This window comes from Paraburkholderia sp. FW306-2-2C-D06C (assembly GCF_058781505.1).
Genome location: NZ_JBYSWU010000014.1, coordinates 1 through 54658, shown reverse-complemented (window position 1 = coordinate 54658; position 54658 = coordinate 1). Strand labels below are relative to the sequence as shown.

The following is a 54658-nucleotide window of genomic DNA, read 5'->3' as shown; positions in this document are numbered from 1 at the left end:
ACCTCGTCGATCACGAAGGAAATCTCGTACAGACGCAGTGCGCTCTGCTCGTCGACGCGCGCAAAGCGCAGCACGTGCTCCTGCGCCGGCGCGCCGTCGACGACGGCTTGCGAGACGGCCCAGCCGTCGTCTGCGCGATGTGCCCAGCGGCACGCAACGGTCAGACTCTCATGCGATTTCAGCCGCATGCCAAGCGCGCCCGCCTGCACGTCCGTCTCGCAGACGGGCACGCTGCCGAGCGGCGTCGCCCGCACGGTCGAGCCGGAACGGAACTCGTCGAGCGTGATGCCGAGCGCAATGCCTCGAAACGCGAACGGAGCGTCCGGCGAACGCTTGCGCGCATCGGCGGGCGCGCCCTTCGACGCAGCGCTGGCAGCCGCTTCGCGCGCCGCCGGCTGCGCCGTCGCGAGCAACGGGAACATTGCGCCGACGAGCCCCAATGCACAGGCAATCCGTTTGAGTGTCATGATTCAGTCGATGGCGGATGCACACATGTCGAAAGGCGTGGCCGCCGCATGACCGATCACCGGGACGATTTTCAGCGTCACCGAGGTCAGCCGGCACGGCAGTGCCGCGACGCTGCAGCCGCCGAGCGGCAGCAGCGCCGCGCCAAGCGTCAACCACGCAGCGACACGGATGGAGCGGTCGAATATTTTCGGGGTCGACACACGGGCCTCGGTGCGTCAGGCTGTCGTGTTGACGGTATGCCCGACGAGCCCCGCAGGCACCGACGGCGACACCGGAGTGGCGGATTCCCGCGCTTGCGGCGTCGCCGGCTGGCTGCTCGGAGCCGAAGGCTTCTCCGCCGCCGGCGTAGACGCTAGTGAAGGAAGGTGGGTTGAGAAATTACTGTGAACGGTCATGATGAGCCTTGCGTGGCACCAGGTTTCGATTTCACGCCGCCTGTCGCGGGCCCAAGGCGTCAGGCTGTTTTCGACATGCGGCGCAACGTACTGCACGACGAATCATCTCGCCGCACGCGCGGTGGCGATGCACGAAGAAAAGCGCGCTTTTCAGCGGTGCTTACGAGCCGTTGCGATCCATTTCGATCGAGCGCCAATTCTTTCATCAGATGAATATCAGCGATGCGAAACGTTTTCCGCCTTGCCGGGCGGGTTGCCAAATATGGCAGCGCTGAAATATGCGGTGAGCCTTTGCCGGCGGGCCTCGCGCGACAAGCGCAGCGCGCGGCGCGCGGCTCCGTAAGCATTGGTAAGAAAACAGTCGGCCGCGCGTCACGCGCGCCAGTCTAGAATTTCGCCATGAATCCACAGGTCCTTATCGTCGACGACGACCCGGTCGTACGCGATCTGCTATGCAAATTTCTGCAATCGAACGGCTTCGACGCGTCGGTGCTGCACGAAGGCACGCATCTGCAACGCCGGCTCGAACGTGAACGGCCGTCGGTGGTCGTGCTCGACATCATGATGCCGAACACCGACGGCCTGCGCGCGCTCACCGCGTTGCGCGCCGCCGGCGACGACATCCCGGTGATCTTCGTGACGGCGCGCGGCACGGTGGCCGACCGTATCGTCGGGCTCTCGCTCGGGGCGGACGATTACCTGACCAAGCCGTTCGATCCCCGCGAATTGCTCGCGCGGATCCATACGGTGCTGCGCCGCCGCGGCCCCTCCACCACCAGTGCGCCGGAGGCCCGCAAGCCGTATCGCTTCGGTCCGTTCGAACTCGACTTCGCTACGCGTTCGCTGTCGCGCGAGGACTCGAAGCTCCCGCTGCGCGACAGCGAGTTCGCGCTGCTGAAGATCTTCGTCAACAACCCGTACAAGGTGCTGTCGCGCGTGCTGATTCACGACCTCGTGCATCGCGACAATCTCGCCTTCCGCGACCGCAGCCTCGACGTGCCGATCTGGCGCCTGCGCCGGGTGATCGAAGACGATCCGTCCAACCCGTGCTACGTGCAAACCGTGCGAGGTAAAGGCTACGTGTTCGTGCCCGACGCCGACGGCACGCCTTTCGCCGACGAGGCCGCCTCAAGCGCATGAAAAACCCGCTGAACACGCTGTTCGGCAGAATGGCGTTGCTCTCGACGGCGGTGTTGTTCGCGATTCAGGCGGGCTGGTTCGTACTGGTGGTGATGCAGCCGCCGCGCCATGAAATCGACGGCTTCGCGCGCGGCATTCTGCTGGTCCTGCAGGCGCTCAACGGCGAACCGATCAAGGGCGCCGCGCTCGCGCCCGCCATGCGCGTGCACCTCGTGCCCACCTGGAACATGCCGGCGAGTGTCCATCTGCGCACGCCGACCAGCCGTCAGCTGGTCGAATTGAGCCGGCATTTGCGCGAGAACTTGCCGCCCGGCACCCAGATCGCCGTCGACGATGTGCACCCGCCCCAGTTGTGGGTACTGTCCCCCGGCAAATCCAACTGGGTGGTCGTGCCGGTCGACGTTCCGCCGCGCCCCCGCTTTCTCATCGAATCGGTATCGATGCTGCTGGCCGCGCTGATCCTGTCGCTGCTCGCGGTCTGGCAGATGCAGCGGCCCTTGTCGCGCGTCGCGGAGGCCGCGCTCGAGTTCGGCTCCGGCGGACGGCCGGAACCGGTCACTGTGCAGGGTCCGCGCGAACTGCGCGAACTGATCGGTTCGTTCAACGACATGATGCGGCGCCTGAACGAAGCCGGCGACGACCAGGCGGTCATGCTCGCCGGCGTCGCGCACGATCTGAAAGCGCCGCTCACGCGGCTCAAATTGCGCGCGAGCGTGCTGGTCGCGGAAAGCGAGCGCGCGGGCCTGATCCGCGACGTCGACTCGCTGACCAACATCGTCCAGCAGTTTCTGGAATTCGCCGGCCAGTCCGCGGACGCCGGGCCGCCGGTCGAAGTCGACGAATTTCTGCAGGAACAGTTTTCCGCCACCGACAGCGCCGAGGCGCCGCTTTTCACGCTCGATCTGCAAGCCGGATCGTCATTCAGGCTGCCGCGCACGCTGCTCGACCGGCTCGTGACGAACCTCGTCGACAATGCGCTCGAGCATGGCGTGCCGCCGGTGGATATCGCCACGGCGCGTAACGACCGGCATTGGGTCATCAGCGTGCGCGACCACGGTCCGGGCATTCCCGACGACCGCATTGCCGCGGCCATGAAACCGTTCGTACGGCTCGATGCCGCGCGTGGCGGCGAAGGCCATTGCGGCCTGGGACTGGCGATCGTGGCGCGGCTTGCGCACGATCGCGGCGGCCGCTGTCATGTGCGCAATCATGCGCAAGGCGGGCTGGACGTGCGGATCGAACTGCCGGTTGGATTGGGAGAAACGTGAAAGGGTTGGGCGGCGATACCGGTGTATCCACTGAGGCACCCACCGAAGTACCCACTTACGCGCCCTTACCGGATGGGCTTTCCCGATGGCTGCGGCCTTATAGTCAGCCCCGGCAACCTCGATGCCGCCCTTCTCTGTCCGCCCTGTTATTTCGGGCGGACTTTTTTTCGTCTGCGCCTGGCGCTCGGGTGCGTGCGCGGCGCGCCGCCGCGATTCAGGCCACGAGGCGGTCGTGCAAGGTATCGATAGTTGCCTGAGACACCCCGAGGCCTTGCGTCAGATAGCTCGCCATCGTGCCGTAGCTCGCCTGCACCTGATCGAACCCCGCTTGCAGATAACTTTCCTGAACGCTGAGCAATGGCGCCTCGATCGCCGCCGCGGCGGCGCCGCTTTGCGACCGCAGTGTGTCGGTGCTCGCCTTGATCGACAGCGCCGAGTAGACGTTGCTCAGCAGGTAGTCCTGCATGATGACGTCGAGCGGCACGTTGGCGATGCTGAGCAGCAAAGCCGCGACCCAGCCGGTGCGATCCTTCCCGGCACTCGAATGAAACAGCTGCGCGCCCGCCCCGCTGGCGAGTTGCGTAAGGAGCGCGCCGTAGCTGGCGCGCTGGGCGGCGCCGGTGACATAGGAGCGCGCCTCGGCTTCCATGAAGGCGACGGCGGCGGCGGCCGAATCGAGCGAGGGCACGACGAAATCGTTCGTGCCGAGGACGTTGAAGACCGTCGATGTCGCACTGGCGGGCAGGACGTCGGCGGTACGCGCGATTTCGCCCGGTGTGCGCAGATCGCAGACCGTGGCGATGCCGAGTTTGCCGACTGCGGCCTGGTCTGCCGGGCTGAGTGTCAGGGCGTTCGAGCGATAGAAAGCGCCACGGCGCATCTGTTTGCCGTCGACGGTCGGGTAGCCGGCGGCGGCGCCCGCCACATCGCGGAAATTGTTGACCGAAGCGAGCCGCGGGGTTTCCGGCTGAGCGGCATCGAGATTCCCGCCGCCACAGGCGGAGAGCAGCGGGCTGCTCAGGGTCGACAGCAGCAGGACGCCCGCCGAGCTTTTCAGGAACGCGCGGCGTGAGTCGGCTGCCCGTAAGGGCGGGTTCTGGGCTGCCCGCAAGGACGTGCTCGCAGAGCGGAGGTGTGGCGAGCAGGTTTTTCCAGTTGCGGACATTCGGGTCGGTGGCTCGCGCGGGCGTAAGGGTGGATTTTCGCAGCTTGAGCGCTGCGAACGCAGTTTAACGGCGGCAAATATTTTTTGGGTTACATAGTAGTAGTTGGTAAGGATCGGGTTCTGGTTTGCCATTTTTGACCACGCCTGTCCCCACAACACCTCACCCCGTAGAATAGAAAAACCCCACCACGAAGCCGCCGACACGCGAGATATTCCCGGAGACTACAAAAAAATATGCCTTCTCTCCAATGGTTCACCGAGCTCACCCAGCGCGAACGCCGTACCCTTTATGCCGGCTTCGGCGGCTACGCAGTAGACGCCTTCGACTTCATGATCTACTCATTCCTCATCCCGACGCTGATCGCGACATGGGGCATGACCAAAAGCGAAGCGGGCATGATCGCCACCAGCTCGCTGATCTCGTCGGCTTTCGGCGGCTGGCTCGCCGGCATTCTCGCCGATCGCTATGGCCGGATCCGCGTGCTCCAGTGGACCATCGCCACCTTCGCGATCTTCACCTGCCTGTCCGGCTTCACGCACTCGTTCTGGGAACTCCTTACCACCCGCACCCTGCAAGGCGTCGGCTTCGGCGGTGAATGGTCGGTCGTGACGATCATGATGGCGGAAACCATCCGCTCACCTCAGCATCGCGCGAAAGCGGTCGGCACGGTGCAAAGCAGCTGGTCCTTCGGCTGGGCGGCGGCGGCCATCATCTATTGGGCGTTCTTCGCGCTGCTGCCGGAACAATACGCATGGCGTGCCTGCTTCTGGATCGGCCTGCTGCCCGCGCTATGGATCATCTACATCCGCCGCAATGTCAGCGATCCGGACATTTTTCTCGAAACCCGCCGCGCGCGCGAAAGCGGCTTCGATACCTCGCACTTCCTGCAAATCTTCTCGCTCCCTCACCTCGGCACCACCCTGCTCGGCAGCGCACTGTGCACCGGCATGCTCGGCGGCTATTACGCGATCACCACCTGGCTGCCCACCTATCTGAAAACGGTCCGCCATCTGTCGGTGTTCAATACGAGCGGCTATCTGATCGTGCTGATCGCCGGTTCGTTTACCGGCTATGTCGTCGGGGCGATTCTGAGCGATAAGCTCGGGCGGCGCGCTTCGTTCGTGCTGTTCGCCATCGGCTCGTTCGTGCTCGGCATGGCCTACACGATGCTGCCGATCACCGACGGCATGATGCTCGCGCTCGGCTTTCCGCTTGGTATCGTCGTACAAGGAATTTTCGCGGGCGTGGGCGCCTATCTGTCGGAGCTGTATCCGAATGCGATCCGCGGGTCGGGGCAAGGCTTCTGCTACAACCTGGGGCGTGGCCTCGGCTCGTTCTTTCCGATTCTGGTCGGTACACTGTCGCAAACCATGACGCTTGTTAAGGCGATGGGCATCGTCGCCGGTTCGGGCTATCTGCTGGTGATCGTCGCCGCGTTGTGTCTGCCGGAAACCAAAGGCAAAGTGCTCGGCGCGACCATTCCCACCGCCTGACAGCGCAGTACAAACACATGAATACGATTGTTCTGGGCGGCGGCGTGATCGGCGTCGCCACCGCTTTTTATCTGCGTCGACAAGGCTGCGAAGTCACCCTGATCGAGCGCGAGCCGGACGTCGCGCTCTCCACCAGTTTCGGCAACGCCGGCGTGATCGCACCGGGCTACGTGACGCCGTGGGCCGCGCCGGGCATGCCGGCGAAAATCCTCAAATATCTGTTCAAGCCGGCCTCGCCGCTGATCTTCCGCCCCACTCTCGATCCGGCTCAATGGCGCTGGATTGCGCGCTGGCTGCGCGAATGCGATCTCGAACGCTTTCGCGTCAACAAGCAGCGGATGCAGCGCATCGCCTATTACAGCCGCGACTGTCTGCACGAATTCCGCAGCCGTCATCCGTTCGACTACGGCCGCAGCCAGGGCTATCTGCAGTTGTTTCGCAGCGAGTACGACGTCGAACTCGCGCAACCCGCGCTGACGGTTCTGCGCGACGCCGGCATCGCGCACCGCGAGGTCAGTGCGGCGCAATGCGTGGCGATCGAGCCGGGCTTGCGCTGGGCGCGTCAGGCACCGCTGTCGGGTCTCTACCTGCCCGACGACGAAGCCGGCGATTGCGCCCGCTTCACCCGCGAATTGCGCGCGATCTGCGAGCGCAACGGCGTACGCTTTCGCTTCGACACGCGCGTCACGTCGCTCGATGTGCAAGGCCGTGCGGTGCGCGGCGTGCGTATCGAGAGCGAGCGCGGCGGCGAGACGTTGCAGGCGGATGCGGTGGTGGTCGCGCTGGGCGTCGATAGTGCGGCGCTGCTTGCGCCGCTCGGCGTGAAGGTGCCGCTCTATCCGGTGAAGGGCTATTCGGCGACGCTGCCGGTCACCGATGATGAAAAAGCGCCGCACGCGGCGTTGATGGACGAATCGCTGAAAACGGCGATCACGCGCTTCGGCAACAACCTGCGCGTGGCCGGCACCGCGGAACTCGGCAATCGCCAGACGACGCTGCGTGAGCAGGCCTTGCAGACGCTGATGAAAGTGCTCAGCGACTGGTTCCCGCACGCGGCCAATCCGACTTCCGCGCATTTCTGGGTCGGCCGCCGTCCGATGACGCCCGATGGCGCGCCGTTGCTCGGTGCGTCCGGCGTGGACAACCTGTGGCTGAACCTCGGACACGGCTCCACGGGCTGGGCGATGTCGATGGGTTCGGGTCGCGTGGTCGCGGATCTGATCACGCGGCGCAAGCCGGAGATCGATCTGGAAGGACTCACGTTGGCGCGGTATCGGAAGTAACCCGCAGCAGACATAAAAAAGCCGGGTCACCCTCTCGGGCGCCCGGCTTCGTGTTACCGCTTTGATGTACTGCGTATGTGCCGCTTATGTGCCGCTTATGTGCCGCTTACGCGCCACATTGTCGTCTCCACCTCTTCCTGCAAGCTGTGGCCGGTTTCCGTGCCCAGAGGCGTAAAACCGGCCGGAGACGTTTAGCGCGGCAGTTCCGAATGACCCATCAGGTACGCATCGACTGAACGTGCGCACTGGCGGCCTTCGCGGATCGCCCACACCACCAGCGACTGGCCCCGGCGCATGTCGCCCGCGGTGAACACCTTGTCCACCGACGTGTAATACGCCTTGTCGCCTTCGGTCGACGCCCGCACGTTGCCGCGATTGTCCTTGTCGACGCCGAACGCTTCGAGCACCGGCGACACCGGCTGCGTGAAGCCCATCGCGAGCAGCACCAGATCGGCCTTCATTTCGAATTCGGAGCCCGGCACTTCCTGCATCTTGCCGTCCTTCCATTCGACGCGCGCGGCGATCAGCTTCTCGACCTTGCCGTTCTTGCCTTCGAGGCGCTTGGTCGCCACCGACCAGTCGCGCGAGCAGCCTTCGTCATGCGACGACGAGGTGCGCAGCTTGATCGGCCAGTACGGCCACACGAGCGGCTTGTTCTCTTCTTCCGGCGGTTGCGGCAGCAGTTCGAACTGCGTGACGCTCTTCGCGCCATGACGGTTCGACGTGCCGACGCAGTCCGAGCCCGTATCGCCGCCGCCGATCACGACCACATGCTTGCCCTTGGCGAGCAGCTGGTTCGGGACCTTGTCGCCGGCATTGACCTTGTTCTGCTGCGGCAGGAATTCCATCGCGTAGTGGATGCCTTCGAACTCACGGCCCGGCACCGGCAGATCGCGCGGCGTTTCCGAACCGCCCGTCAGCACGACGGCGTCGAACTGTTCTTTCAGCTCGGCCGGCGTGATGGTTTCCTTCGCCGTGTTGCCGATGTGCGCCGGCAGCGAATCCGCCTTGCCGATGAACACGTTGGCGCGGAACGTCACGCCTTCGGCTTCCATCTGGCGCATGCGGCGATCGATCAGCCACTTCTCCAGCTTGAAGTCAGGAATGCCGTAACGCAGCAGGCCGCCGATGCGGTCGTTCTTTTCGAACACGGTGACATCGTGCCCCACGCGCGCCAGCTGCTGCGCGACCGCCAGACCCGCGGGGCCGGAACCGACCACGGCGACCTTCTTGCCGGTCTTGTGCTTCGGCGGCTGCGGCGCAACCCAGCCTTCGGCCCAGGCTTTGTCGATGATCGCGTGTTCGATCGACTTGATGCCGACCGGGTCGTCGTTGATGCCGAGCGTGCATGCCGCTTCGCACGGCGCCGGGCAGATACGGCCGGTGAACTCCGGGAAGTTGTTGGTCGAGTGCAGCACTTCGATCGCGTTCTTCCAGTCCTGATGGAACACCAGGTCGTTGAAGTCCGGGATGATGTTGTTGACCGGGCAGCCGTTGTTGCAGAACGGAATGCCGCAGTCCATGCAACGTGCGCCTTGAATCTTCGCTTCGTCGTCGGTCAGTGCGGCGACGAATTCCTTGTAGTGCTTCACACGCGTGAGCGGAGCTTCGTACGCCTCGTGGCGGCGCTCGAACTCGAGAAAACCGGTTGCCTTGCCCATGTGGTTCTCTTCTCTATCTGTATCAGGTGGGGTGATCTACACCCGCCGCGCGGAACGATTCAACGGTCGGCGCGGCGGGTATGGCTAAATGTGACGTCTTTCTGCGCTGGCAGCGACGAGGTCCGGCAGTCAAGCAGCGAGGACTTCCTTGTTCGCCTTCTTCGCAGCCATTTCGCCGAGCGCGCGCTTGTATTCGGTCGGGAACACCTTCACGAACTGACGGCGCGATGCGTCCCAGTTTTCGAGCAGCGCCTTCGCACGCGGCGAACCCGTGAACTGGAAGTGACGTTCGATGAGTCCCTTGAGCAGGGCTTCATCGGTGATGCCGGTGTGCCACAAGCCCTTGTCGACCGTGCGTTCCTGTTCGGCCTGTTGCAGGACCGGATCGAGCGCGACCATCGACTTGTTGCACTTGCCCGCGAACGTGTTGTCCGGGTCGTACACATAGGCGAGCCCGCCCGACATGCCGGCCGCGAAGTTACGACCCGTTTCGCCGAGCACGACGACCGTGCCGCCCGTCATGTATTCGCAACCGTGGTCGCCCGTGCCTTCGACAACCGCCGTCGCACCCGAGTTACGCACGCAGAAACGCTCGCCGGCCACGCCGCGGAAGAAGGACTCGCCTTCGATCGCGCCGTACATCACCGTATTGCCGCAAATGATGTTTTCTTCCGACTTGCCGCGGAAATCGTTCGTGGGACGGATGATGATGCGGCCGCCCGACAGACCCTTGCCGACGTAGTCGTTACCGTCGCCGACCAGATCCAGCGTGACGCCCTTCGCGAGGAACGCGCCGAAGCTCTGGCCCGCGGTGCCCTTCAACTGGATGTGGATCGTGTCGTCGGGCAGGCCGTCGTGGCCGTACTTCTTCGCGATCGTGCCGGACAGCATCGCGCCGACCGTACGGTTCACGTTGCGCACCGGCTGGATGAACGAGACGTGCTCGCCCTTCTCGATCGCGGCCTTCGCCTTCTCGATCAGCGTGTGGTCGAGCGCGCGGGCCAGACCATGGTCCTGCACGTCGACGTGCTTGCGCGCAACTTCAGCCGGCACTTGCGGCTGGTAGAACACCCGCGAGAAGTCGAGACCCTTCGCCTTCCAGTGCTCGATGCCCTTCTTCATGTCGAGCAGTTCGGCGTGGCCGATCAGGTCGTCGAACTTGCGGATGCCCAGTTGCGCCATGAGTTCGCGCGCTTCTTCGGCAACGAAGAAGAAGAAGTTGACGACGTGTTCCGGCTGCCCCTGGAATTTCGCACGCAGCACCGGATCTTGCGTCGCGACGCCGACCGGGCAGGTGTTCAGGTGGCACTTGCGCATCATGATGCAGCCTTCGACGACGAGCGGCGCCGTCGCAAAGCCGAATTCGTCCGCGCCGAGCAGCGCGCCGATCACGACGTCGCGACCGGTCTTCATCTGACCGTCGGCCTGCACGCGGATACGGCCGCGCAGCTGGTTCAGCACCAGGGTCTGCTGCGTTTCCGCCAGACCCAGTTCCCACGGCGTGCCGGCATGCTTCACCGACGACAGCGGCGACGCGCCCGTGCCGCCGTCATGGCCGGCGATCACGACGTGATCGGCCTTCGCCTTGGCGACACCCGCGGCCACCGTGCCGACACCCGATTCCGACACCAGCTTCACCGACACGCTGGCCGCCGGGTTGGCGTTCTTCAGGTCGTGAATCAGCTGCGCCAGATCTTCGATCGAGTAGATGTCGTGGTGCGGCGGCGGCGAAATCAGGCCGACACCCGGCACCGAGTAACGCAGCTTGCCGATGTACTCGGACACCTTGTGGCCCGGCAGCTGGCCGCCTTCGCCCGGCTTCGCGCCTTGCGCCATCTTGATCTGGATCTGATCGGCCGACGCGAGGTATTCCGCCGTCACGCCGAAACGGCCCGACGCCACCTGCTTGATCTTCGAGCGCAGCGAATCGCCGTCCTTCAGCGGAATGTCGACGATCACTTCGTCGCCGATCACGGATTTCATCGTGTCGCCGTTCTTGATCGGAATGCCGCGCAGTTCGTTGCGGTAACGGTTTTCGTCCTCGCCGCCTTCGCCGGTATTCGACTTGCCGCCGATGCGGTTCATCGCGACCGCCAGCGTGGCGTGCGCTTCGGTGCTGATCGAGCCGAGCGACATCGCGCCGGTGGCGAAACGCTTGACGATTTCCTTCACCGGTTCGACTTCGTCGAGCGGGATCGCCTTCGACGGGTCGAGCTTGAACTCGAACAGGCCGCGGAAGGTCATGTGGCGCTTGGTCTGATCGTTGATCAGATGCGCGTATTCCTTGTACGTCTGGTACGAGTTGCTGCGCGCCGAGTGTTGCAGCTTGGCGATCGCATCCGGCGTCCACATGTGTTCTTCGCCGCGCACGCGGTACGCGTACTCGCCGCCCGCGTCCAGCATGTTCGCGAGGATCGGGTTGTCGCCGAACGCGTCGCGATGCAGTCGAATCGCTTCTTCCGCGACGTCGAACAGACCAATGCCGCCGACCTTCGACGAGGTGCCCTTGAAGTACTTCGACACCAGGTCTTCCGCGAGGCCGACGGCTTCGAAAATCTGCGCGCCGGTGTACGACATGTAGGTCGAAATGCCCATCTTCGACATGACCTTCTGCAGGCCTTTGCCGACTGCCTTGGTGAAGTTGTAGACCGCCTTTTCCGCCGACAGGTCACCCTTCAGGCCGGCCGCGAGCTGGCCGAGCGTTTCCATCGCGAGGTACGGGTGCACGGCTTCCGCGCCGTAGCCCGCGAGCAGCGCGAAGTGGTGCGTTTCACGCGCCGAGCCAGTTTCGACGACCAGACCCGTGCTCGTGCGCAGACCTTGCTGCACGAGGTGCGTGTGGATCGCAGCCGTGGCGAGCAGCGCCGGGATCGCGACGTTGTCGCGGTCGGTCTTGCGGTCCGACACGATCAGCATGTTGTAGCCGGACTTGACCGCGTCGACGGCTTCCGCGCACAACGACGCGAGACGCGCCTCGATGCCTTCCTTGCCCCAGGCCACCGGATAGCAGATGTTCAGTTCATACGAACTGAACTTGCCGCCCGTGTACTGATCGATCGCGCGGATCTTCGCGATGTCCTTGAAGTCGAGCACCGGTTGCGACACTTCGAGACGCATCGGCGGGTTGATGTTGTTCGTGTCGAGCAGGTTCGGCTTCGGACCGACGAACGACACCAGCGACATCACCATGTTTTCGCGGATCGGATCGATCGGCGGGTTCGTCACCTGCGCGAACAGCTGCTTGAAGTAGTGATAGAGCGTCTTGTTCTTGTTGGACATGACCGCCAGCGGCGAGTCGTTGCCCATCGAACCGACGGCTTCCTCGCCGGCTTGCGCCATCGGCGCCATCAGGAACTTGAGGTCTTCCTGCGTGTAGCCGAACGCCTGCTGGCGATCCAGCAAGGCAGCGGCCTCGCGGCGTTCCGTGACGACGTCTTCGGCCTTCGGCTCGATTTCGTCGAGCTTGATACGAACTGCGTCGATCCAGCTCTTGTACGGCTTGGCGTTGGCGAGGTTGTCCTTCAGTTCCTTGTCGTCGATGATGCGGCCGTGTTCCATGTCGATCAGGAACATCTTGCCCGGTTGCAGACGCCACTTCTTGACGATTTTCGACTCAGGGATCGGCAGCACGCCGGCTTCCGACGCCATGATGACGAGGTCGTCGTCGGTAATCACATAGCGGGCCGGACGCAGGCCGTTACGGTCGAGCGTCGCGCCGATCTGACGGCCGTCGGTGAAGGCGATCGCGGCGGGGCCGTCCCACGGCTCCATCATCGCGGCGTGGTATTCGTAGAACGCGCGGCGGTTGTCGTCCATCAGCGTGTGCTGCTCCCAGGCTTCCGGGATCATCATCATCATTGCGTGGACGAGCGGGTAGCCGGCCATCACCAGCAGTTCGAGACAGTTGTCGAACGATGCCGTATCGGATTGGCCCGGATAGATCAGCGGCCACAGCTTCGGCAGATCGTCGCCGAGCACGTGCGATGCGATCGCGCCGGTGCGGGCGTTCAGCCAGTTGACGTTGCCCTTCACCGTGTTGATTTCGCCGTTGTGGGCGATCATCCGGTACGGGTGAGCCAGTTCCCACGCCGGGAACGTGTTGGTCGAGAAGCGTTGGTGCACCAGCGCCAGCGCCGAGACGGTGCGCTCGTCCTGCAGGTCACGGTAGTACACGCCGACCTGGCCGGCCAGCAGCAGGCCCTTGTAGACCACCGTGCGCGCCGACATGGACGGCACGAAGTATTCCTTGCCGTGCTTGAGCTTGAGCGCCTGGATGCGGTGGCTGGCGGTCTTGCGGATCACGTACAGCTTCCGCTCGAGCGCGTCGGTCACCATGATGTCCTTGCCGCGGCCGATGAAGATCTGGCGGATCAGCGGCTCGCTCGCCTTGACGGTGGGCGAAATCGGCATGGTGTGGTCGACCGGCACGTCGCGCCAGCCCAGCACGACCTGGCCTTCGGCCTTCACCGTGCGCTCGAGCTCCTGTTCGCAGGCCAGACGCGACGCGTGTTCCTTCGGCAGGAACACCATGCCGACGCCGTATTCGCCGTGCGGCGGCAGCGTCACGCCCTGCCTGGCCATTTCCTCACGGTAGAAGCCATCCGGAATCTGAATCAGGATGCCCGCGCCGTCGCCCATCAGCGGATCGGCACCGACGGCGCCCCGGTGGTCGAGGTTCTCGAGAATCTTCAGGCCTTGCTCGATGATCTCGTGGCTTTTCTTGCCCTTGATGTGAGCGACGAAGCCGACGCCGCAGGCGTCGTGCTCATTTTGCGGGTCGTACAGACCTTGCGCGGCGGGAACCGGGTGAGTCGGTTGCTGGTGGTCGTTCATGGGGACACCGTCTGTGAGGGGCCGGACAGGCCGTTAAACCGTTTTTTTATTGCCGCAGTGCGCACCGCCACCGCGACGACACTCTCTACGCTGGATGCTACGCGTACCAAAAAGCGCCGGAATTCGGAATATACGCGACGAATCAATGGAATAGCAAACAAAACCTGATGGTACGACCCCTATTATCAAGTTGGTGCATTGCGGCTAACTTTTATTGGTGCCACATCAAAACGGTGCAAAGAAAACGGCATCCGAAGATGCCGCTCCGGGCGCAGCCCTTGATCCGAAACGCTTTATTGCGTCTGCGGCGTCTCACGCACCTTGCGCGGCCGCCCGCGCGGCAGCGGCGACACGCGCCGGTTCGCGGCCCGCGCCGCCCACTCGCGATACGTTTCGCTGCCCAGAACCCAGCCTTTCAAGGTGGCCTGCTGGAGCTGGCTGGCTTCGCGCTCGTCGAGCGGCTGCTCGCACAGCTCGCGGTACGCGCGTTGCCGCTCGAACGGCGTGTTGCCGAGCGACCAGTACAACGGGTGATCAGTAATGAGGCTGTCGAGCGTAAGGCCAATGTGATGGCGGTAGCTCGACCAGCGGTAGTCCTCCGGCGCGTTCACGAGTTGCGTGCGCAGCGGGCACATCTCGACGACCTGGCTCGCCAGCAGGAAGTAACGCTCACCCTCGATCACCGTTGCACGGTAACGGCCCTCCCATAGCGTGCCGCGGCGTGCGTAACGCCGGTTGAAGTGGGCGACATAGCGACGCCCCACCGCCTGCATCGCCTTCGGCAGACTCGACTCCTCGGTCGGCGTGACGAGCAGTTGCACAGCGCCCGGCATCAACGCGTACGCGTGGATCGACAAATGGTGGTCGCGCGAAGCCGCTTTCAAACAATCGATGAAAAGCTCGTAGTCCTGGTCGTCGACGAATGCGGGCTGCTGGTCGAGTCCACGGAGGATGACGTGCTGCGGCTGATCAGGGACATAGAGACGTGCAAGCCGTGCCATGCTGAAGTATCCAATAGTCGCGTTGGTATATACCCGAAGGTCCGAAAAGCCGCATGGGCGCTGGGTTCGGCGCGGCGCGGCTTAGCCAGAAACCGCCCGGCGCTTAGGGAGAAAGCTCTAACTGCCGCGTATGGTTTGTTTCAAACGTTGTGGTCATAATGAGCGGGCCTTTTTTGGAGGAGCACATATGAAATTAAAACAGGCCATAACGGGGATCGCGGCGCTCGCCTGCATGATGGCAGCTCACGCGCAATCGGCCGGCAGTTTTTACGCTACGACGGGGTGGTTCCATTTCGCCCCCCAAGACAGTAGCGATCCGTTGAAGGAAACAAGCGTCGGCGGGACACCCGTCAACATCTCACTACCCGGCACGGGCGCTGGCATCGACAGCTCCGACACCATCGGCTTAAGCCTAGGCTACTTTGTCACCGATCACATCGCCGCGGAAGCTGAAATTGGCATTCCGCCGAAATTCAACCTGCTAGGCACAGGCACCTTCGAGCAATTCGGTACGCTTGGCTCCGCGAGGCAATGGAGTCCTGCCCTCCTGTTCAAATACTACTTCAACGACGCCACCGCGGCGTTCCGACCGTATGCCGGCCTCGGCGTCACGTACGTCTGGTTCACGGACGCGAAGATCTCCAACACTGCGTTTGAACAAGGCGTACTGCATGGTCCGACTTCGGTATCGACGGATCGTTCCTGGGCGCCGGTGTTTAATCTCGGTTTCAACTATGCGTTCACCAAACACTGGTTCGCAGGGTTCTCCGTCTCATACATACCGCTCAGCGTAACCGCGAAACTGACCTCGAACGCGTCGACTCCGGTCGGCAACCTGACCGTGACGTCTGAAGCAAAAATCAAACTCAACCCTATCGTTACTTTCGCGAGGATAGGTTACGTCTTCTAGGAAGGCAGCCTGCGCCTGCATGGATCGAACCGTCGCGAACCGTCCGCACCTCGGCCAAACGCCGTCACACATGTGATGGCGTTTTTGATTTTATGCCTCTGTCACCTATTGTGGTAAATGCCGGACGCATTGTAATTTTGACCACCAATCGGCCTTTCCAGTGCAATTTCTGCCGCCAGAAACCGTCGGCACGTGTGCGATGATCGCGCTGGAACACCGCGCAGCCTTTGGCATTGAAGTTGCGTGACGCCACGTTTGCCGCATGAGTACGCGGAGACTTTTCTCACCCTCATCGACGGAGCGACCATGACAGCACTTCCGAATACGCGAGACGCCCTCGGCGAATCCTGGACCACCACCAGCCGCCGTGCGCGGCGTATCGCTCGCCATAGCCGCCACGCGGCTGAAGACATCGCAGGCGAACTGCGCACGCTGATGTCGGAACTCGAAGATACTTTGGCCGACGGTACGCAGGCCGATGCCGTGGCGTTGCGCAGCAAACTGCGCAAACAACTCGACGTGGCTCGAGACCGTTTGAACGACACGCGCGACGCCATGCGCCAGCGCGCCGAAGTCGCGATCTCGGATGCCGACACTTACGTGCACGAAAACCCGTGGCAGACGATCGCGATCGTCGGCGGCGTCGCCCTGATCGCGGGCGCGCTGTTCGCGTCGCGGCTGCGTTAAGCGGCGAGCCGGGCCGCCGCACGGGCGGCGGCATTTCACTGCGGGCATGCACAGCGGCGCCGATGCCCACTGGCGCAGCTCCGATCAGTTGTCCTCGATCACGAACAGCCGCTGATATTCCTTCACTGCGTACCGATCCGTCATGCCGGCAATGTAGTGGGCGATCAGGCGCGGCTGCAACGACGCGTCCGGCGACTGATAGCCGGGCGGCAACAGCCGCGGATCTTCCGTGAACGCGCCAAACAGGCCGACCACCACGCGGCGAGCCTTGTTCGCCATCCGCATCACCCGGTAGTGGCGATACAGGTTCTTGAACAGAAAGCGCTTGAGCGTCGCGGCCTGCGAAGCAATCGCCTCGCTATGCGCGACCAGCGGCGGTGCGGCCCGCACCGCATCCAGCGAAGCCGGCGCATGCCGGATCAGATTGAGCGTGGTCGTATCGATCAGATCGACGATCAGCGTGTTGATGATGCGGCGCACCGTCTCGTGAATCAGCCGGCGACCTTCGATCTGCGGAAAGTCGCGGCGCGCCGCCTCGTAGTGCGTCTGCCATAACTCCACTTCGGCAAGCTGTTCCACGGTGAGCAAGCCTGAGCGCAATCCGTCGTCGACGTCGTGATTGTTGTACGCGATCTCGTCGGCGACGTTCGCGATCTGCGCTTCGATCGACGGTTGCCGTCCTTCGAGAAAGCGCTCGCCGAGTGCGCCGAGCCGCCGCGCGTTCTCGCGCGAGCAATGCTTGAGGATGCCTTCGCGCGTTTCGAAGCAGAGGTTGAGGCCGTTGAACGCGCCATAGTGCTCCTCGAGATCGTCGACCACCGCAAGGCTTTGCAGGTTGTGCTCAAAGCCGCCGTGTTCGCGCATGCATTCGTTCAGCGCGTCCTGCCCCGCATGGCCGAACGGCGTATGACCGAGATCGTGCGCGAGAGAAATAGCTTCGACGAGGTCCTCATTGACCCGCAGATTGCGGGCGACCGAACGCGCGATCTGCGCGACTTCGAGACTGTGCGTGAGGCGCGTCCGGAACAGGTCGCCCTCGTGATTCACGAACACCTGAGTCTTGTACTCGAGCCTGCGGAATGCCGTCGAGTGGACGATGCGGTCGCGATCGCGCTGAAATTCGGTGCGCGCGCTAGGCGCGGCTTCGGGATAGCGGCGGCCGCGCGACTGCGCGGAATGCGCCGCATACGGCGCGAGATGCGCTTCGAGTGCTTCGGGCGAAGGCACGCCGATCGCCGGCGTACCTCCCTTGTCATGCTTTACATCGTCGTTGCGCCTGTCAGTCACCGGTTTCTCCGAAACATGAGCGGCGCCTCGTGACGCTGGTGCGTGATGCTTTGCTGCGATGCCTCGCCGTATCTAGACGGCGGCGGCCAGCGTGGCGTGCACGGCGGCGTCGGGCGCCTGGGTGATCAGCGTCTCACCGAAACGCTTCAACAGAATGAATTTGATCGCGCCGGCTTCGGCCTTTTTATCGACCTGCATCAGTTCGACATAGCGCGATTCGCCGAGCGCGGGGGCGCGAGTCGGCAGATGCGCGGCGACGATCACGTCGACGAGGCGCTTGCGCGCGGCTTCGTCGAGATAGCCCAGGCGCACGGACAGGTCCGCCGCCATCACCATTCCGCAGCCCACCGCCTCGCCGTGCAGCCATTCGCCGTAGCCGAGCCCGGCTTCGATCGCGTGGCCGAAGGTGTGGCCGAAATTGAGGATGGCGCGCAGCCCGCCTTCGCGCTCGTCCTGCGCCACCACCGACGCCTTGATCTCGCACGAGCGCTTGACCGCCTCGGCCAGCGCCTCGGGCTCGCAGCAATTGAGCGCCTCGACATTCGCCTCGATCCAGCTGAAGAAACCAGCGTCGGCGATCGCGCCGGTCTTGATCACTTCGGCGACGCCCGCCGCCAGTTCGCGCGCCGGCAGCGTGCGCAGCGCGCCGATGTCGGCGATCACGGCTTGCGGCTGGTAGAACGCGCCGATCATGTTCTTGCCGAGCGGGTGATTGATGCCAGTCTTGCCGCCCACCGACGAATCGACCTGCGACAGCAAGGTGGTCGGCACCTGGATGAACGGCACGCCGCGCATGTAGCAGGCCGCGGCAAAACCGGTCATGTCGCCGATCACGCCGCCGCCCAAGGCGATCAGCGTGGTTTTACGGTCGGCGCGCGCGCCCAGCAGCGCGTCGAAAATCCGATTCAGCGTTTCGAGGTTCTTGTACGCTTCGCCGTCCGGCAAAACGACCGTGGAAACCTGCTTGCCGAGCGGCGCCAGCGCGGCGCGCAGCTTGTCGCCGTACAGCGGATCGACCGTGGTGTTCGTGACGATGGTGACCGAGCTGCCGGCGATGTGCGGCGCGAACAACGCGGTCTGGCCGATCAGGTCGGCACCGATATGGATGGGGTAGGCGCGCTCGCCCAATTCGACATTGACGGTAATCATACGGTCCATTATGGCGCAGGATGTTTGGCGACGCCGGCCATCTCGAGCTGCATCAGAACCATGTTGACGAGTCCGTTGACCGAAGGCCGGCCGGTTTCGATCACGAAATGCGCGCATTCGCGGTAGAGCGGGTCGCGTACTTCGTAGAGCGCCTCGAGGCGCGCTTTGGGGTCTTCGGTCTGCAAAAGCGGGCGATTCTTGTCGCGCCGGGTGCGCAGCCACAAATCGTGCGGGTTGGCGCGCAGATAGATCACCACGCCGCGATTTTGCAGGGCTTCGCGGTTCTCCGGCCGCAGCACTGCGCCGCCGCCCGTGGCGAGCACGATATTGTCGCGCCCGGTCAGGTCGGAGATCACGTGCGCTTCACGTTCGCGAAAGCCCGCTTCGCCCTCGAGTTCGAAGATCACCGGGATGCGCGCGCCCGTGCGTGCTTCGATTTCGTGATCGGAATCGAAGAACGGGCGGTCCAGCCGGCGCGCAACGGCCCGGCCCACGGTGGTTTTGCCTGCCCCCATGAGCCCTACAAAAAATACATTGGCGTGTGCGTCCCGCGCTTGCAACGGTGTCCTCTGGCTAATCCGGTATGGTTCGTGCCGCAGCTTACTGGCAAAGCGGCTGCCTTGTCGAGCCTGCACGCCGCCGCTCACGAGCGGCGGCAGCATGCCCCTAATTTGTCTGAACGACGCGCGGCGTGATGAAAACCGCCAGTTCACTGCGCTTGTCGCGATGGGCCCGATGGCGAAAAAGCGCGCCTAAAACCGGTATTTTGCCCAGGAGCGGCACCCGCGTCACATCGTCCCGGTTGTCGGTCGCATAGATGCCGCCGATCGACACCGTACCACCATCCTCGACTTCGACCCGCGTTTGCACGTGTTTGGTGTTGATCGCCGGGCCGGCGTCGGTCTGCTCGCCGACGCTATCTTTGGCGACGTCGAGGTCCAGCACCACTCGGCCGTCGGGCATGATTTGCGGCTCGACCTCCAGTTTGAGCGTGGCGCGGCGAAACTGCACGCCGGACACGCCCTGCCCCACTTTGGCCTGATACGGCAGCTCGGTGCCCTGTTCGACGACCGCTTTCATCCGGTCGGCCGTCACCACCCGCGGACTCGAAACGATTTCGCCTCGGCCTTCGGCTTCCAGCGCGCTCAACTCGATATTCAGCAGCCGCGTGGCTTGCGCGGCGAACAGCGTCAGGCCGGCGGTAGCGGCGTCGAACCCGGAAATCGGCCGCGCCGACAGATCGTAGACGGCGCCGTCCTTGCCGCCGGTGAGACCCAGGGCGGTGCCGTCGGCACTGGCCGCGGCCATCGACAGGCGCACGCCGAGATTGCGCGAAAACCCGTGCTCGCCCTCGACGATACGCGCCTCGATCAGCACCTGACGGGTCGGCCGGTCGACGGACACGAGCAGCTCGGTAATTTGCGCGAGGCGGCCCTCGAGATCGGTGACGAACAGCAGATTGGTGCGCGGATCAGCCGTCGCGGCGCCGCGCCTGGACAGCACGCGCTGGTTGCCGGAGCCCGTCAGCAGACGCCGCACGTCCTCGGCGCGCGCGTAGCGCAGCTCAAAGGTGCGGCTCGCGAGCGGCTCCAGATCGGCGGCCCGGGCGTGCGCTTCGAAGCGCTGCCGTTCACGCGCGGCCAGATCGGCGATGGACGCGACCCAGATCACATTGCCGTGGCGCTCCATAGCCAGACCGTTGACGTCTAGCAGGGTGTCGAACGCGGTGCGCCACGGCACTTTGTCGAGCCGCAGCGAAACGGCGCCGCGCACTCTTTCGCTCGCAACGATGTTCAGTCCGGTGAACTGGGCGAACGCGTTGAGCACCGCGCCGAGTTCGGCGCGCTGGAAGTTCAGCGTGATGGGTTTATCGTCGGCGGCGAGCCTGCTGTCGGCAGGGCTTTTCGACGCGTCGCTCAGGCGCGCCAGCGGAGGCAGCGGCACCGGCGGACCTTCGAGTGCGGATGCCCCGGCGGTTTCGTCGCGAGCGGCAGCAGAGCGAGCAGAGGCGGCGGATTGTGGCCGCAGCGGCACGGAGCCGTCCGCATCGCTGAGCGCATCATCCGTGCCGTCATCGCCGGAGGTTGCCGTTGCGCGCGATGCCTTGGGCGATGTCCCTGGTTCATCGGCGGCACCATCGTTAAACGGGTTGGGCACTTCGCCAGCCATGCCGCGCGGCAGTGGCGGCACGTTGTACGGGACGTCGAGCTGGGCAATCGCGTCGTCGTGCGGCATGCGCGCGGACAGCGTCGGCCACGGCGGCAGCAGTTGGGCCGACGCATGCGCGATGCCGGCACCCGCCGCCGCGCTAATGAAGAAGAGACCAAGGCAGAAACGAGCGCCCTCGCACCACGCGATGCGGCGAATTGGCTTTGCCAGCCTCATCAGGATGCCTCCGCAAGCGCCAGAGTGCGCGTCGCGCCGCCATTGGCCAGCGTAATGCCGAGCGCGTCGACCCGCGTGACGCGCTCGGCGCCGAACTGCTGCCCCGACGCGACGGTCGCCGCGCCGTCCGGCGTTTCCAGCAAGGCGAGCGCGTGGGTGCGATCGTGCAGCAAGCCGGCCAGACGTAGCTGCGAAGCGTCGGGCAGGTCCGCGCCTGTCAGCATTTGAGGCAATGAGAACGGGTCGTAGAAGACGATGTCTTCGTCGGCGTCGGAATCGAGGCTGTCGTCGGCGAACGCGGCCGCGGCTGCACTCGAAGCCGCAGGCCTCAGCGCGCTGAACACGCGCAGCGTCGCACTAACTGCAAGCAACACGCCGTGCCGCTTGACGGTCACGTCTTCGGGGACGATCAGCACCGGCAGGTCCGACAGTCCGCGCAGAAACGACATCAGATGGACGAAATCGGTCTGCGCGGTGACTCGTACAGGCCGCATATTTTCAGCGCCCGAGCCGCTCGCCGCTCCCGGCTCCACAGAGAGCAACGCGACGTTATTTTGCGCGGCCAGCTCGGACACGACGCGCACGTCGTCGGCGGAGGTCCATGGCATCGGCAGATGCGCAGCGGGCGTGCTCACGGCTTCGCGACGCAGCGCGGGCAATTGCGTCAGCGCGCGGCGTGCGTCGGCGAGATGCCGCGTGGCGGCATCGAATGCTGTGCGGCTTGCTCCGAGGCCGCTGAGATCGGCCACGACCCAGCCGTGCGCCCCCAGACCGAACACCAGCGCAGCAATCAGCAATGCGATCACCAGGCGACGCCGCCCGCTCCATGCGCCGACCGGCAGGCGCACGTGCTTCATCCAACGGGACAAAGAGAGCCGCGCGCCTGCCGCGCCGCCCACGTCGATAAACGTTGTACTCATTTCGCACCTCTTGATGGTTCAGACTTCATCGGACGTTGCACAGCGGAGGCCGGCGCATGAGCCGCCTTGCGAGGCGGATCGCTCCAACGCAAGCGCGCGCCGAATTCGATCGGGCCTGTTTCGCCGGCGGCAGCCGCCGCACCGCTGCGTGAGGGCGAGCGATGAAGATCGCTCATCTCTGCCCCCTTCACGCCACGCATCGCGCTCAAGCGTTTGAGCCAGCCGGCCGACGCGATAGGTCCGTTCGAAGTCGCCAGCAATTCCGTCTCGTGCGCGCTCTGACGTAACTGCTGCAGAACGACACCGTCGCCCGGTTCGAAACTCAAGGCGTCCAGCAGATCGCGTAGATGCGTCAGGGGCTCGGACAAGCTCACAGCACGCGCGGCCCCTTTGCGCTGTTCGTCTTGTGCGCGCAGCAACTTCGCGTGCTCGGCGAGCGGCGCAGCCAGTTGCGCGAGCGACCGTTCGAGCGACGCACGCTGCGCATCGAGGCGCGCCCGCTCGAACGCCAGCCATCCTGCCAACGCAAGCACGGCGGCACAACCCGCGAGCGCCGCGCCGGTCCATTCGAGCAGGCTGCGCCGCCGCGCAAGCCGCGCGTTACGTTGCCGATAGGGCAGCAGATTGAAACCGCCAAGCCAGGGCCGCATGAAGGGTGTGCCGCGCGATGAAGCCGGCCTGCCTGAACCGGCGACATGCCAGCGGCCGCGCATCATTCGAGCACCCCGCGCAACGCAAGGCCGAATGCGACCGCACCGGCGGGCTCGTGCAACAGCGGATCCGTTAGCGACCGCGCAAGGCTGCCAAGCGCTGCGCACTCGAACGGCAACACCGTGCAGCCCAATACGTCGGCCATATCCGCAAGCGTAAAACCTACGCCATCGAGCAGGTCGACCTCGCCGCACAACAACGCGCAGTCGAGTGCGGGACCGTCAGCGAGATCGCGCAGCGCGTCGGCGAGATCCGAGTGCTCGGGCGCCGGATAGCGAATTTCGCCGACGATGCTGTCGTCGACGATGCGCCACCCGTACACGCCATCCGCGCCGATCCAGACCGCGACATAGGGCTCGTGCGAATCGAGTTCATGACTGGCCGCGTAACGCATTGCGCGCAACGCCGCATGCGGCTCTCCGTCGATCGCGGTCAGCGAGATGCCGGCGGTGGCCGCGCATTCGATGCGCGCTTCGAGATGCTGCCGTGCGGTCGCGGCGATCGTCACCGAGCGGGTAGACGACGGCGCTTCGTCGAGGAACCAGTCGACTGCCAACGCATGCCGCTCGAGCCCCGCGATGCGCTCGACTTCACTCATCACCGCGGGTTCCAGTTCGGCCAGTTCATGCCCATAGTCTTCCGCGCAACCGCTCAAGGCGGCGAGCCTTGTTAGCGGCATCGTAGTGGTGAGCGTGGCCGAGGCGGGCAGCGCCATCGCGCAGCGCAGCGCGTGCGTCGCACAGGCACGCGGCAGCCCCGCGAAGGCATCGCGCAACGCACGCGCCACTGCGTGCCGGTCGGCGATCTCCGTGCCGGCCATCGCGCCGGCGGCAAGCGGCACGCTCGTCACGTATTCGATCCGCAGTCCGGCGCTCGCGCGCGAACGCTGGCTCACCACAACGAGACGCACCTCCTGCGAACCGACATCGATCCCCGCCGCGAAGCGTTCCGCAAAGCGCACTCCCAAGCGCTCCACTCCCAGTTGCACTCCCTGAAGCCACGAACTTTTGAACGTCATCACGCCCTCCCTTCACACTCACGCGACGAACCATTCGAACGCGAGTAACGAGGAAGAATTGTGCGTAGCCGCGCCGCCGCGCGACACTCAGCCGAATGGCTAACGTTGCGTGACGTGCGCCCTGCACGCGCTCAAAACGGCTACAGTGAAGTCATTCCTGCGCGGCGCGAAGACTTGTCAAGAACTGTCAGTAAGCATGCCGAAAGCTGAAAAGCGAGGCGGCTATAATCGCGGGACTGTTTTTTGGTGTCCATATGCAATCCACGTCTCCTACTTCCCCGCCGCCCGCGCCGCAAAAGCGCAAACGCCCGTTGTGGCTCAAGCTCGTCCTTGGCTTTGTGGGTCTGATCTTCGCAGGCATTCTGTGCGTGCTGCTGGTGCTCGGCTACGCATTGGTGGTGGCGACGCCGAACCTGCCGTCGCTCGATGCGCTCACCGACTACCGGCCCAAGGTGCCGCTTCGCATCTATACGGCCGACCACGTGCTGATCGGCGAATTCGGTGAAGAACGGCGCGACATCGTCCATATCCAGGACGTGCCCGATAGCCTGAAGAAGGCCGTGCTCGCAATCGAAGACGCGCGCTTCTACGATCACGGCGGCGTCGACCTGACCGGCATCGCGCGGGCCGGCTTCGTCGCGCTGACCAATGGCCACGCAACGCAGGGCGCGAGCACGATCACGATGCAGGTGGCGCGCAACTTCTTCCTGTCGAGCGAGAAGACCTACACGCGCAAGATCTACGAGATGCTGCTCGCGTACAAGATCGAGTCGAAGCTGACGAAGGATCAGATTCTCGAGGTGTACATGAATCAGATCTATCTCGGCCAGCGCGCGTATGGCTTCGCGAGCGCGGCGCGGGTGTACTTCGGTAAAGATCTGAAGGATCTGACGCTGGCGGAATCGGCGATGCTGGCCGGCCTGCCGAAGGCGCCGTCGGCGTACAACCCGGTGGTCAATCCGAAGCGCGCAAAAGTGCGGCAGGAGTACATCCTGCAGCGCATGTATGAACTGCGTTACATCACCCGGGAACAGTACGACGCGGCAAGCGGGCAAACGCTCGTCGTCAAGGGCGCCGGCAAGGAATTCAGCGTGCACGCGGAGTATGTCGCGGAAATGGTGCGGCAGATGATGTACGCGCAGTATCGCGAAGAGGCCTACACGCGTGGCCTGAACGTCGTCACGACAGTCGACTCGGCCGACCAGGACGTCGCTTACCGTGCGCTGCGCAAAGGTCTGATGGACTATGAACGGCGCCACGGCTACCGCGGCCCAGAGGCGTTCATCGACTTGCCGTCCGATGCGGACGACCGCGAACAGGCTATCGACGACGCCCTGCTCGAACATCCCGACAACGGCGAAATCATTGCCGCGGTGGTGACCGCGGCGAGCCCGAAGCAGGTGCAGGCCACCTTCATCGACGGCAACGTCGCGACCATTCAGGGCGACGGTCTGCGCTTCGCCGCGTTCGCGCTCGGCACGCGCGCGCAGCCGAATCAACGCGTGCGGCCTGGCGCGATCATCCGTCTGGTCAAGGGCGACGACGGCAGCTGGTCGATCACGCAATTGCCGCAAGTGGAAGGCGCGTTCGTGTCGGTGATTCCGCAGGACGGCGCGATTCGCGCGCTGGTCGGCGGCTTCGATTTCAACAAGAACAAGTTCAATCACGTCACCCAGGCCTGGCGCCAGCCGGGTTCGAGCTTCAAGCCGTTCATCTATTCGGCGTCGCTCGAAAAAGGGCTCGGACCGGCCACGGTCATCAATGACGCGCCGCTCTTCTTCAGCGCCGCTGAAACCGGCGGCCAGGCGTGGGAGCCGAAGAACTACGGCGGTGGTTTCGATGGTCCGATGACGATGCGCACCGCCTTGCAGAAGTCGAAGAACCTCGTCTCGATCCGCATCCTGAACCAGATCGGCACCAAGTACGCGCAGCAGTACATCACGCGTTTCGGCTTCGACGCGGATCGTCACCCGGCGTATCTGCCGATGGCGCTCGGCGCAGGTCTCGTCACGCCGTTGCAGATGGCCGGCGCGTTCTCAGTGTTCGCCAACGGCGGTTATCGGATCAACCCGTACCTGATCGCCGAAGTCACCGATCAGCGCGGTGTCGTGGTCGCGCATGCGCAACCGCTGGTCGCCGAGCAGAGCGCGCCGCACGCGATCGAACCGCGTAATGCGTACGTGATGAACAGTCTGCTGCAAAGCGTCGCGCAACGCGGCACGGGCGCGAAAACCAACGTGTTGAAGCGCACCGATCTCGCCGGCAAGACCGGCACCACCAACGATTCACGCGACGCATGGTTCGCCGGCTATCAGCACACGCTGACGGCCATCGCATGGATCGGTTACGACAATCCGCGCAGTCTGGGCGACCGCGAAACTGGCGGCGGTCTGGCGTTGCCGGTGTGGATCGACTACATGGGACGCGCGCTCAAAGGCGTGCAGGAATACAAGATGCCGATGCCGGACGACGTGACCGAGGTCGGCTCAGAACTGTATTTCGACGACTTCACGCCTGGGCACGGCTTCATCGCGACAGTCGGCGTGAGTCAGGCCACGCTCGATGCGGAGACCTCGGCGGCCGGGGCAGCGCCTCAGCAAGTCGGCGAACAGGAAAAGCAGGACATCATGAATCTGTTCCGCGGGCACTAGCGCCTGTAGCGCCTGAACCGCGCTCTGAACCGCGCAGAACATGTCAAAACGAACCCGCCGCGCTCGATGCGCGGCGGGTTCGTTTCGGCGGCCGTTTCAGCAGCGGGCTTTACGCTTCAAATTTACGCTTCAAAGCGGATCGGTTCGCCGGCCTGCTGCGTCGCGTAGTCCGATAAGGCTGCGAAAAATTCCGTGCCGCTGCGCGTATCGCGCCACTCGCCGTCGATGAAACGGAAGTGGAAACCACCCGCTTTCGCCGCGATCCAGATCTCGCTCATCGGCGGTTGCAGGTTCACGATAATCTTCGAGCGGTTCTCGAATTCGAGGGTCAGGACATTGCCGCTGCGCTCGAATTCGATGTCTGCTCCGGTGTCGTCGAGCGCGCGTTCGATGGCGGCTAGCGCGGCTTCCGCGCGGGTCAGGTATTCACTATCGGACATGCTAAACTCCATCGATTAATTATTCAGGGACAGTCATGCGAGTCGTATCTCGGATGCGCGCGGCGGCGCCCGGCCGCGCGATTGTAGCGGCTTTAGCCATTCTCGCAGGTTGCGCACTCAGCGGCTGCGGGCAGCGCGGTTCGCTCTACTTGCCGACCGTGCCGCCGTTGCCGGCCAAGCCCATCGATCGCACGCAACCGCCGTCGCCGGACGAAGTGAAACCCGGCGCGGAAACAGCCTCCGGAGTTGGCACCGTGCCCGACACGTCGGGCACGCCGCTCTCGTTGGCGCCGGAAAGCGAACTCGCCACGCCGCCCTCGTCTGCCGCATCCGCTGCTACGGCGGCCCCGCTGCCTGCCTCCGCCGTCACCCCCGTTCAATAAGACTTTCGCATGACTCGATCCGCATTTGACTACGTCGACGGCGTATTGCACGCCGAAGGCGTGTCCGCCGTCTCACTCGCCGAGCAGTTCGGCACGCCGCTGTATGTGTACTCGCGCGCCGCGCTCACCGAGGCATGGAACGCGTATGCCGGCGCCTGCGCAGGCCGTCGCGCGAGCGTGCACGTCGCCGTCAAGGCGAATAGCAATCTCGCGGTGCTGAACGTGTTCGCGCGTCTCGGCGCCGGCTTCGACATCGTGTCGGGCGGCGAACTGGCGCGTGTGCTGGCGGCCGGCGGCAAGGCGGAAAACACCGTGTTTTCCGGCGTCGGCAAGAACGCGGATGAAATGCGCGACGCGCTCGCGGCCGGCGTCAAATGCTTCAACGTCGAATCGATTCCGGAACTGGATCGCCTGAACGCGGTTGCCGCGGAAATGGGCAAGAAGGCGCCGGTGTCGCTGCGCGTGAATCCGGACGTCGATGCGAAGACCCATCCGTATATTTCCACCGGCCTGAAGTCGAACAAGTTCGGCGTCGCGTTCGAGGATGCACGCGCCACCTATCGCGCCGCCGCGGCGATGACGCATCTCGACGTGGTCGGCATCGATTGCCATATCGGCTCGCAGATCACCGAAGTCGCGCCGTATCTGGATGCAGTCGATAAGGTGCTGGAACTGGTCGAACAGATCGAGCAGGACAGCGTAAAGATTCGCCACATCGACGTAGGCGGCGGTCTCGGCATTACCTACGACGACGAGACGCCGCCGGCAATCGGCGACTTCGTGCGCACCGTGCTCGATCGCATCGAAGCGCGCGGTCACGGCCACCGCGAGGTGTACTTCGAGCCGGGCCGTTCGCTGGTAGGCAATGCCGGCGTGCTGCTCACCCGCGTCGAGTTTCTGAAACCGGGCGCGGAAAAGAATTTCGCCATCGTCGACGCTGCGATGACCGATCTCGCGCGCCCTGCGATGTACGAGGCGTATCACGCGATCGACGCTGTCGTTAAGAACGAAGTGCCCGCCCATGTGTACGACGTGGTCGGGCCGGTTTGCGAAAGCGGCGACTGGCTGGGCCGCGAGCGTCTGCTGGCGGTCGAACCGGGCGATCTGCTGGCGATTCGCTCGGCCGGCGCGTACGGCTTTGTGATGAGCTCGAACTACAACACGCGTCCGCGTGCAGCCGAGGTGATGGTCGATGGTACACAAGCGCATGTGGTTCGCGCTCGCGAAGAAGTAAAGCAACTGTTTGCGGGCGAAACGATCTTGCCGGCGTAAACGTCAAAACCAGCGTCAACGCCGACGCAGCGTAAAAAAAGGCGATGCCACCGCGGCATCGCCTTTTTCTATTTGCACGCTGTGCAGCATGGTCAGCGCGTATTCAACCTCCGCTCACGCAGCCATACGATCAACCGCCATCCCAATAGCGCGATCATGATCGCGCCGTAAATCTTCGGCAGCAGCAAATCATGCTTGCCCGCCTTCATCCACCAGAAATGCAGAATCGCGAGCGCGCCGATCGCATAGATCGCGCGATGCAGCGTCTGCCAGCGGCGCCCGAGTTTGTGCACGATCGCGCGCGGCGACGTGAGCGCCAACGCGATCAGCAACACGAACGCGGCAAAGCCAACGGTGATGAACGGCCGCTTGCCGATGTCCTTCAGAATCGCCGCGACATCGAACCATTTGTCGAACCACAGGTACGTCGTGAAGTGCAGCGTCGCGTAGAAAAACGCGTACAGGCCGAGCATGCGACGGAACCGCAGCAGCGCCGGCACGCCGGTCAACCGCCGCAACGGCGTCACCGCCAAGGTGATGCAGAGAAACACAAGGGTCCAGAGCCCCGTCGAACGCGTGATGAACTCGATAGGATTCGCGCCGAGCCGGTCGGTCATGCCGAACAATACGATGCGCGCGAGCGGATACCACGCCGCGATAACCACCGCGATCTTCGCCGGTACGATCCAGCGCGCGCCGCCCGCGGGCCGCCTGGCGACCGCCGATGCGGATTGCGCTCGCGGCACTTGGCGCGTGGTTGCAGCAACAGGTTGCGTATCGGCGGCCATGTTCACGCTGCTCAAAAGTTCTTCTTCAGGTCCATGCCCTGATACAGCGACGCGACCTGGTCGCCGTAGCCGTTGAACATCAGCGTCTTGCGCTTGGGCGTGAAAAAACCGTCCTCGCCGATGCGCCGCTCGGTCGCCTGGCTCCAGCGCGGATGATCGACGTTCGGGTTCACATTCGAATAGAAACCGTATTCGTTCGATGCGTACGTGTTCCAGCTGGTCGGCGGCTGCTTGTCGAGAAAGCGGATCTTCACCAACGACTTCGCGCTCTTGAAGCCGTATTTCCAGGGCACCACGACGCGGACCGGCGCACCGTTCTGATTCGGCAGCATCTGGCCGTAGACGCCCATCGTCAGGAGCGTCAGCGGATTCATGGCCTCGTCCATCCGCAAACCTTCGGAGTACGGCCAATCGAGCACCGGTGTCGACAGGCCCGGCATCTGCGATGGATCGGCGAGCGTGATGAACTGGACGTATCTGGCGTTGCCGGTGGGCTGGACCCGCTTGATCAGCTCGGATAGCGGCACGCCGATCCACGGAATCACCATCGACCAACCCTCGACACAACGTAGCCGGTACACACGCTCCTCGAGCGGTGCGAGCTTCAGCAATTCGTCGATGTCGTACACCTTCGGATTCTTCACCTCGCCTTCGACGCTCACCTTCCACGGATGCGGCCGTAGCGTGCCGGCGTTCTGCGCCGGATCGGCTTTATCGGTGCCGAACTCGTAGTAGTTGTTGTACGTGGTGATGTCCTTGAACGGCGTGATCTTGTCGAGCGCGACGAACTTCGCGTTGGTCTTCGCCGCCAGCTTTTGCGCCTTCGGATCCGGCGACGCATACGCCGCCAGCGCTTCGCCATTCAGACCGATCAGACTGCCGAGCGCCACCGCGCCCGCCGCCTGCAACACGCGCCGCCGGTTCTCGAAGACGCGCTGCGGCGTGATTTCGCTGCGTGCGATGTCATCGCCGGTGAGTTGAATTCTGTCGCTTCGCTTGATCCACATCTCGTGCTGCTCCTTGCCGGCCCATCGGTAGGTACGTCTTACGGGGCCATATTGATGATCGGCACGCCTCGCCATTCATGCGTACTGCTCTGACAACACGCTGGACGCAGCAAATATTCCGCCAGCCGTAAAAAAACCGCCGGTGCGGAGCACGCGGCGGTTCTTGGTCGGTTCAGAACGGCGGATATTACAGCTTGCCGTAGCTATGCAGCCCCGACAGGAACATGTTGACGCCGAGGAACGCGAAGGTCGTCACCAGCAGGCCGGTCAGCGCCCACCAGGCTGCCATCGCGCCGCGCAGGCCCTTCATCAGGCGCATATGCAGCCACGCCGCGTAGTTCAGCCAGACGATCAGCGCCCACGTTTCCTTCGGGTCCCAGCTCCAGTAGCCGCCCCACGCTTCGGCGGCCCACAGCGCGCCGAGAATCGTCGCGATCGTGAAGAACGCGAAACCGACCGCGATCGACTTGTACATCACGTCGTCGAGCACCTCGAGCGCCGGCAGGCGATCGGCCAGCATGCCGCGCGCCTTCATCAGATACGCGACACCCACCATCGCCGACAGCGCGAAACTGCCGTAACCGATGAAGTTCGCCGGCACGTGAATCTTCATCCACCAGCTTTGCAGCGCCGGCACGAGCGGCTGGATCTGCTGCGCATCACGCGCGACCGAGTACCACATCAGGAAGCCGACCGCCGCGCTGATCACCAGCAGCACGAACGCGCCGAGCGCACGGGTGTTGTAGTGCTGCTCGTAGTACAGATAGAACAGCGCGGTGATCAGGCTGAACAGCACGAACACTTCATACAGGTTCGAGATGGGAATATGGCCGACGTCCGCGCCGATCAGGTACGACTCGTACCAGCGCACCATCAGGCCGACGAAGCCCATCACCACCGCGGCCCACGTCATCTTCGAACCGATCGCGGCGCCGGTCGGCGAACGCGACACGAGGCCGATCCAGTAGAACACCGTGGCGAACACGAAGAGCGCGCTCATCCACAGGATCGCGGACTGGCTCGACAGGAAATACTTGAGGAAGAACGCGCTATCGGCGCGCGCCAGATCGCCGTGATAGAGCTGGATCGCAAACAGCGACAGCGCGGCGATGCCCACCATCAGCGGGCGCACCGGCTTCCAACGCCAGCCGAGCACGACGAACACCGGCACCGCGCACACCAGCACCAGCTTGTCGTAGTAGTTCATGAACGGGTAATAGCGCGACAGCGCAAACCCCGCGCCCGCGACCATCACGAGGGCGAACAGCCAGTCGGTCATGCCGAGGCGCTTCAGGAACGGCCGCTCTTCGTACTGCGCAATGTCGAACGCCTCGCCAGCGGGCGTTTTCTGGTGCCGCAACGGCGCCGAAGAGGAGGATGAAGAAACCTGAGTCAAGTCCATGATCTTACCGGGTCGAATCTTGTGAGCTTGCGGACGGCGCGCCGGCATGGCCGGGTTGGTCGGAGGCGCCGGCGGCGTCGGATGCATTAATGAGTTTGGCGCCCAGCGCGGCGCTGACGGCGTCGCGCGTTTGGACGAACTCTTTTTCGAAGTCGAGCGTCTTGCGCGCACTCGACATTGCCATCACGACATTCGTGCCGTGAGCGGTGTCTTTGAGCCAGAACCAGAGGCGCCGTTCGCGCACGTAGAACATCGAAAAGATGCCCAACACGAGGAGCAAGCTGCCAAGATACACGACTTTTTTGCCCGGCGCGCGCGTCAGCTGAAATACCGAAGCTTGCACCTGCCTGAAGGAGTCAAGCTGCAAATAGACCGGCGATCCGTACAAAAAGCTGTCGGATATGGCATTGATCGAGCTTTGAATGAAGCGGCTGGCATCCGCATTGGCCTGCGCATCGGGCTCGCCGAGCTGCTCGCGCGACAGTTGCCACAGGTCCCAGGTCGAGCCTTCCAGCATGCGCAGCAGCAGGCCCGCGGCCTTTTCCTGCTCGCCCTTCGGCACCGAATGGTCGATAAAACCGGCAATCGCCTGGAAACCGCCCACCGTCTGGCCGTTCGGCATCTTGATGCCGCTGTCCGCGCCGGCAAAAAGGGTCAGCACACGCAGCGCGCTTTCTTCCAGATGCTGTTGCAGTTCGGTATTCGAACCCGGCACCGAGCGCAGCGCGAAACGGTGCGCGGCCGCGGCGCGCATGGCCGGATTCTCGAGCGTGGCACGCAGATTCATCCATTCCTTGACGGTGCCGCCGCTGTCAGCAGGAATGCGCAGATAGCGGAACGGGTCATCCGGATTCAGGCGCATGCCGGCGAGGAACATCCGCTCACCGCCAACGTCCACCGGCAGCATGTAGTTGTTGTACTCGCGCGCCTGGCCGTCCTTGTCGCGCACCTTGTACTGCACCGACGGGCCGACATTATGCAGATCCAGCGGTTTGGACGTCTTCGCGCCGGAGCCGAGGCGCTCGTCGAACGCTTCTTTCAGCGAGCGGTGGGCTGCGACGCCGCGCGCGTCGTTCGTGCCGTTGCCGTTGCCGTTGCCGTTGCCGTTGCCGTTGCCGTTGCCGTTGCCGTTGCCGCTCGAGACGTTTTCGACGTTGATCGCGCGGAAATCGGTGAATTCCACGGTTTGACCGTCAGCCAGCGGCGTAGCTGTGCTCAACAGCGCGCTGCCGCCGATCGTGCCGCCGAACGGCGCGGTCTTCGCGCTGTTGCCGGTCATCGGGTAAGCGGTCATCTGCATCTGCGAGCCGCCGTCCTGGAAGCTCGATTGATAGATCGACACGCCGTCGTATTCGAACGGCTTGTTCACTTCGACCCGCGCCGGCACGCGCGCGCCGGTCTTGTGATCTACCACGACGATGTCGCTCGCGAACAGCTTCGGCATGCCGGTGGAGTAATAGTCGACGATGAACTTGTTCAGCTCGATCGAGAACGGCAGATCCTGGATTAGCGAGCCGTCCGGCTGGTTCAGGATCGCCGTGGACACGTGCTGGCCTTCCGGCACCCATGCATAGCCGCGGAAAGTCGGGTTCGATTGCGACAAACGATGTTCCGGCGGAATCTCGTTGATCACCGTGTTGCTGCGAATCGGCGACTTGTCGAACAGCCACATTTGCAGCTTGATCGGCAGATTGCTGTCCAGCAAACCGCCCAGACAGATCACGACGATCGCGAGATGGGCGGAGATGTAGCCGAACCTGGTCAGCGCGCCGCGCTTGGCGGCGATCAGCGTTGCACCGTCCGACTCGCGCGTGACGAACTTGTAGCCGAGCCTGGCGGAGAGTTTAGCCAGCACCGCCGAAGTCTGCGCGCGCGTGCCGTGCACCGCGAACTCACCCTTGTGGTGGAACGCGCGCAGGCTGCCTTCGCGAACCTTGTCCTTCCAGCTCCTCGCATCGGCAAGCATCTTCGGGGCATTGCGGATCACGCACAACGACACCGACACCATCAGGAAGCCAAGAATCAGCATGAACCACCACGAGCTGTACACCGTGTACAGGCTCAGCGAGCGGAAGATGTCCGCCCAGAACGGGCCGAACTGATTGACGTAGTTGGGATACGGATCGTCCTGCGTCAGGACGGTGCCGATGATGCTGGCGATCGACAGAATCACGAGCAGCGCGATCGCGAAGCGCATCGAACTCAATACTTCGATGATGCTGCGCACGATGCGATTGCGCGACTTCGACTGCATACCCGACGTGGTGACGCTCATTCATACTCCGACTGAACAGCAAAAAAGGGTGAAGGGCTGTCGTAGGCACGACGCCCCCACCCTTTTCTTGTTTTGTACCGGCCCCGCTGGGCCGGTTGCACTTGCGTGCGGACTTCTTAGTGCAAGCCCGCGATGTAATCGGCTACGGCCTTGATCTCGCCGTCCGACAGACGCGCTGCAACTGCATGCATCGCGTCGTTGTTGTTCCGTGCGCCCGGACCTTGCGTGAACGCGGCCAGTTGCGCCACCGTGTAATCCGCCCACTGCCCCGACAGACGCGGATATTGCGACGGAATCCCCTGACCGGTCGGCCCGTGGCAGCTCGCACACGCCGGCACGCCCTTATCGGCAATCCCGCCGCGATAAATCTTCTGACCGAGCGGAACGGTGTCCTTGTTATGCGCGTAGCCCTGCTTCGGCGTCTGCGTTGCGAAATAGGCAGCAACGTTGACCATGTCCTGATCGGACAGCGCCGCGGTCATGCCCGCCATGATCGCATTGTTGCGCGCGGGCTGCCTGGCGCCCGGCTGCGTCTTGAAATCCTTGAGCTGCTTGACGAGATACTCGGGATGCTGGCCCGACAGCTTCGGATACGCGCCGCCGGCACTGTTGCCGTCCGCGCCGTGGCATGACGCGCACACCTGCACCGCGATTGCTTGCCCCCGATTGACGTCCGGTTTTGCCGGCTCTGCTGCTCGTGCCTGAATTACCAAACCTGAAAGACCTGCCGCTACTTGAAACACCATCAGAGCCTTGCACAGTCGATTCATTCGCACACCCTGTTTCGTCTTGTGGGATTTTAGAGGTTTTGCAAAATACGACGGCGACCGAGTGACCGCAGAAAGCCGCCAAGGCACGCTGGCTGGCCCCCTCAGGTTTTCAGTAAACCATCGTATTGTACAATAACTCGCTAATCGCTAAGACGCCAGTCGGGCTTGACCCGTCCCCACTCCGGGTTCCCCGGCGTCTCGAATCCTGGCCTCACTCATGTCCTTCCTGCTCCACCAAGCCCGCTTTTTCACGACCGTCAATCACCTGCGTGATCTGCCGGCCACCGCGCAACCCGAGATCGCCTTTGCCGGGCGCTCGAATGCGGGCAAGTCCACGGCCATCAATATTCTGTGCAATCAGAAGCGGCTTGCGTTCGCCAGTAAGACGCCAGGGCGCACGCAGCACATCAATTACTTCTCGGTTGGCAAGGCTGACGAGCCGACTGCGCATCTGGTGGACTTGCCGGGCTACGGCTATGCGGAAGTGCCGGGCGCGGCCAAGGCGCACTGGGAAGCGCTGCTCTCCACCTACTTGCAATCGCGCTCGCAACTGCGCGGCATGATCCTGATGATGGACTCGCGCCGGCCGCTCACCGATCTGGATCGCCGGATGATCGAGTGGTTCGCGCCGACCGGCAAGCCGATCCACACGCTGCTGACCAAGTGCGACAAATTGACGCGCCAGGAAAGCGTGAACGCGCTGCGCGCGACGCAGAAAGGTTTGGCCGAATATCGCACCGCAGGCTATCAGGGCGAACTGACCGCCCAGCTGTTCTCGGCGCTCAAGCGTGTCGGGCTCGACGAAGCGCACGAACTGATCGAAAGCTGGCTGATCCCCGACGCGAAGGGCGAAGCGGACGCTGCGCAGTAAGCGCGGCGGCGCCGCGCAAACGGCGTGGCAACGGACTGAAAGCCAGGCGAAAACGCCGTTTCGGCCGCCCATAAAAAAACCCGCCGCTTTAACGGCGGGTCAAACAGCCTAATCGAAAAACGACAGGCACCCGCTCAGGGAGGAGAAGCGGGGAGGTCAGCGCAAGGCGCCTTGCTCGATCGGTATGATATACCATTGTCTCGAAAAGTTTCCGGGAGCGGAGGCAGGCGTTATTTGTCCACTCCACGACATCCACGATCTTCGATTCGATATGAGCTTCTACCCGCACTACCGTCCGCGCCGCATGCGCCGTGACGACTTCTCGCGCCGCCTGATGCGAGAAAACATCCTCACCACCAACGACCTCATCTACCCCGTGTTCATCGTCGAAGGCACCAACGTGCGGCAAGCCGTACCGTCGATGCCGGGCGTCGAGCGCGTGTCGGTCGATCTGCTGATGGGCGTGGCCGAGCAATGCGTCGAACTGGGCGTGCCCGTGCTGTCGCTGTTTCCGGCAATCGAGCCGTCGCTGAAAACGCCTGACGGCCGGGAAGCAACCAATGCCGCGGGTCTGATTCCGCGCGCCGTTCGCGAACTGAAACAGCATTTCCCGGACTTGGGCGTGCTGACCGACGTCGCACTCGATCCGTACACGAGCCACGGCCAGGACGGCGTGCTCGACGAAGCCGGCTACGTGATCAACGACGAAACCGTCGAAATTCTGGTCGAACAGGCCCAGGCGCAGGCTGAAGCGGGCGTCGACATCGTCGCGCCGTCGGACATGATGGACGGCCGCATCGGCGCGATCCGCGAGATGCTCGAGAGCGAGGGGCATATCCACACGCGAATCATGGCTTATTCCGCCAAGTTCGCATCGGCGTTTTACGGCCCGTTCCGCGATGCCGTCGGTTCCGCGACAAATCTCGGCAAGGGCAACAAGATGACCTACCAGATGGACCCGGCCAACTCGAATGAAGCGCTGCGCGAAGTGCAGTTGGACATCGAAGAAGGCGCGGACATGGTGATGGTCAAGCCGGGCATGCCGTATCTGGACATCGTGCGTCGCGTGAAGGACGAGTTCAAGTTCCCGACCTACGTGTACCAGGTGAGCGGCGAGTACGCAATGCTGAAGGCGGCGGCGCAGAACGGCTGGCTCGATCACGACAAAGCGATGATGGAATCGCTGCTGGCGTTCAAGCGGGCGGGAGCGGACGGCGTGCTGACGTATTTCGCATTGGACGCCGCGCGGATTTTGCGGTCGCAGAAGTAATCCGGCGCACCGCCTTTCGGGGCGGCTTTAGTCCGAAAAAAGATGGAGGCGGACCTTTGAGTCGCGCCTCCGTTTTTTTATGCGGACCTTGCCACGAGCCATGCCTCGTCGCGGCTTGGGGTTCGCTGGTCGCCTTCAACCACGATCGCATTCCGCTGGACATTCACCTGCAGCTGCTGTGTTTCGCGCTCGATTCGCAGCTTTACTGTCGTCTCCGGCTGGCCCCGGATCGGCCCGGTGATCTGGTCCAGCGACATCGTCGCGGTGGACTGGCCGCCGATCGTCAGGATCCGGTCGCCGGGTTTCAAACCGGCGAGTTGTGGCGGCGCATCGGGAATCACTGCGGGAATCACGGCGCGCACGACCGCGCCCGTGTCGTCCAGCGGCCTGGTGACACAGATGCTTTTCTTTTGTGCCGGCGCCGCGGCCTTGCCGGCGGCGAGCCGCTCCTTCGGCTACGCGCCGGGCGTATTTGCGCGCTCGAGGCTGCGCAAGAACTTGTCTGCGGACTCATATCCGACGACGCGCAGCACTTCTTTGCCGCCATGATCGAAGAAGATGATGCCGGGCGGCCCGAACAGACTGAAACGCTTGAGCAGCGTTTGATCGTCCGTATTGTTGGCGGTGACGTCGGCGCGCAGCAGGTTCATCTGCTTCAGCCTTGCCTGGACGCGTGGGTCGCTGAAGGTGAATTTCTCCATCTCTTTGCAGCTCACGCACCAGTCCGCGTAGAAATCGAGCATGGCGGGCTGTGCAGCCGTTTTGACGGCCTCGTCGAGTTCGGTCGAGGAACGAACCCGGGCGAACGCGAGATCGCCCGGTGGTGGCGTATTCGGCGTATTGGCGGCGTTGGCTACACTCGCGTCCCCGCCGCGGGCCGCCAACACGGCAAGCGGACGCAGCGGATCGGACGATCCCGCGGCGAGCCCCACCAGCAGCACAGCGGCCCAGATTGCCAGCGCCGCGCCAATGCCCCGGCCGAGCCGACGCCACACGGAAGCGCCCTCGGCAAGCGATGAAAACAAGCCGAGCGCCGCAGCGGCGACCAGCAACCACAGCGCGCTCAGTAGCATCGTCGCGGTGGCGCCAAGCACGGGCCACACGATCCACAGCGCCGCCGCAAGCAGCACGACGCCGAAAAACACCTTCACGCCGTCCATCCACGCGCCCGCACGCGGCAACAAGGTGCCCGCGCCAAGGCCGATGATCAGGAGCGGCACGCCGAGCCCTAGCCCCATCGAGAACAGCGCGGCGCCACCAAGCAGCGCATCGCCGGTGTGCGCGATGAATGCCAGAACTGCGAAGAGCGGCGCCGTCATGCAGGCCCCGACCACCAGCGCGGACAGCGCGCCCATCATGGCCACCGCGGCGAATTTGCCGCCCGAGCGCCCTGTCGATGCGCGAGACGCACTGTCCTGCCAGCGCTGCGGCAACGCGATATCGAAACCTGCAATCAGGGTCAGTGCGAAAATCGTCAGCAATACGCCGAACGCGCCGAGCACCCACGGGTTTTGCAACCAGGCGCCGAGACTCTGCCCGACGAGCGCCGCCGCTATTCCGAGCGCCGTATAGACCAACGCCATGCCGATCACATACGCCAGCGACAACGCAAACCCGCGAGCACGCGTGACCCGCGCACCTTCGCCGATGATGATCGCCGACAGGATCGGAATCATCGGATACGAGCACGGCAGCAAACTGAGCACGGCGCCGGCCACAAAATAGAGCCCGATGATCGCGAAAAAGCCGCCGCCTTGCAGCAGCGACTGCGCGTAGTCGGCGTTGGTGGCGCGCTCATACCACGGCGTGTCGGCAGTTGCGGATTGCTGGGTCGCGGCGGCCGCCGCGACGACGCTGCCCGCCGGCTGCAAGGCAGCGCCGCTCACGTGGTAGACGCGCTCCATCGGCGGATAGCAGATGCCCGCGTCCGCACATCCCTGCGACGTCACCGCCAGATCGAACGGCCCAGTTGCCTGCTTGACAGGGATGCGGATCGTCAACTCATTTCGATATGTCTCGACGTTCTTGTTGAAGGTCTGGTCGAACTTCACGTGTCCAGCCGGCAATTGCGGCTCGCCGATCGTCGTCGTGCCGTTGCGGGTCACGAACGCAAAACGCTCGCGGTACATGTAATAGCCGTCCGCGATCCTGTAGGTCACGTCGACTTCGCCCGGTTTCTCAGTCGCGCTGAATTTGAAGGCTATCGCGGGATCCAGGAAGTCGTCCGCGGCGCGGGCAAGCGTGCCGAACTGGGCGAGAATCACGCAGCCGAGCAGGAAAAAGACGGTGCGCAACGCATTGCGCGCGCGTCGGTCGAGACCGTTAAACATGTAGAGGACGTTGAGTTTCCGTAGTAATCCACTGGCCATAGGCAGGCGATGCTGACGCTTGCCATGAAAGGATTTCCGGCGTGTCGTAGGGATGGTGCGCCTGAATGTACCGCTCCAGCTCCAGCGCGCGTGCCGCGCTCGTCTTGAAGAGCAGTTGGATCTCCGGCGCCGATTCGATCCGGCCCTGCCAGTGATAGCTTGAGTGCACCGCGCCTAACTGCGTGACGCAGGCGCATAGCCGCGCCGTCAGCGCATCTGCCGCGAGCTTCTGAGCGGCGGCGGCATCCGGCAGCGTTGTCAGAATCAAGGTCACATTCGCGCTCACAAGCGGCTCCGGCCATGCACGGTTCAGGTGCCGTTATCGTATCACCTAGTCTTGTGGTACCGCAGACGCGCCCGCCGCCCGCTTGCGGCATTTAGCCACCGTGATGGATGGGCCGCCGTCGCGACATCCGCCGCCGCAAAACAAAAAAGCCAGGCTCGACGCCTGGCTTTTTTCAATACTAAGAAGCTTATTCAGCTTCTTGCACTTCGGTTTCTTCGACTTCCGGACGGTCGAGCAATTCGACCAGTGCCATCGGTGCGTTGTCGCCAACGCGGAAACCGAACTTCAGGACGCGCAGGTAGCCGCCCGGACGGGTCGCGTAACGCGGACCCAGCACTTCGAACAGCTTCGTGACGGAATCACGATCGCGCAGGCGGTTGAACGCCAGACGGCGATTTGCCAGCGACGGCTTCTTGCCGAGCGTGATCAGCGGCTCGACGACTTTACGGAGTTCTTTCGCCTTCGGCAGCGTGGTCTTGATGACTTCGTGCTCGATCAACGAGTTGGACATGTTACGGAGCATTGCCAGACGGTGGCTGCTCGTGCGGTTCAGTTTCCGCAGACCATGACGGTGACGCATGTTAATTCCTTCGATTCAAAGTTTTGGTCCAGCTCTTCTATCGCGCTCGGCTCACCGTTAGGTGGCGAGGGCACGGGCCGGTAGTGAAAAAAGACAAGACGCGGATTTTAAAGGAAAATCCGCGTCTTTGCCAGTGCAGCGGCGGGCCTGGATCCCGGGATTACTTGTCGAGACCAGCCGGCGGCCAGTTTTCGAGCTTCATGCCGAGCGTCAAACCACGCGACGCCAGTACTTCCTTGATTTCGTTCAACGATTTGCGACCCAGATTCGGGGTCTTGAGCAGCTCGTTTTCCGTGCGCTGGATCAGGTCGCCGATGTAGTAAATGTTCTCGGCCTTCAGGCAGTTCGCCGAACGAACCGTCAGTTCGAGATCATCGACCGGACGCAGCAGGATCGGATCGATCTGCGGCGCACGCGACGGCGCTTCCGCCGTTGCTTCGGTGCCTTCCAGTGCAGCGAACACCGACAGTTGATCGACCAGAATGCGCGCCGATTGACGGATCGCTTCTTCCGGCGAAATCACACCGTTGGTCTCGATGTTCATCACGAGCTTGTCGAGGTCGGTACGCTGTTCGACACGCGCGCTTTCAACGGCGTAGCTCACGCGGCGAACCGGCGAGAACGACGCGTCCAGCACGATACGGCCAATGATCTTGGCCGACTCTTCGCCGTAACGACGTACATTGCCCGGCACATAGCCGCGGCCCTTTTCGACCTTGATCTGCACGTCGAGCTTGCCGCCCTTCGACAGATGCGCAATCACGTGATCCGGGTTGATCACTTCACAATCGTGCGCGAGTTCGATGTCGCCAGCGGTGACAACGCCTTCGCCTTCCTTGCGCAGCGTAACCGTCACTTCGTCACGGTTATGCAGCTTGAACACCACGCCCTTCAGGTTCAACAACAGGTTGACCACATCCTCTTGCACACCGTCGAGCGTCGAATATTCATGTACGACGCCTGCAATCGTCACTTCGGTCGGCGCGTAGCCCACCATCGACGACAGCAGCACGCGCCGGAGCGCGTTACCCAAGGTGTGGCCGTAACCGCGTTCAAACGGTTCCATGACCACTTTCGCGTGGCTCTCGCCAAGCGATTCAACTGCGATGATCTTGGGCTTCAACAAACTGGTTTGCATAGGTTTTCCTTTTCAATACCCTCGGCTCGTTACACCGATAAGGCTGACCGGTAACAACCTGAAAATAAACAGCCGAGACGCCCCCTTGCGCAACGCAATCGGGTGCCCCGGCCGTTAATCCGATTACCGCGAATACAATTCGACGATCAGGCTTTCGTTGATATCGCCAGCGATGTCGCTGCGTTCCGGCTTTTGCTTGAACGTGCCTTCGAACTTCTTCGAATCGACAGCGACCCAGCTCGGCACACCGCCTTGCTCAGCCAGCGACAGCGCTTCGAGAATACGCGCTTGCTTCTTCGACTGTTCGCGCACTGCGACGACGTCGCCCGCCTTCACTTGCATCGACGGAATGTTCGATACGACGCCGTTCACCATGATCGCCTTGTGGCCAACCAGCTGACGCGCTTCAGCGCGCGTCGAGCCGAAGCCCATGCGATACACGACGTTATCCAGACGCGATTCGAGCAATTGCAGCAGGTTTTCACCCGTGTTGCCCTTCAGGCGGTCGGCTTCAGCGAAGTAACGGCGGAATTGACGCTCGAGGACACCGTAGATGCGCTTCACTTTTTGCTTTTCGCGCAGCTGCGTGCCATAGTCGGACGTACGTGCGCCCGAGGTGCGGCCGTGTTGGCCGGGCTTGCTGTCAAGCTTGCACTTGTCAGCGAGCGAACGACGGGCGCTCTTCAGGAAGAGGTCAGTGCCTTCACGGCGGGAAAGCTTGGCCTTAGGGCCGATATAACGTGCCACGTTGATTCCTTCTATGATTAATCACACGGATGCTCGCATCCGCGCTAGTCCGAACCCCTTTGAGCCGAACGGTGGGCTTAGTCAATTCAATAGCGCAAGCAGCCTGTCGTCGCCGGGTCTCAAACTCCGGCGGCAACAGGCGCTAGACAAACCAGCGTCTTAGATACGACGACGCTTCGGCGGACGGCAGCCGTTGTGCGGGACCGGGGTCACGTCGGAGATCGCGGTGATCTTGATACCAAGACCATGCAGCGCGCGCACCGCGGACTCACGGCCAGGACCGGGGCCCTTGATCCGCACTTCGAGGTTCTTCACGCCGTATTCCATCGCCACGCGGCCAGCCGATTCGGCTGCCACCTGAGCTGCAAACGGCGTCGACTTACGCGAGCCCTTGAAGCCCTGACCACCCGACGTTGCCCAAGCAAGTGCATTGCCTTGACGATCGGTGATCGTGATGATGGTGTTGTTGAACGACGCGTGAACGTGAACCACGCCCTCGGCGACGTTCTTCTTGACCTTCTTGCGAACGCGTTGCGCCGCGGAGTTGTTCGAAGCCTTAGCCATTACGTTTTCCTGTAACTGTCAGTTCCGCTTACTTCTTCAGCGATTGCGCTGCACGACGCGGACCCTTGCGCGTACGGGCATTCGTACGCGTACGTTGGCCGCGCAGGGGCAAGCCCTTACGATGCCGCACGCCGCGGTAGCAGCCGAGATCCATCAGGCGCTTGATGTTCATCGTCGTTTCACGGCGCAGATCGCCTTCAACGATGAACTTGCCGACTTCTTCACGCAGCTTTTCGAGGTCTGCGTCGTTCAGGTCCTTGACCTTCTTCGAAAATGCCACACCAGCAGCGACGCAGATGTCGCGCGAGCGCGTGCGGCCGACACCGTAAATAGCCGTAAGGCCGATTTCGGTATGCTGGTGATTCGGGATGTTAACCCCTGCGATACGAGCCATTGTTTTTCCTCAAACAAAAAGCGCAGCAAAAAGCGCGGCGTTCAGCCTTGACGCTGTTTGTGGCGCGGATCAGAGCTGCAAATCACGCGCACAACGCCTTTGCGCTTGATGATCTTGCAATTGCGGCAAATGCGCTTAACCGATGCCATCACTTTCATGATATTACCCTTTTTTCAAATCACTTCGCCCGGAACACGATCCGCGCACGCGACAGATCGTAAGGCGTCAATTCAACCGTCACCTTGTCGCCCGGCAAGATTCGGATGTAGTGCATCCGCATCTTCCCGGATATGTGTCCCAATACGACATGGCCGTTTTCCAGCTTCACCCTGAAGGTAGCGTTAGGCAGGTTTTCGATGACTTCACCCTGCATCTGGATAACATCGTCTTTGGCCATAAGTCCTTTCAACGCATCGGGACGCCGCCGCCTTTGAAGTTAGCTTTCTTCAGCAGCGATTCATACTGTTGCGACATAACGTACGACTGCACCTGCGCCATGAAATCCATTGTGACGACGACAATGATCAGCAGCGACGTTCCACCAAAATAAAACGGCACGTTCCAGCGCAGCACCAGAAACTCGGGCAGCAGGCAAACGAACACGATGTAGATCGCACCGGCCAGCGTCAGACGCGTGAGGATGCGGTCGATATATCGCGCCGTTTGATCGCCCGGGCGGATGCCTGGGACGAAAGCGCCACTCTTTTTCAGGTTGTCGGCCGTTTCTCTGCTGTTGAACACCAGTGCGGTGTAGAAAAAACAGAAGAAAACGATCGCCAACGCGTACAGCAACACGTACACGGGTTGACCGGGCTTAAGGGCTTCGGCCACGTTGTGCAACGTGTCTGCGAACCAGCTGGTACGCGAGCCCGAACTAAACCAGTTCAGGATGGTTGCCGGGAAGAGAATGATCGACGATGCAAAGATCGGCGGAATCACGCCCGACATGTTCAGCTTCAGCGGCAGATGCGAAGACTGACCACCGTAAATCTTGTTACCGACTTGCCGCTTGGCGTAGTTCACAAGAATCTTGCGCTGGCCGCGTTCGATGAACACCACCAGATACGTCACTGCAGCAATCAGCGCGACCACGATAATCGCCGAGATGATGCTCATCGAGCCGGTTCGCACCAGTTCGAAAAGACCACCGATTGCGTTCGGGAATCCAGCCGCAATGCCGCCGAAAATGATGATCGAGATACCGTTGCCAAGCCCGCGCTCCGTGATCTGCTCACCCAGCCACATCAGGAACATCGTGCCGGTCACCAGCGTCACGACCGTCGTCAACCGAAACACCATCCCCGGATCGATCACCAGAGCCGGCTGGTTTTCCAATGCGACGGCGATGCCGAACGCCTGGAACGTCGCCAGCAGGACCGTAAAGATACGCGTGTACTGCGTAATCTTCCGTTGACCCGCCTGCCCTTCCTTTTTCAGCGCTTCCAGTTGCGGCGAGACAATCGCCAGCAACTGCATGATGATCGACGCCGAAATGTACGGCATGATCCCCAGCGCAAAAATCGTGAACCGCGAAAGTGCGCCACCCGAGAACATGTTGAACATGCCAAGGATGCCGCCCGACTGGCTTTGGAACAGCTTTGCCAGCTGGTCCGGGTCGATACCCGGCACCGGAATGTGCGCGCCGATACGGTAGACGATCAGCGCCAGCAGCAGGAACACTGCCCGCCGACGCAGATCGCCAAACTTCGCCGCGCTGCGACCGGGTTTTGCGAGACTCGGGCTGTTAGCCAAGTACCTTCTCCGATGCAAATGCTAGTGACGGCAAATAACTTGCGCGTTACTCGGCAAAAGAGCCGCCGGCTGCTTCGATAGCAGCGCGCGCACCCTTCGTCGCACCCAGACCCTTCACAACGACCTTGCGCTTCAGCTCGCCCGTCGCGATGATCTTGGCGCTCTTGATCAGCTCGCCGACCAGGCCGGCTTGCTTCAGAGCCAGCAGATCGATTTCGTCGACCGGCAGCTTTTCCAGATCCGAGAGACGCACTTCACCGACGAATTCCTTCGTCAGCGAGGTGAAGCCACGCTTCGGCAGGCGACGTTGCAGCGGCATTTGACCGCCTTCGAAGCCAACCTTGTGAAAGCCGCCCGAACGCGACTTCTGACCCTTGTGACCACGGCCAGCGGTCTTGCCGAGGCCGGAGCCGATGCCGCGACCAACGCGACGCTTTGCGTGCTTCGCGCCTTCAGCCGGCTTCAGGTTATTCAATTCCATTATCAACTCCTTGAGTCCTGGTCAGCCGCTTAGCTGATGACCTTAACGAGGTACGAAACCTTGTTGATCATGCCGCGCACAGCCGGCGTGTCCTGCAACTCGCTAACCGAGTTGAGTCGGCGCAGGCCCAAGCCACGCACCGTTGCACGATGCGTTTCGCGGGTGCCGATCAGGCTCTTGACGAGCTGGACCTTGACAGTTTTATCAGACATGGTGTCCACCTTTAGCCCAGAATATCTTCGACGGACTTGCCACGCTTCGCCGCGATGTCACCCGGCGTGGACTGCTTGCGCAGACCGTCGAGCGTTGCACGAACGAGGTTGTATGGGTTCGTCGAACCGTGGCTCTTGGCCACAACGTTCTGCACGCCCATCACGTCGAACACTGCGCGCATCGGGCCGCCAGCGATCACACCGGTACCGTCCTTCGCCGGAGCGAGGAGGACCATCGATGCGCCGTGCTTACCGTGCACTTCGTGTTGCAGGGTACCGTTCTTCAGCGGCACCTTGAACATGTTGCGGCGGGCTTGTTCCATCGCCTTCTGAACAGCGACCGGCACTTCCTTCGCCTTGCCCTTGCCCATACCGACGCGGCCATCACCGTCGCCAACCACGGTCAGTGCGGCGAAGCCGAGAATACGGCCACCCTTCACGACCTTGGTCACGCGGTTGACCGAAATCATCTTTTCACGAAGGCCGTCGTCGCGTTCGTCAGCCTGAACTTTCGCTTGCATCTTTGCCATGACGAATTCTTCCCTTAGAACTTGAGTCCGGCTTCGCGCGCCGCATCAGCCAGCGCTTTCACGCGGCCGTGGTAACGGAAACCCGAACGGTCGAAGGCGACGGATTCGATGCCGGCAGCCTTAGCCTTTTCTGCAATGCGCTTACCGATCAGGGTCGCAGCAGCGACGTTGCCGCCCTTGCCCGTCTGATCAGCCAGTTGCGCACGCACTTCGGCCTCGAGCGTCGACGCGCTGGCGAGCACCTTGGTGCCGCACGGCGAGAACACTTGCGCATAGATGTGCGTGTTCGTGCGATGCACGGCGAGACGCGCGACCTGCAGCTCAGCGATCTTGATACGCGTCTGACGAGCGCGGCGCAGGCGAGATTGAGTCTTATCCATGATTGCGCACCCTTACTTCTTCTTCGTTTCTTTGAGGATCACGACCTCGTTGGCGTAGCGCACACCCTTGCCCTTGTAGGGCTCCGGTGGGCGATAGCCGCGCACTTCTGCAGCGACCTGGCCAACTTTCTGCTTGTCGATCCCCTTGATCACGATTTCGGTTTGCGACGGGGTTTCAGCCTTCACGCCTTCCGGCATCTGGTGCACCACGGGGTGCGAGAAACCCAGCGACAGATTCAGCTTGTCGCCTTGCGCCTGTGCGCGGTAACCGACGCCAACCAGCGTCAGCTTGCGCTCGAAACCCTTCGTCACGCCGTTCACCATGTTCGCAACCAGTGCGCGCATCGTGCCCGACATCGCATTCGCTTCGCGGCTTTCGTCAACCGGCTCGACTTTCAGCGTGCCGTTGTCGTTCACCACTTTCACGAGGCGGTTTGCCGCCTGCGTAATCGTACCCAGCGGGCCCTTGACGGTAATGCGATCGTCGCTCAGGGCCACTTCTGCGCCTTGCAGCGCGATCGGGCTTTTACCTACTCGAGACATGTTTCTCTCCTTTCGGCCTTAAGCGACGTAGCAGATGACTTCGCCGCCAACGCCCGTTGCGCGCGCCTTGCGGTCCGTCATCACGCCCTTCGGCGTCGACACGATTGCCACGCCGAGGCCATTCATGACCACGGGGATGTCGTTACGGCCGCGGTACACACGCAGACCAGGCTTCGAAACGCGTTCAATGCGTTCGATGACCGGACGGCCAGCGTAGTACTTCAACACGATGTTCAATTCTGACTTCGCACCTTCGGACTTCACTGCGAAATCATCGATATAGCCTTCGTCCTTCAGGACCTGCGCAATCGCAACCTTGACTTTCGACGAGGGCATTGTCACCGAAACCTTCTCGACCATCTGCGCGTTGCGGATGCGAGTCAGCATATCGGCGATAGGATCACTCATGCTCATTTACGTTTCTCCTATTACCAGCTCGCCTTGGTCAGGCCAGGGATCTCGCCGCGGAACGCGATTTCGCGAATCTTGTTACGCGCCAGCCCGAATTTACGGAACGTGCCACGCGGGCGACCGGTAATTGCGCAACGATTGCGCTTACGGGTCGGATTAGAGTTGCGCGGCAGTTGTTGCAGTTCCAGACGTGCTGCGTAATGCTCTTCGTCCGTCTTGCTCATATCGCCAATGATCGCCTTCAACTCAGCACGCTTGGGAGCGTACTTAGCGGCCAGGCGAGCACGCTTCTTTTCACGTTCGATCAGTGCCAGTTTAGCCACGGTAACCTCAGTTTCTGAACGGGAACTTGAAGCTGGCGAGCAGAGCCTTTGCTTCGTCGTCGGTCTTCGCAGTCGTCGTGATGCTGATGTTCAGCCCACGCAGTGCGTCGATCTTGTCGTAGTCGATTTCGGGGAAAATGATCTGCTCTTTCACACCGATGTTGTAGTTGCCGCGACCATCGAACGCACGCCCCGACACGCCACGGAAGTCACGCACACGCGGGAGCGCGACCGTCACGAAACGGTCCAGAAATTCGTACATTGCCTGACCACGCAACGTGACCATTGCACCGATCGGATAGCCCTGACGGATCTTGAAGCCAGCGATTGCCTTGCGTGCCTTCGTGATCACCGGCTTCTGGCCTGCGATCTTCGTCAGGTCGCCAACGGCGTTTTCGATGATCTTCTTGTCAGCAACCGCTTCGCCAAGGCCCATGTTCAGGGTGATCTTGGTGATGCGCGGCACTTCCATCACGGACTTGTAACCGAACTTCTCGATGAGGCCGGGTACAACCTTTTCTTTGTAAAACTCTTGCAAACGAGCCATTTTTTTACTCCGCAGCGTCAGGCGCTCAGCACGGCACCGGTCGTCTTAAGGAAACGGACTTTCTTGTCTCCTTCGACCTTAATGCCTACACGCGACGCCTTGCCATTCGCGTCGACCAATGCGACGTTCGAAATTTGCAGCGGCATCGTCTTGGCTTCCACACCGCCCGTCGTACCCTTCATCGGGTTCGGCTTGACATGCTTCTTGACGAGGTTGATACCCTCGACAATCACTTTGCCTTCGCCAACGGACAGCACGACGCCGCGCTTGCCTTTATCTTTGCCGGTGATGACGATAACTTCGTCACCTTTGCGAATCTTGTTCATCGCGACTCCTTACAGCACTTCCGGTGCCAACGAAACGATCTTCATGAATCGTTCGCTACGCAGCTCGCGCGTGACAGGCCCGAAAATACGGGTGCCAATAGGTTCGAGCTTGGCATTCAACAACACAGCGGCGTTGCCATCGAACTTGATCAGCGAGCCGTCCTGACGGCGCACGCCCTTAGCGGTACGAACCACCACGGCGTTATAAATTTCGCCTTTCTTCACGCGCCCGCGCGGCGTTGCTTCTTTGACGGTCACCTTGATGATGTCGCCAATGCTGGCATAACGACGCTTCGAGCCGCCGAGCACCTTGATGCACAGGACTTCACGCGCACCCGTGTTGTCGGCCACTTCAAGCCGAGTTTCGGTCTGGATCATGGTTTATCTTTCCCAACTTAATCCGGTCACACCACCATGGCGTACCCGGTCAGTCTTGGTCCCGTCAGCCAATCGGCTGCTTGGGTTAGAACAGCAGCGACGGCAAACGAAACCCGCCATCGCAATCCGGTGAATCCTTCGGAACAGACTGGCGCCTGAACCGCTTCCCCCACCAACTTCGCCCGCGACGGGGCTCCCATAAAAGAGGGAAGACCGAGATTATAACAAATAATCCCGGTCTTGCAAGCGAAACTTACTGCGATTTCAATTGCTTCTACAACTTTGCGGCGTCAGATGACGCGAGCAGCCTCGACCAGGCGAGCCACAACCCAAGCTTTCGTCTTCGAAATCGGACGCGTTTCCTGGATTTCAACGAGGTCGCCCTCGTTGTACGTGTTCGCATCGTCGTGCGCGTGGTACTTCTTCGAGCGCACAACATACTTGCCGTAGATCGGGTGCTTCACGCGGTGCTCGACCAGCACGGTGACCGTCTTGTCCATCTTGTTGCTGACGACCTTGCCGACCAGCGTCCGCTTGAGCGAGGTTTTTACGCTATCGTTCATTTCTGGTTCGCCTTCTCAGTCAGGACGGTCCGCACACGTGCGATGTCGCGACGGACCTTCTTCAGCTGGCTCGTGTTCGTGAGCTGCTGGGTCGCGAGTTGCATGCGCAGGCCGAATTGCGCCTTCAACAGGTCCGACAGCTCCTTGTTGAGCGCGGCCTGATCTTTCTGGTGAAGTTCGGAAGCCTTCATCATTTGCTCCTTAGGCGCCGAGCTGACGCACGATAAACGTCGTCTTCAGCGGCAGCTTAGCTGCAGCCAGACGGAACGCTTCGCGTGCCAGCTCTTCGGTTACGCCGTCCATTTCGTACAGCATCTTGCCCGGTTGAATCTCTGCGACGTAGTACTCAGGGTTACCCTTACCGTTACCCATCCGTACTTCTGCCGGCTTGTGCGAGATCGGCTTGTCCGGGAAGATGCGGATCCAGATGCGGCCACCACGCTTGATGTGACGCGTCATTGCACGACGTGCCGCTTCAATCTGGCGCGCGGTCAAGCGACCACGACCGATAGCCTTCAGGCCGAACTCACCGAACGACACCGCGTTGCCGCGGGTAGCGATACCGGTGTTACGACCCTTCTGCTCTTTGCGATACTTTCTGCGTTTCGGTTGCAGCATCGTTATTCTCCAGTCTTCCCGTCGCCGCCGGCACCGCCAGCACGACGAGGAGCGCCACGGCGTGCACCTGCCGGGCCACCACCTTCACCATCGCGACGCGGACGGCGATCGCCACCCGGACGTGCGTTGCGGCGCGGACGCTTTTCTTCGGCGACTTCTTCAACCACCGGTGCGTCGTTGCGGCCGAGCGTGTCGCCCTTGTAGACCCACACCTTCACGCCGATGATGCCGTACGTCGTCTTCGCTTCCGAAGTTGCGTAGTCGATATCAGCACGCAGCGTATGAAGGGGCACGCGACCTTCGCGATACCATTCCGTACGAGCGATTTCGATACCGTTCAGGCGGCCTGCGCTCATGATCTTGATGCCTTGAGCACCCAGACGCATTGCGTTTTGCATCGCACGCTTCATCGCGCGGCGGAACATAATCCGGCGCTCGAGTTGTTGCGTGATCGAATCCGCGATCAGTTGCGCATCGGTTTCCGGCTTACGGATTTCTTCGATGTTGACGTGGACCGGAACGCCCATGCGGCGTTGCAGTTCCGACTTCAGCAGCTCGATATCCTCGCCCTTCTTACCGATGACGACACCCGGACGCGAGCTATAAATCGTGATGCGCGCGTTTTTCGCCGGACGCTCGATAACGACGCGGCCAACCGAAGCGTTTTTCAGCTTCTTCTTCAGGTATTCACGAACACCGATGTCTTCCTGCAACATCGCCGCGAAATTGTTGTTGTTCGCGTACCAACGCGACGCCCAATTGCGGCTGACGGCCAAACGGAAGCCAGTCGGATGAATTTTCTGTCCCATCGTATGACCCCTTAATTCCCGACCGTCACAGTGATGTGACAGGATTGCTTCTCGATGCGGTTACCACGGCCTTTAGCGCGCGCGGTAAAACGCTTGAGCGATGCAGCCTTGTCGACCATGATGCTCGTTACCTTGAGCTCGTCGATATCGGCGCCTTCGTTATGCTCCGCATTCGCGATCGCCGACAGCACGACCTTTTTCACGATTCCCGCAGCCTTCTTCGGTGAGAACGTCAGAACGTTCAGCGCCTTGTCGACCGGCAAACCGCGGATCTGGTCAGCCACAAGGCGCGTTTTCTGCGCCGAGATGCGGGCACCGCGATGAATTGCTTTCACTTCCATCATGAGCCCCTTATTTCTTAGCCTTCTTGTCGGCTGCGTGACCCTTGAACGTCCGGGTCAATGCAAACTCGCCAAGCTTGTGGCCGACCATGTTTTCCGAGATGTACACCGGGACGTGTTGACGGCCGTTGTGCACAGCAATCGTCAGACCGATGAAATCCGGCAGAATCGTCGAACGACGCGACCAGGTTTTGATCGGCTTCTTGTCACGCGCAGCGGCTGCCGACTCAACTTTCTTCAGCAAATGGGCGTCGCAGAACGGACCTTTTTTTACAGAACGTGCCATTGCCTACTCCTTAACGCTTGTGACGGCGCTGGACGATCATGCTCGTCGTGCGCTTGTTGCTGCGGGTGCGATAACCCTTAGCAGGCGTGCCCCACGGGCTCACCGGATCGCGACCTGCAGCCGTCTTGCCTTCACCACCGCCATGCGGGTGATCGACCGGGTTCATTGCAACGCCACGCACCGTCGGGCGGATACCGCGCCAGCGGTTTGCGCCAGCCTTACCGATTTGACGGAGGCTGTGCTCTTCGTTGCCAACTTCACCAATCGTCGCGCGGCATTCAACGTGAACGCGGCGGATTTCACCCGAGCGCAGGCGGACCTGTGCGTAGATGCCTTCACGAGCCAGCAACATCGCCGACGTACCAGCCGAACGCGCCATTTGCGCGCCCTTGCCCGGCAGCATTTCGATGCAGTGGATCGTCGTACCGACCGGAATGTTGCGGATCGGCAGCGTGTTGCCTGCGCGGATCGGAGCTTCCGAACCCGACATCAGTTGCTGACCAACCGTCACACCCTTCGGAGCGATGATGTACTTGCGCTCGCCGTCTGCGTACAGAACCAGCGCGATGTTCGCGCTACGGTTCGGATCGTACTCAAGACGTTCGACCTTTGCCGGAATGCCATCCTTCGTGCGACGGAAATCGACGACACGATAGTGATGCTTGTGACCACCACCCTTATGACGCGTGGTGATGTGGCCGTTGTTGTTACGGCCGGCGGTCGAGGATTGCGAGTCGAGCAGCGGTGCAAACGGCTTGCCCTTATGCAGATCCTTGTTGACCACCTTGACCATCGCGCGGCGACCCGGCGAAGTCGGCTTAACTTTAACGATTGCCATGATTACTTGGCCTCCGCTTCAAAGTTGATTTCCTGGCCGGGCTTCAGGCAGACGTATGCCTTCTTCACGTCTTTGCGCTTGCCCATGAAGCGGCCAAAGCGCTTGGCTTTGCCCTTCGAGACCAGCACGTTGACGGAATTGACTTCCACCTTGAACAGCAGCTCGACTGCAGCTTTCACTTCCTGCTTCGTGGCATCGGGCGCGACTTCGAACACAACTTGCTCGTTCTTGTCGGCCACCAGCGTCGCCTTTTCGGAGATCACCGGCGCGAGCAGGACCTGCATCAAACGATGATCGTTCTTGCGAATCTCGCTCATGACAGCAACTCCTCGATCTGGGCGACCGCAGCCTTCGTGATCAGGATCTTCTTGAAGTAGATCAGCGACAGCGGGTCGGCGTAACGCGGCTCGACAACTGCCACATGGGCGAGGTTGCGCGACGCGAGGTACAGGTTTTCGTCAACCGTGTCGGTAATCACCAGCACGGAGTCGAGACCCATCGCCTTGAATTTTTCGGCCAGCAGCTTCGTCTTCGGCGCTTCGAGCGTCAACTCGTCGACCACCGAAATGCGGCCTTCGCGGGCCAGCTGCGAGAAGATCGAGCAGAGACCTGCACGATGCATCTTCTTGTTGACCTTGTGCGAAAAGTTTTCTTCCGGCGAATTCGGGAAGATCCGGCCACCGCCGCGCCACAGCGGGCTCGACGACATACCGGCACGGGCGCGGCCCGTACCCTTCTGGCGCCACGGCTTCTTGGTCGTGTGCTTGACTTGCTCACGATCCTTCTGCGCGCGGTTGCCGCTACGGGCATTCGCTTGATACGCCACCACCACCTGGTGGATCAGGGCTTCGTTGTAATCGCGGCCGAACACGACGTCCGACGCGCTAACGCCTGCGCCTTCCTGACCATTGGCATTCAGGAGCTTAAGTTCCATTATTTCGCTCCTTTCACGGCACGCGTCTTCACGGCCGGCGTAACGAATACCTTGCCACCCTTCGCACCCGGAACGGCGCCCTTGACCAGCAACAGCTTGCGGTCAGCGTCGATACGAGCAATTTCGAGGTTTTGCACCGTTACCGTGTCGTCACCCATGTGACCGGTCATGCGCTTACCCGGGAAAACACGACCTGGATCTTGCGCCATACCGATCGAACCCGGCACGTTGTGCGAGCGCGAGTTACCGTGCGATGCACGGCCGGATGCGAAGTTGTAACGCTTGATGGTACCGGCGTAGCCCTTACCGATCGACACGCCTTGCACGTCGACCTTCTGGCCTACTTCGAACAGGTCGGGACCGACCACGGTGCCGTTCGACAACTCGGCAGCCTTGGCAGCATCGATCTGGAATTCTTTGAGGATTTCACCGGCTTGAACACCGGCTTTGGCGAGATGACCGGCCAACGGCTTCGTCACACGCGATGCACGGCGCGTACCGAATGCAACCTGCACGGCCGTATAGCCGTCGGTTTCAACAGTCTTGATCTGCGTCACGCGGTTGTCGGACACGTCCAGCACGGTAACGGGAATCGAATCCCCTTCTGCCGTGAAGATACGGGTCATGCCAACCTTGCGACCTACGAGTCCAAGGCTCATCGTTTTCTCCATTCCCGACTGCGATTGGTCGGGGCTAATTTACAAAATGCCGGTGCCGTTTCGGGCATGAATTCATGCTGCAGCACACCGACTTTTTTGCGCAAATGCGCGAAAAGCCTTGCATTATAGCGAGGCTTTTCGTTTTCCGCAAGCAATCAATGACTTAGCGTTGCCCGATACTCTGGACAACCGCTGGGAGCCTTATTGCAGCTTGATTTCCACGTCCACGCCAGCCGGCAGGTCCAGCTTCATCAGTGCGTCAACGGTCTTGTCCGTCGGGTCGACGATGTCCATCAGGCGTTGGTGCGTACGGATTTCGAGCTGATCGCGCGACGTCTTGTTGACGTGCGGCGAACGCAGGATGTCGAAACGTTGAATGCGGGTCGGCAGGGGCACGGGACCACGAACGATTGCGCCAGTCCGCTTTGCCGTGTCGACGATTTCAGCTGCCGATTGATCGATCAGGCGATAGTCGAAAGCCTTCAGGCGAATGCGGATTTTCTGGTTCTGCATGACAATTCCTTGGAAAAGAGCGAGGCGGTGTTGCGCCGCCAAATAGTAAAAGAACGTAGAGCCGGGCATGGGATAGGAGTAAGCGCTGAAGCGCCAACTCCTATCGACAGGCGCCCGGCTCCGGGCACCACTTAATGCAAGTTCAATCCGCGATTTTACTCGAGAATCTTGGCAACCACACCTGCGCCGACCGTACGGCCGCCTTCGCGGATTGCGAAACGCAGACCTTCTT

The 54658-nt window shown here is 62.2% G+C and carries 63 protein-coding genes (1 of these 63 cut by a window edge); 11 read left to right on the top strand and 52 right to left on the bottom strand.

Translation table 11 applies throughout. The features are described 5' to 3' along the window. Together AC3WLT_RS13285 and AC3WLT_RS13280 are read right to left on the bottom strand one after the other, a co-directional pair. Nucleotides 1–467 carry the 5' portion of a hypothetical protein gene (locus AC3WLT_RS13285; RefSeq protein WP_492592180.1) on the bottom strand. Its footprint begins 244 nt before the window's first position, so the window shows 467 of its 711 coding nt (coding positions 1–467); the start codon lies at nucleotides 465–467; its stop codon lies off the left edge, out of view. Nucleotides 468–470: 3 nt separating this feature from the next. After that, nucleotides 471–638 (bottom strand): DUF6726 family protein, encoded by a 168-nt coding sequence (locus AC3WLT_RS13280; protein ID WP_492592265.1) that lies wholly within the window; start codon nucleotides 636–638, stop codon nucleotides 471–473. Between the two features lie 624 nt (nucleotides 639–1262). Between AC3WLT_RS13280 and AC3WLT_RS13275 the strand changes: the two genes are divergently transcribed. Together AC3WLT_RS13275 and AC3WLT_RS13270 are read left to right on the top strand one after the other, a co-directional pair. After that, nucleotides 1263–2003: a response regulator gene (locus AC3WLT_RS13275; protein ID WP_492592179.1), complete on the top strand. Its 741-nt coding sequence runs from the start codon at nucleotides 1263–1265 to the stop codon at nucleotides 2001–2003. Further along, the gene (locus tag AC3WLT_RS13270; protein ID WP_492592178.1) at nucleotides 2000–3271 is read left to right on the top strand and encodes an ATP-binding protein; all 1272 of its coding nucleotides are present in this window, start codon (nucleotides 2000–2002) and stop codon (nucleotides 3269–3271) included. The genes AC3WLT_RS13275 and AC3WLT_RS13270 overlap by 4 nt, the downstream gene beginning before the upstream one ends. 214 nt (nucleotides 3272–3485) lie before the next feature. Here the strand turns inward: AC3WLT_RS13270 and AC3WLT_RS13265 are convergent, their stop codons facing one another. After that, nucleotides 3486–4436, bottom strand: coding sequence for a tyrosine-protein phosphatase (locus tag AC3WLT_RS13265; RefSeq protein ID WP_492592264.1), 951 nt, complete (start codon nucleotides 4434–4436; stop codon nucleotides 3486–3488). 234 nt (nucleotides 4437–4670) lie between these two features. Here AC3WLT_RS13265 and AC3WLT_RS13260 point away from each other — a divergent pair, with 234 nt between their 5' ends. Both AC3WLT_RS13260 and AC3WLT_RS13255 read left to right on the top strand, forming a co-directional pair. Continuing rightward, nucleotides 4671–5930 carry an MFS transporter gene (locus AC3WLT_RS13260; protein ID WP_492592177.1) on the top strand — a complete coding sequence of 420 codons (1260 nt, stop codon included), beginning with the start codon at nucleotides 4671–4673 and terminating at the stop codon, nucleotides 5928–5930. Between the two features lie 17 nt (nucleotides 5931–5947). After that, complete coding sequence (locus AC3WLT_RS13255) at nucleotides 5948–7213, top strand: D-amino acid dehydrogenase (RefSeq protein ID WP_492592176.1); 1266 nt, start codon at nucleotides 5948–5950, stop codon at nucleotides 7211–7213. A 191-nt stretch (nucleotides 7214–7404) separates the two neighbouring features. On the opposite strand, the gene AC3WLT_RS13250 is transcribed toward AC3WLT_RS13255, so the two are convergent. The 3 genes from AC3WLT_RS13250 to AC3WLT_RS13240 form a co-directional block, all read right to left on the bottom strand. Further along, the gene (locus tag AC3WLT_RS13250) at nucleotides 7405–8874 is read right to left on the bottom strand and encodes a glutamate synthase subunit beta (RefSeq protein ID WP_492592175.1); all 1470 of its coding nucleotides are present in this window, start codon (nucleotides 8872–8874) and stop codon (nucleotides 7405–7407) included. Nucleotides 8875–9003: 129 nt separating this feature from the next. Continuing rightward, complete coding sequence (locus AC3WLT_RS13245) at nucleotides 9004–13707, bottom strand: glutamate synthase-related protein (protein ID WP_492592174.1); 4704 nt, start codon at nucleotides 13705–13707, stop codon at nucleotides 9004–9006. A 293-nt stretch (nucleotides 13708–14000) separates the two neighbouring features. Continuing rightward, complete coding sequence (locus tag AC3WLT_RS13240; protein ID WP_492592173.1) at nucleotides 14001–14708, bottom strand: transposase; 708 nt, start codon at nucleotides 14706–14708, stop codon at nucleotides 14001–14003. Between the two features lie 187 nt (nucleotides 14709–14895). Between AC3WLT_RS13240 and AC3WLT_RS13235 the strand changes: the two genes are divergently transcribed. Together AC3WLT_RS13235 and AC3WLT_RS13230 are read left to right on the top strand one after the other, a co-directional pair. Further along, a complete protein-coding gene (locus AC3WLT_RS13235; RefSeq protein ID WP_492592172.1) occupies nucleotides 14896–15618 on the top strand; it encodes an OmpW/AlkL family protein in 723 nt (240 codons plus the stop codon). Nucleotides 15619–15924: 306 nt separating this feature from the next. Next, on the top strand, nucleotides 15925–16305 hold the full coding sequence (locus AC3WLT_RS13230) for an ElaB/YgaM/YqjD family protein (protein ID WP_492592171.1): 381 nt from the start codon (nucleotides 15925–15927) through the stop codon (nucleotides 16303–16305). Between the two features lie 84 nt (nucleotides 16306–16389). Here the strand turns inward: AC3WLT_RS13230 and AC3WLT_RS13225 are convergent, their stop codons facing one another. From AC3WLT_RS13225 to pilM, 7 genes are all read right to left on the bottom strand, one after another. Beyond that, nucleotides 16390–17592, bottom strand: coding sequence for a deoxyguanosinetriphosphate triphosphohydrolase (locus AC3WLT_RS13225; protein ID WP_492592170.1), 1203 nt, complete (start codon nucleotides 17590–17592; stop codon nucleotides 16390–16392). 72 nt (nucleotides 17593–17664) lie between these two features. After that, complete coding sequence (aroB, locus tag AC3WLT_RS13220; RefSeq protein WP_492592169.1) at nucleotides 17665–18750, bottom strand: 3-dehydroquinate synthase; 1086 nt, start codon at nucleotides 18748–18750, stop codon at nucleotides 17665–17667. Further along, complete coding sequence (locus AC3WLT_RS13215) at nucleotides 18750–19301, bottom strand: shikimate kinase (protein ID WP_492592263.1); 552 nt, start codon at nucleotides 19299–19301, stop codon at nucleotides 18750–18752. The genes aroB and AC3WLT_RS13215 overlap by 1 nt, the downstream gene beginning before the upstream one ends. Nucleotides 19302–19407: 106 nt before the next feature. Next, the gene (locus AC3WLT_RS13210) at nucleotides 19408–21126 is read right to left on the bottom strand and encodes a type IV pilus secretin PilQ (RefSeq protein ID WP_492592168.1); all 1719 of its coding nucleotides are present in this window, start codon (nucleotides 21124–21126) and stop codon (nucleotides 19408–19410) included. Further along, entirely contained in the window at nucleotides 21126–22046 is a 921-nt protein-coding gene (locus AC3WLT_RS13205; RefSeq protein WP_492592167.1) for a hypothetical protein, read from the bottom strand. Before AC3WLT_RS13205 ends, AC3WLT_RS13210 begins: the two co-directional genes overlap by 1 nt. After that, nucleotides 22043–22696 carry a fimbrial assembly protein gene (locus AC3WLT_RS13200; RefSeq protein ID WP_492592166.1) on the bottom strand — a complete coding sequence of 218 codons (654 nt, stop codon included), beginning with the start codon at nucleotides 22694–22696 and terminating at the stop codon, nucleotides 22043–22045. Before AC3WLT_RS13200 ends, AC3WLT_RS13205 begins: the two co-directional genes overlap by 4 nt. 62 nt (nucleotides 22697–22758) lie before the next feature. Further along, nucleotides 22759–23775: a type IV pilus biogenesis protein PilM gene (pilM, locus tag AC3WLT_RS13195; RefSeq protein WP_492592165.1), complete on the bottom strand. Its 1017-nt coding sequence runs from the start codon at nucleotides 23773–23775 to the stop codon at nucleotides 22759–22761. 254 nt (nucleotides 23776–24029) lie between these two features. On the opposite strand from pilM, the gene AC3WLT_RS13190 reads away from it, so the two are divergent. Next, nucleotides 24030–26426, top strand: a complete 2397-nt coding sequence (locus AC3WLT_RS13190; RefSeq protein ID WP_492592164.1) for a penicillin-binding protein 1A — start codon at nucleotides 24030–24032, stop codon at nucleotides 26424–26426. Between the two features lie 122 nt (nucleotides 26427–26548). On the opposite strand, the gene cyaY is transcribed toward AC3WLT_RS13190, so the two are convergent. Beyond that, complete coding sequence (gene cyaY / locus AC3WLT_RS13185) at nucleotides 26549–26866, bottom strand: iron donor protein CyaY (protein ID WP_492592163.1); 318 nt, start codon at nucleotides 26864–26866, stop codon at nucleotides 26549–26551. A 35-nt stretch (nucleotides 26867–26901) separates the two neighbouring features. Here cyaY and lptM point away from each other — a divergent pair, with 35 nt between their 5' ends. Both lptM and lysA read left to right on the top strand, forming a co-directional pair. Then, complete coding sequence (lptM, locus tag AC3WLT_RS13180) at nucleotides 26902–27249, top strand: LPS translocon maturation chaperone LptM (protein ID WP_492592162.1); 348 nt, start codon at nucleotides 26902–26904, stop codon at nucleotides 27247–27249. A 9-nt stretch (nucleotides 27250–27258) separates the two neighbouring features. Beyond that, on the top strand, nucleotides 27259–28521 hold the full coding sequence (lysA, locus tag AC3WLT_RS13175; protein WP_492592161.1) for a diaminopimelate decarboxylase: 1263 nt from the start codon (nucleotides 27259–27261) through the stop codon (nucleotides 28519–28521). A 92-nt stretch (nucleotides 28522–28613) separates the two neighbouring features. Here the strand turns inward: lysA and msrQ are convergent, their stop codons facing one another. The 5 genes from msrQ to AC3WLT_RS13150 form a co-directional block, all read right to left on the bottom strand. Continuing rightward, nucleotides 28614–29309, bottom strand: a complete 696-nt coding sequence (gene msrQ, locus AC3WLT_RS13170) for a protein-methionine-sulfoxide reductase heme-binding subunit MsrQ (protein WP_492592262.1) — start codon at nucleotides 29307–29309, stop codon at nucleotides 28614–28616. 11 nt (nucleotides 29310–29320) lie between these two features. Next, complete coding sequence (gene msrP, locus AC3WLT_RS13165) at nucleotides 29321–30316, bottom strand: protein-methionine-sulfoxide reductase catalytic subunit MsrP (protein WP_492592160.1); 996 nt, start codon at nucleotides 30314–30316, stop codon at nucleotides 29321–29323. Nucleotides 30317–30503: 187 nt separating this feature from the next. Beyond that, entirely contained in the window at nucleotides 30504–31718 is a 1215-nt protein-coding gene (gene ccsB / locus AC3WLT_RS13160; protein ID WP_492592159.1) for a c-type cytochrome biogenesis protein CcsB, read from the bottom strand. Nucleotides 31719–31722: 4 nt separating this feature from the next. Further along, nucleotides 31723–33993 carry a cytochrome c biogenesis protein ResB gene (locus AC3WLT_RS13155; RefSeq protein ID WP_492592158.1) on the bottom strand — a complete coding sequence of 757 codons (2271 nt, stop codon included), beginning with the start codon at nucleotides 33991–33993 and terminating at the stop codon, nucleotides 31723–31725. A 116-nt stretch (nucleotides 33994–34109) separates the two neighbouring features. After that, a complete protein-coding gene (locus tag AC3WLT_RS13150; RefSeq protein ID WP_492592157.1) occupies nucleotides 34110–34763 on the bottom strand; it encodes a c-type cytochrome in 654 nt (217 codons plus the stop codon). Nucleotides 34764–34980: 217 nt separating this feature from the next. On the opposite strand from AC3WLT_RS13150, the gene yihA reads away from it, so the two are divergent. Then, nucleotides 34981–35634, top strand: coding sequence for a ribosome biogenesis GTP-binding protein YihA/YsxC (gene yihA / locus AC3WLT_RS13145; RefSeq protein ID WP_492592156.1), 654 nt, complete (start codon nucleotides 34981–34983; stop codon nucleotides 35632–35634). Nucleotides 35635–35905: 271 nt separating this feature from the next. Beyond that, nucleotides 35906–36904 carry a porphobilinogen synthase gene (gene hemB / locus AC3WLT_RS13140; protein ID WP_492592155.1) on the top strand — a complete coding sequence of 333 codons (999 nt, stop codon included), beginning with the start codon at nucleotides 35906–35908 and terminating at the stop codon, nucleotides 36902–36904. Between the two features lie 77 nt (nucleotides 36905–36981). On the opposite strand, the gene AC3WLT_RS13135 is transcribed toward hemB, so the two are convergent. The 33 genes from AC3WLT_RS13135 to AC3WLT_RS12975 form a co-directional block, all read right to left on the bottom strand. Continuing rightward, nucleotides 36982–37266, bottom strand: coding sequence for a PDZ domain-containing protein (locus AC3WLT_RS13135; RefSeq protein ID WP_492592154.1), 285 nt, complete (start codon nucleotides 37264–37266; stop codon nucleotides 36982–36984). A gap of 93 nt (nucleotides 37267–37359) precedes the next feature. Next, the gene (gene dsbD, locus AC3WLT_RS13130) at nucleotides 37360–39234 is read right to left on the bottom strand and encodes a protein-disulfide reductase DsbD (protein WP_492592153.1); all 1875 of its coding nucleotides are present in this window, start codon (nucleotides 39232–39234) and stop codon (nucleotides 37360–37362) included. Next, the gene (cutA, locus tag AC3WLT_RS13125; RefSeq protein WP_492592152.1) at nucleotides 39227–39559 is read right to left on the bottom strand and encodes a divalent-cation tolerance protein CutA; all 333 of its coding nucleotides are present in this window, start codon (nucleotides 39557–39559) and stop codon (nucleotides 39227–39229) included. The genes dsbD and cutA overlap by 8 nt, the downstream gene beginning before the upstream one ends. Nucleotides 39560–39746: 187 nt before the next feature. After that, a complete protein-coding gene (gene rplQ / locus AC3WLT_RS13120; protein WP_008923330.1) occupies nucleotides 39747–40139 on the bottom strand; it encodes a 50S ribosomal protein L17 in 393 nt (130 codons plus the stop codon). Nucleotides 40140–40299: 160 nt separating this feature from the next. Further along, nucleotides 40300–41277, bottom strand: a complete 978-nt coding sequence (locus tag AC3WLT_RS13115) for a DNA-directed RNA polymerase subunit alpha (protein WP_028199575.1) — start codon at nucleotides 41275–41277, stop codon at nucleotides 40300–40302. Nucleotides 41278–41400: 123 nt separating this feature from the next. Beyond that, nucleotides 41401–42024, bottom strand: coding sequence for a 30S ribosomal protein S4 (gene rpsD, locus AC3WLT_RS13110; protein ID WP_492592151.1), 624 nt, complete (start codon nucleotides 42022–42024; stop codon nucleotides 41401–41403). Nucleotides 42025–42183: 159 nt separating this feature from the next. Next, nucleotides 42184–42588 (bottom strand): 30S ribosomal protein S11, encoded by a 405-nt coding sequence (gene rpsK, locus AC3WLT_RS13105; protein WP_006052224.1) that lies wholly within the window; start codon nucleotides 42586–42588, stop codon nucleotides 42184–42186. Nucleotides 42589–42616: 28 nt separating this feature from the next. Beyond that, entirely contained in the window at nucleotides 42617–42982 is a 366-nt protein-coding gene (gene rpsM / locus AC3WLT_RS13100; protein WP_012434566.1) for a 30S ribosomal protein S13, read from the bottom strand. Between the two features lie 41 nt (nucleotides 42983–43023). Beyond that, nucleotides 43024–43140 carry a 50S ribosomal protein L36 gene (gene rpmJ / locus AC3WLT_RS13095; protein WP_004199844.1) on the bottom strand — a complete coding sequence of 39 codons (117 nt, stop codon included), beginning with the start codon at nucleotides 43138–43140 and terminating at the stop codon, nucleotides 43024–43026. Nucleotides 43141–43160: 20 nt separating this feature from the next. Then, nucleotides 43161–43379, bottom strand: coding sequence for a translation initiation factor IF-1 (infA, locus tag AC3WLT_RS13090; protein WP_004521905.1), 219 nt, complete (start codon nucleotides 43377–43379; stop codon nucleotides 43161–43163). Nucleotides 43380–43387: 8 nt separating this feature from the next. Beyond that, nucleotides 43388–44734: a preprotein translocase subunit SecY gene (gene secY, locus AC3WLT_RS13085; RefSeq protein WP_013340732.1), complete on the bottom strand. Its 1347-nt coding sequence runs from the start codon at nucleotides 44732–44734 to the stop codon at nucleotides 43388–43390. 46 nt (nucleotides 44735–44780) lie between these two features. Further along, the gene (rplO, locus tag AC3WLT_RS13080; RefSeq protein WP_011490050.1) at nucleotides 44781–45215 is read right to left on the bottom strand and encodes a 50S ribosomal protein L15; all 435 of its coding nucleotides are present in this window, start codon (nucleotides 45213–45215) and stop codon (nucleotides 44781–44783) included. 29 nt (nucleotides 45216–45244) lie between these two features. After that, nucleotides 45245–45427, bottom strand: coding sequence for a 50S ribosomal protein L30 (gene rpmD, locus AC3WLT_RS13075; RefSeq protein ID WP_007180126.1), 183 nt, complete (start codon nucleotides 45425–45427; stop codon nucleotides 45245–45247). Between the two features lie 11 nt (nucleotides 45428–45438). Beyond that, nucleotides 45439–45957, bottom strand: coding sequence for a 30S ribosomal protein S5 (gene rpsE, locus AC3WLT_RS13070; RefSeq protein WP_006052219.1), 519 nt, complete (start codon nucleotides 45955–45957; stop codon nucleotides 45439–45441). 14 nt (nucleotides 45958–45971) lie between these two features. Further along, nucleotides 45972–46337, bottom strand: a complete 366-nt coding sequence (gene rplR / locus AC3WLT_RS13065; protein ID WP_006052218.1) for a 50S ribosomal protein L18 — start codon at nucleotides 46335–46337, stop codon at nucleotides 45972–45974. A gap of 12 nt (nucleotides 46338–46349) precedes the next feature. Beyond that, nucleotides 46350–46880: a 50S ribosomal protein L6 gene (gene rplF, locus AC3WLT_RS13060; protein WP_492592150.1), complete on the bottom strand. Its 531-nt coding sequence runs from the start codon at nucleotides 46878–46880 to the stop codon at nucleotides 46350–46352. An 18-nt stretch (nucleotides 46881–46898) separates the two neighbouring features. Next, the gene (gene rpsH, locus AC3WLT_RS13055; RefSeq protein ID WP_006052216.1) at nucleotides 46899–47294 is read right to left on the bottom strand and encodes a 30S ribosomal protein S8; all 396 of its coding nucleotides are present in this window, start codon (nucleotides 47292–47294) and stop codon (nucleotides 46899–46901) included. A gap of 14 nt (nucleotides 47295–47308) precedes the next feature. Then, nucleotides 47309–47614, bottom strand: a complete 306-nt coding sequence (gene rpsN, locus AC3WLT_RS13050) for a 30S ribosomal protein S14 (RefSeq protein ID WP_410838283.1) — start codon at nucleotides 47612–47614, stop codon at nucleotides 47309–47311. 7 nt (nucleotides 47615–47621) lie between these two features. Beyond that, nucleotides 47622–48161: a 50S ribosomal protein L5 gene (rplE, locus tag AC3WLT_RS13045; protein ID WP_006052214.1), complete on the bottom strand. Its 540-nt coding sequence runs from the start codon at nucleotides 48159–48161 to the stop codon at nucleotides 47622–47624. 17 nt (nucleotides 48162–48178) lie between these two features. Continuing rightward, nucleotides 48179–48487: a 50S ribosomal protein L24 gene (gene rplX, locus AC3WLT_RS13040; protein ID WP_115781222.1), complete on the bottom strand. Its 309-nt coding sequence runs from the start codon at nucleotides 48485–48487 to the stop codon at nucleotides 48179–48181. A 9-nt stretch (nucleotides 48488–48496) separates the two neighbouring features. Then, nucleotides 48497–48865, bottom strand: coding sequence for a 50S ribosomal protein L14 (gene rplN, locus AC3WLT_RS13035; RefSeq protein ID WP_031361573.1), 369 nt, complete (start codon nucleotides 48863–48865; stop codon nucleotides 48497–48499). A gap of 290 nt (nucleotides 48866–49155) precedes the next feature. Further along, the gene (rpsQ, locus tag AC3WLT_RS13030) at nucleotides 49156–49428 is read right to left on the bottom strand and encodes a 30S ribosomal protein S17 (protein WP_007180129.1); all 273 of its coding nucleotides are present in this window, start codon (nucleotides 49426–49428) and stop codon (nucleotides 49156–49158) included. Next, nucleotides 49425–49619, bottom strand: a complete 195-nt coding sequence (rpmC, locus tag AC3WLT_RS13025; RefSeq protein WP_007180130.1) for a 50S ribosomal protein L29 — start codon at nucleotides 49617–49619, stop codon at nucleotides 49425–49427. Before rpmC ends, rpsQ begins: the two co-directional genes overlap by 4 nt. Nucleotides 49620–49629: 10 nt before the next feature. After that, complete coding sequence (gene rplP / locus AC3WLT_RS13020) at nucleotides 49630–50046, bottom strand: 50S ribosomal protein L16 (protein ID WP_007180131.1); 417 nt, start codon at nucleotides 50044–50046, stop codon at nucleotides 49630–49632. 2 nt (nucleotides 50047–50048) lie between these two features. Next, nucleotides 50049–50855 (bottom strand): 30S ribosomal protein S3, encoded by an 807-nt coding sequence (gene rpsC, locus AC3WLT_RS13015; RefSeq protein WP_020070582.1) that lies wholly within the window; start codon nucleotides 50853–50855, stop codon nucleotides 50049–50051. 11 nt (nucleotides 50856–50866) lie between these two features. Then, nucleotides 50867–51199 (bottom strand): 50S ribosomal protein L22, encoded by a 333-nt coding sequence (gene rplV, locus AC3WLT_RS13010; protein ID WP_197070230.1) that lies wholly within the window; start codon nucleotides 51197–51199, stop codon nucleotides 50867–50869. A gap of 7 nt (nucleotides 51200–51206) precedes the next feature. Continuing rightward, nucleotides 51207–51482 (bottom strand): 30S ribosomal protein S19, encoded by a 276-nt coding sequence (rpsS, locus tag AC3WLT_RS13005; RefSeq protein ID WP_054036552.1) that lies wholly within the window; start codon nucleotides 51480–51482, stop codon nucleotides 51207–51209. Nucleotides 51483–51492: 10 nt separating this feature from the next. Continuing rightward, nucleotides 51493–52320, bottom strand: coding sequence for a 50S ribosomal protein L2 (rplB, locus tag AC3WLT_RS13000; RefSeq protein ID WP_341314098.1), 828 nt, complete (start codon nucleotides 52318–52320; stop codon nucleotides 51493–51495). 2 nt (nucleotides 52321–52322) lie between these two features. Then, a complete protein-coding gene (rplW, locus tag AC3WLT_RS12995) occupies nucleotides 52323–52637 on the bottom strand; it encodes a 50S ribosomal protein L23 (protein ID WP_007180135.1) in 315 nt (104 codons plus the stop codon). Beyond that, nucleotides 52634–53254: a 50S ribosomal protein L4 gene (gene rplD, locus AC3WLT_RS12990; protein WP_007180136.1), complete on the bottom strand. Its 621-nt coding sequence runs from the start codon at nucleotides 53252–53254 to the stop codon at nucleotides 52634–52636. Before rplD ends, rplW begins: the two co-directional genes overlap by 4 nt. Then, on the bottom strand, nucleotides 53254–53913 hold the full coding sequence (gene rplC / locus AC3WLT_RS12985) for a 50S ribosomal protein L3 (RefSeq protein ID WP_007180137.1): 660 nt from the start codon (nucleotides 53911–53913) through the stop codon (nucleotides 53254–53256). The genes rplD and rplC overlap by 1 nt, the downstream gene beginning before the upstream one ends. A gap of 201 nt (nucleotides 53914–54114) precedes the next feature. Then, the gene (rpsJ, locus tag AC3WLT_RS12980; RefSeq protein WP_006998489.1) at nucleotides 54115–54426 is read right to left on the bottom strand and encodes a 30S ribosomal protein S10; all 312 of its coding nucleotides are present in this window, start codon (nucleotides 54424–54426) and stop codon (nucleotides 54115–54117) included. Between the two features lie 155 nt (nucleotides 54427–54581). After that, on the bottom strand, nucleotides 54582–54658 hold a 77-nt coding region (locus AC3WLT_RS12975), incomplete at its 5' end, for an EF-Tu C-terminal domain-related protein (protein ID WP_476632765.1).

Excerpts from the sequence above, each read along its gene's own strand:
- AC3WLT_RS13275 (WP_492592179.1), top strand. The coding sequence starts at position 1,263 with ATGAATCCACAGGTCCTTATCGTCGACGACGACCCGGTCGTACGCGAT.
- AC3WLT_RS13270 (WP_492592178.1), top strand. The coding sequence starts at position 2,000 with ATGAAAAACCCGCTGAACACGCTGTTCGGCAGAATGGCGTTGCTCTCG.
- AC3WLT_RS13265 (WP_492592264.1), bottom strand. The coding sequence starts at position 4,436 with ATGTCCGCAACTGGAAAAACCTGCTCGCCACACCTCCGCTCTGCGAGC.
- AC3WLT_RS13260 (WP_492592177.1), top strand. The coding sequence starts at position 4,671 with ATGCCTTCTCTCCAATGGTTCACCGAGCTCACCCAGCGCGAACGCCGT.
- AC3WLT_RS13255 (WP_492592176.1), top strand. The coding sequence starts at position 5,948 with ATGAATACGATTGTTCTGGGCGGCGGCGTGATCGGCGTCGCCACCGCT.
- AC3WLT_RS13250 (WP_492592175.1), bottom strand. The coding sequence starts at position 8,874 with ATGGGCAAGGCAACCGGTTTTCTCGAGTTCGAGCGCCGCCACGAGGCG.
- AC3WLT_RS13245 (WP_492592174.1), bottom strand. The coding sequence starts at position 13,707 with ATGAACGACCACCAGCAACCGACTCACCCGGTTCCCGCCGCGCAAGGT.
- AC3WLT_RS13240 (WP_492592173.1), bottom strand. The coding sequence starts at position 14,708 with ATGGCACGGCTTGCACGTCTCTATGTCCCTGATCAGCCGCAGCACGTC.
- AC3WLT_RS13235 (WP_492592172.1), top strand. The coding sequence starts at position 14,896 with ATGAAATTAAAACAGGCCATAACGGGGATCGCGGCGCTCGCCTGCATG.
- AC3WLT_RS13230 (WP_492592171.1), top strand. The coding sequence starts at position 15,925 with ATGACAGCACTTCCGAATACGCGAGACGCCCTCGGCGAATCCTGGACC.
- aroB (WP_492592169.1), bottom strand. The coding sequence starts at position 18,750 with ATGGACCGTATGATTACCGTCAATGTCGAATTGGGCGAGCGCGCCTAC.
- AC3WLT_RS13210 (WP_492592168.1), bottom strand. The coding sequence starts at position 21,126 with ATGAGGCTGGCAAAGCCAATTCGCCGCATCGCGTGGTGCGAGGGCGCT.
- AC3WLT_RS13205 (WP_492592167.1), bottom strand. The coding sequence starts at position 22,046 with ATGAGTACAACGTTTATCGACGTGGGCGGCGCGGCAGGCGCGCGGCTC.
- AC3WLT_RS13200 (WP_492592166.1), bottom strand. The coding sequence starts at position 22,696 with ATGCGGCCCTGGCTTGGCGGTTTCAATCTGCTGCCCTATCGGCAACGT.
- pilM (WP_492592165.1), bottom strand. The coding sequence starts at position 23,775 with ATGACGTTCAAAAGTTCGTGGCTTCAGGGAGTGCAACTGGGAGTGGAG.
- AC3WLT_RS13190 (WP_492592164.1), top strand. The coding sequence starts at position 24,030 with ATGCAATCCACGTCTCCTACTTCCCCGCCGCCCGCGCCGCAAAAGCGC.
- cyaY (WP_492592163.1), bottom strand. The coding sequence starts at position 26,866 with ATGTCCGATAGTGAATACCTGACCCGCGCGGAAGCCGCGCTAGCCGCC.
- lptM (WP_492592162.1), top strand. The coding sequence starts at position 26,902 with ATGCGAGTCGTATCTCGGATGCGCGCGGCGGCGCCCGGCCGCGCGATT.
- lysA (WP_492592161.1), top strand. The coding sequence starts at position 27,259 with ATGACTCGATCCGCATTTGACTACGTCGACGGCGTATTGCACGCCGAA.
- msrQ (WP_492592262.1), bottom strand. The coding sequence starts at position 29,309 with ATGGCCGCCGATACGCAACCTGTTGCTGCAACCACGCGCCAAGTGCCG.
- msrP (WP_492592160.1), bottom strand. The coding sequence starts at position 30,316 with ATGTGGATCAAGCGAAGCGACAGAATTCAACTCACCGGCGATGACATC.
- ccsB (WP_492592159.1), bottom strand. The coding sequence starts at position 31,718 with ATGGACTTGACTCAGGTTTCTTCATCCTCCTCTTCGGCGCCGTTGCGG.
- AC3WLT_RS13155 (WP_492592158.1), bottom strand. The coding sequence starts at position 33,993 with ATGAGCGTCACCACGTCGGGTATGCAGTCGAAGTCGCGCAATCGCATC.
- AC3WLT_RS13150 (WP_492592157.1), bottom strand. The coding sequence starts at position 34,763 with ATGAATCGACTGTGCAAGGCTCTGATGGTGTTTCAAGTAGCGGCAGGT.
- yihA (WP_492592156.1), top strand. The coding sequence starts at position 34,981 with ATGTCCTTCCTGCTCCACCAAGCCCGCTTTTTCACGACCGTCAATCAC.
- hemB (WP_492592155.1), top strand. The coding sequence starts at position 35,906 with ATGAGCTTCTACCCGCACTACCGTCCGCGCCGCATGCGCCGTGACGAC.
- dsbD (WP_492592153.1), bottom strand. The coding sequence starts at position 39,234 with ATGTTTAACGGTCTCGACCGACGCGCGCGCAATGCGTTGCGCACCGTC.
- rplQ (WP_008923330.1), bottom strand. The coding sequence starts at position 40,139 with ATGCGTCACCGTCATGGTCTGCGGAAACTGAACCGCACGAGCAGCCAC.
- AC3WLT_RS13115 (WP_028199575.1), bottom strand. The coding sequence starts at position 41,277 with ATGCAAACCAGTTTGTTGAAGCCCAAGATCATCGCAGTTGAATCGCTT.
- rpsK (WP_006052224.1), bottom strand. The coding sequence starts at position 42,588 with ATGGCTAAGGCTTCGAACAACTCCGCGGCGCAACGCGTTCGCAAGAAG.
- rpsM (WP_012434566.1), bottom strand. The coding sequence starts at position 42,982 with ATGGCTCGTATCGCAGGGGTTAACATCCCGAATCACCAGCATACCGAA.
- rpmJ (WP_004199844.1), bottom strand. The coding sequence starts at position 43,140 with ATGAAAGTGATGGCATCGGTTAAGCGCATTTGCCGCAATTGCAAGATC.
- infA (WP_004521905.1), bottom strand. The coding sequence starts at position 43,379 with ATGGCCAAAGACGATGTTATCCAGATGCAGGGTGAAGTCATCGAAAAC.
- rplO (WP_011490050.1), bottom strand. The coding sequence starts at position 45,215 with ATGGAATTGAATAACCTGAAGCCGGCTGAAGGCGCGAAGCACGCAAAG.
- rpmD (WP_007180126.1), bottom strand. The coding sequence starts at position 45,427 with ATGTCTGATAAAACTGTCAAGGTCCAGCTCGTCAAGAGCCTGATCGGC.
- rpsE (WP_006052219.1), bottom strand. The coding sequence starts at position 45,957 with ATGGCAAAGATGCAAGCGAAAGTTCAGGCTGACGAACGCGACGACGGC.
- rplR (WP_006052218.1), bottom strand. The coding sequence starts at position 46,337 with ATGGATAAGACTCAATCTCGCCTGCGCCGCGCTCGTCAGACGCGTATC.
- rplF (WP_492592150.1), bottom strand. The coding sequence starts at position 46,880 with ATGTCTCGAGTAGGTAAAAGCCCGATCGCGCTGCAAGGCGCAGAAGTG.
- rpsH (WP_006052216.1), bottom strand. The coding sequence starts at position 47,294 with ATGAGCATGAGTGATCCTATCGCCGATATGCTGACTCGCATCCGCAAC.
- rplE (WP_006052214.1), bottom strand. The coding sequence starts at position 48,161 with ATGGCTCGTTTGCAAGAGTTTTACAAAGAAAAGGTTGTACCCGGCCTC.
- rplX (WP_115781222.1), bottom strand. The coding sequence starts at position 48,487 with ATGAACAAGATTCGCAAAGGTGACGAAGTTATCGTCATCACCGGCAAA.
- rplN (WP_031361573.1), bottom strand. The coding sequence starts at position 48,865 with ATGATCCAGACCGAAACTCGGCTTGAAGTGGCCGACAACACGGGTGCG.
- rpsQ (WP_007180129.1), bottom strand. The coding sequence starts at position 49,428 with ATGAACGATAGCGTAAAAACCTCGCTCAAGCGGACGCTGGTCGGCAAG.
- rpmC (WP_007180130.1), bottom strand. The coding sequence starts at position 49,619 with ATGAAGGCTTCCGAACTTCACCAGAAAGATCAGGCCGCGCTCAACAAG.
- rplP (WP_007180131.1), bottom strand. The coding sequence starts at position 50,046 with ATGCTGCAACCGAAACGCAGAAAGTATCGCAAAGAGCAGAAGGGTCGT.
- rpsC (WP_020070582.1), bottom strand. The coding sequence starts at position 50,855 with ATGGGACAGAAAATTCATCCGACTGGCTTCCGTTTGGCCGTCAGCCGC.
- rplV (WP_197070230.1), bottom strand. The coding sequence starts at position 51,199 with ATGATGGAAGTGAAAGCAATTCATCGCGGTGCCCGCATCTCGGCGCAG.
- rpsS (WP_054036552.1), bottom strand. The coding sequence starts at position 51,482 with ATGGCACGTTCTGTAAAAAAAGGTCCGTTCTGCGACGCCCATTTGCTG.
- rplB (WP_341314098.1), bottom strand. The coding sequence starts at position 52,320 with ATGGCAATCGTTAAAGTTAAGCCGACTTCGCCGGGTCGCCGCGCGATG.
- rplW (WP_007180135.1), bottom strand. The coding sequence starts at position 52,637 with ATGAGCGAGATTCGCAAGAACGATCATCGTTTGATGCAGGTCCTGCTC.
- rplD (WP_007180136.1), bottom strand. The coding sequence starts at position 53,254 with ATGGAACTTAAGCTCCTGAATGCCAATGGTCAGGAAGGCGCAGGCGTT.
- rplC (WP_007180137.1), bottom strand. The coding sequence starts at position 53,913 with ATGAGCCTTGGACTCGTAGGTCGCAAGGTTGGCATGACCCGTATCTTC.
- rpsJ (WP_006998489.1), bottom strand. The coding sequence starts at position 54,426 with ATGCAGAACCAGAAAATCCGCATTCGCCTGAAGGCTTTCGACTATCGC.